Source organism: Lysinibacillus sp. KU-BSD001, from assembly GCF_042920265.1.
GTDB lineage: Bacteria > Bacillota > Bacilli > Bacillales_A > Planococcaceae > Lysinibacillus_B.
In genome coordinates this window covers 1-44506 of the sequence record NZ_JBDQZI010000019.1, presented here as the reverse complement: position 1 = coordinate 44506, position 44506 = coordinate 1, and the positions used below count along the sequence as shown (strand labels likewise).

Below are 44506 nucleotides of genomic sequence, written 5' to 3'. Positions count from 1 at the left end.
TTTAATACGGATTCTTAAATGATCCCAGGGGCTGTTCGGCTTTCCTTCACTTCTACTATAAAAAAATAGTAGCACAAACCATGGCCGTGGTTTGTACTACTAATGTTAGTATGTTTTTACTCCTTAATAATTATCCATTAAGAAATATTGTTCCTGCGGTGGTCACATCAAAATGCCACCATCCTCGTCGCAAAGGTCCGTCTCAAAATGTCTTTTCAGACGGCCCCTTCGCTATGTTGCTCGCATATGAAACTTAATTTCTTTGGCGGCTCTATCGGCTAATCTTCGTACTTCTGCTAGTGATTTCCCTTGTGTGATGATATAGGCATAACGGTGACCCATGGATAAAGGTGGGATGAGTAAGGTTCCTTTTTTAGGCTTTATATAGACGTCATAAACGCCAGGTGATTTAGTTGCACGTAGCTTTCCAGTTACTTTTTGTAGTATACCTTTGCGCTTTACAATTAAGTACTTTGTATACACAAATTTTCGATGTGTAGGTTCTAAATGAGGTTTTTGCCCAAGGAATAACTTAAGTGTTTGCTCCACTAAATTAATACCAAAGGCAGCTTCAATCATTTTATTCATGGCACCACCAGAAATACGTGGGTTAATCTCGATGAGCTTCCAACCATGAGGTGTCAAACGAAGCTCTAAATGGAGTGCACCTGTCTGGATATCAAAGTTAGTGACAATTGAATGTAAAACATTTTCAAGACCTGCTTGTAATTTTGGAGGGACCGTTGCTAATACACCATAGCCTGTAATGATAAATCGCTGACCTTTTGTAATCTCTTGTTTGATGACAGCGACAATATGTGGTTGATGTTCATGAACGATCGCTTCTACTAGATATTGAGGGCCATCTAAAAATTCTTCCACAATAATAGATTCCTCTGGATACTTAGTGCGAAGGGAGGAGAGATGTTTATTCAATTGCTTTTTGTTATTAGCCAGCAATACATCTTTTGAACCTGTAGATTTTGGTGATTTAATGATGACAGGGAAGTGCAAATTTTTAGGCTTTGCTTCTTGGGAATTAATAATTTGGAACTTTGGTGAATATGGTTCGTTTAATAAAAAGTTTCGCGTTTCTTCTTTATCCTCCATCATCTTAATTGCCTTGGAAGAAGTGAGATTGTGACAAAATTCATCACACAGTAAAGCAGCGACATGTACAAACGGATCGACAAAACTCACAATGTTTTGAATATCGAGTCCAATACTTAGTAGTTTTTGAATTTCTTTTTTCATTTCTTCTAGGTTTGTTGTGTCAATCAACATCATTTTATGAATATCCGGATAGAGCTCACGTTGTGCTATTTGTTTTGGGTTGTTTGTAAAAAGAACGACAAAATAGCCTAAGTTTTCCGCTGCTTTAGTTGCTTCTCTACTGGAGCCGGATTTATTTACACCTATAAAGAGTATGGTTTTCAAAATATTCATCTCCATTATTTCTCTAATTGTTATACCCTTTCTTAAATGTATGGTGAAAAATAGTTTTTGCATGGTTATCCATCACGTTTAATTCAAATATCTAAGCAATGTTTTTTTTAGCACATACGATATAGAAGAAAGGAGGGGGAAGTGTAGGGTGAAACCTCTTTCGGTGAAACAATTATGTACAATTATTTCAGGAGAGTTAGTACAAGGAGAAGAAGTTATCATTCAGTATGGTGCTTATCGATTAAAGCAAGTAAAGCATAAAAATACGGTTCTCTTTATCGAAAAGCGAATCGTAAAGTGGAAAGAACTTGCTACGTATTTTCCGATAGTGCTTGTGACAGAATTGTCATACGGTTTTCGTGAACTACCACAGCAAGTTACCGTTATTCGAGTAAAGCGTTCCGAAGAGGCTTTCTGGAAATTTATCAATTATTACCGTCATCAGTTTCAATTACCTGTTGTAGCCATAACAGGAACTGCTGGAAAAACAACAACAAAGGAAATGGTGAAACATATTCTTACACCTTACAAAAAGGTGACAGCAACACAGCTTAGTACGAATTCGAGAACAGCGTTTTTACATTACTTGTTAAGTATTGAGGGAGATACAGAAGCAGCCGTTTTTGAAACAGCAGTCGGTGCACCAGGAGATTTACGTAAAGCAGGTACCTATTTTAAGCCAACCATTGGTATTATTACGAATATCGGTGCTCACCATTTAAATTATTGTAAGACGCTTGAAGGGTACATCGAGGCAAAGGGAGAAATGGTAGAAATTATAGATCCTAATGGGACATTAATCATTAATGCTGAAGATGAAAATACGAAAAAAATTGATCTGCAAAAATTTAGAGGCAAAATTATTAGAATAGGAAAGGACGCATCGTGTGATTTTAGAGCGAGCGATTTAAAATATTGTGCAAATGGCATGCAATTTAAGGTTCATTACAGGCAACACCACTATGATATACAAGTACCTGGTTTTGGCGAACACCAAGTATATAATGCACTTGCTGCCATCGCCGCGGTTGTTGAAATGGGCTTAACGATTCCAGAGGCGGCACAGCAGTTGCAAACATTCAAGCAGTTGAATAAACAGCTTCAATTATTGAATGGCATGAATGGGGCGTTGCTTTTAGATGACACATGGAGTATTACAACGACTTCGCTTAGTGCCGCGTTAGATGTATTAAATGCATTAGCCAATAGAAAGAAAAGAGTAGCGATTATTGGCACGATTACAGATGTTGGGTCTTGGGGATATACGATTCACGAGCAAGCAGGTGAGTTAATTTATAAAAAAGGCGTGGATGTACTAATAACAGTAGGAGAGCATGCTAAAATAATAGGGGATTACGCCGTAAAACTAGGTTTCCAACAGCCTGTTTATAGCTTTAAAAATAGCATTTTAGTGTACGATTTACTAAAGGATATTGTAGATAGTAATACGATTATTTTAATTAAAGGGGATATGTACAGTAAAACGATGATTGAATTAGCAAGCAATTTAAGAAAAAAATCTTAGATCTCCTTTGATAAGAGGGGATCTTTTACTATTATTTCTGTTTTTACAGGCAAATACCCGGTCATTTAAGTAGTGGAAAGAATATATTGTGAAAGAAGGAGGTGAGAGAAAGATGGGTGTAATTTGTCCTTGTGGTGTAATGGTGGATGCGTTTGCTTTAAGAGAAAACGTGAGGTTTTCGGGGGTAAATGGAAGTATAAGAGGAAATTTAACATATGCTGCAAATGTATGTGTTACTACTCTTGATACGTCAACACTTTCATTGCAATTTGAAGATACTGAAACACCAGATCAATACAGTTTTTTATTCACGGCTAATACCATCACATCTGTTCGGTGTCGAAGAGAGGGTGAAAACTGTGTCGTGACAGTGGAAGGTACAGGTATCATCGGTATGACAGAATATCCATTTGTTGCTGTTTTCCGAGATCAAGTCGCACAAGCAGCCAATGATATTGTGCAAAGCTTTGTTATTACAGGGTATTTTGACCAAACAGGAGCGGTTCCAGTAAGCCAAGGTTCCATTGTTGCTTTAGGATGTCAAAGTTTATAATAATTGATCTTTTGTTCCCCTCAGTAGCATTTAAAGCTGAGGGGCTACCAAGTAAAAGGAGAGGCGTTATGAAAGCGGCAAGAGGTAGAATAGGCCAATATAAAATACTCCAACAAGAACAGAGGCTACATCCGTACCTTGCCCCAAATGAGCAATTTTCGAAAGAATCCTTATTTTCCATGTTAGCAAGTCATCAACAAATTATATTGAAGCCTGTATATGGCACAGAGTTTATTACGATTGCTGTCGAAGAAGGGGCATTTCATCTAAACATAAATGACATGTTTATTCAAGTATCAGAAAAAGAGGACGTATATAAAATCCTCCAACAGGAAATGAGTGAACAACACTATATTATTCAGCCACAATTGACACAAACTTCTTTATGGAGAAGGGCATTTCACCGTTTTGTAACCGTTCATAAAAATACATCTAATTGGCAAGTCACTTGTACGACAAAACACTCCAATCATTTTTTTGAGCCATTTGTCTATAGATACTGTTTTCACAAAATGCAAGACATCGCACTGTTAGTGGCACAACAACTTGGGCAGTTTTATACAAACTGTGAGTGTATTGTGATTGAAATGGCATTTAATTTAAAGGGTGACATTTTGATTTATGATACGGCATTACATTTTTCCATTAGTAAGTGGAACCAATATCAAACTCTCTCTCATTTGATGCCTCAAACAGATTTACTCACAGAGGCGACATTCCAAAATTTTTTAAAAAAATATGACATGATCTTCTTGAAACCATGTAATGGTCAACAAGGAAAAGATATTATTAAAGTCCGTAAATTAAATACTACGTATGAAATTTATATCGGCATCTCTAAATTAGAAAAACAAGACGTAGTAGAAGCGTATGAGTACATTCGTCAAATGTGCTTAGCGCCTAAGCATTATATCATTCAACAAGGGATTCCTTTAACGATGATTGAGGATTGCTTTATCGATATACGAGTGATGACACAAAAGGTCGATGGTGAGTGGCAAGTGACAGGGAAGGCTGTAAAAGTGGCGGGACATTTATTTTTTATTACGAATGCAGCACGGGCCATTCTTCCGTTAGAAGAAGCCCTAAAGCAAACACCTATTTCACCAGAGGCTTGGGAGGACCTTGCCACTCAAATAGATACTATTTGTTTAGCGGCGATGAAAGAACTCGCACATCGTGAGCATATAACGATTGTAGGATTTGATGTTGGGGTGACGGACCGAGGGGAAGTATGGATTATTGAAGGAAATTATGTACCCGATCTATCCATATTTAAACGGTTAGAAGATCAAACGATGTACGAAACAATCCTAACAAATAGAAACACCGTAGTAAAACGACCTAGTGAACACTTTTGAAGACTCATAGGATAATGAGAGGAGGAAATTGTATGCAAGCATTACAAGTGAAATCCATTCGTCAATTACTAGGAGGGGAACTCCTAAACGGCAAGGAAAACTGGTATGTACAACATGCTATTTATTATAAGAGACATGATTTAGTAGCAACACATACACTACTGTTTGTGAGTAAAAGTGACACGATAGATTGGAAAGATTTGGATAGAAAAGCGCCTGCTGTTATCATTTCTGATAAACCTGCTACTGAATTGGCACAAGCATTGCCGCAAACAACGGTGATTCAAGTACGGAGTGTCTTACAAGCTTATTGGAAGTTTATTCACTATTATCGACAGTTATTTCAGCTACCCGTTGTCGCGATTACAGGTACATGCGGAAAGACGACAACAAAAGAAATGCTGAAGCATGTTTTGAGTAAGGATATGCGCATTCAAGCTTCTATTAGTAGCAAAAACGAGCCACGCCAATCCTTACCATATTTAACGGGTATCGATGAACATACAGAAGCAGCCGTATTTGAATTAGGTCTAGGAAATAATGGAAATATTAAACACCAATGTATGATTTATCAGCCAACAATCGGCCTTATTACGAATATAGGCGTGCATCATTTAGATGGTTGTAAAAATTTAGAGGGATATATAAAAGCGAAGGCTGAAATGGTAGAAGGGATACGGCCGAATGGTACATTAATTATTAATGCAGATGATGAAAATATAAAGAAAATTTCATTGCGTACCTTTAAAGGAAAAGTCGTCACATTTGGGATGAGTCAAACTGCAGATGTGCGTGCTTCTCATATCCAATTTGCTAAAGACGGAATGAAGTTTCAAGTTCATACAGATGATCAGAGCTTTCAAGCCTATATTCCTGGATACGGTGAGCATCAAGTGTATAACGCGCTTGCTACTATTGCCACGATAAAAGAACTCGGTCTATCGGTTCAGAAAGCCATTTTACGTTTAAGAACGTTTCAACAAATGGCAAGGCATTTGGAATTTTCGCAAGGAATGAGCGGAAGTACAATTATCGATGATACATGGACTAATAACCCTACATCGATTGAAGCGGCTATTAAAGTATTGCATGCTATTGGAAAGAATAAAAAGGTGATTGTTGTGCTAGGCGATATTAAAAGGCTTGGTCATTTTGAAAAAGAATATCATCAAGAGATTGGTAGTTTAATTGCACAGTATGATATCCAGATGCTTATTACAATTGGTAGTAGAGCAGAGGAAATTGCCAAGCAAGCATTGAAGGAAGGGACAACAGCGGAAGTACACGCGTTTAAAGATGTAGAAGGCGTATTGGATATATTAAAACCGAAGCTAGATGCGCATACGCTATTACTCATCAAGGGACCAATGTCGAGTAGGTCAATGATTGCCTTTGCTAATCAGCTAAAAGAAAGCCCCTAAAGTGTGAAAAAGAAGAATCCGAATGATTTCCATCGAATTCTTCTTTCTCATAGTAGGTGCTTTACATAACACGACGTGCTGTTACATAGTTATTTTTGGACCATGTGGATTGGCTATTTGGTTTGAAGGTAATATTGTTTGTTTAATAAGCTTGTCATCGTTGATATGACGTAGCTACTGCTTACGTTACATTACTTTTAATTTTTTGCAAATACATTAGTAACTCGTCTAGCTGTAATATAATGTTCTGCATAATAATCGACTAATAGGACTCTCGTAATAACGCCATTCGAGTTTGGAATGATAAGGCGGTGATCTCCTGCATAGATGGCAACGAGTGAAGGTGTTTTAGATCCTTTTGTACTATTAAAGAATACTAAATCACCTTTTTGTAAATTAGATTTAGAGACAGCAGACCCTAATTTCATCTGCTCGCTTATTGTTTTTGTGCCAAGTGACACACCATTTTTACGGTAAATATATTCGATAAATCCACCTCTTGTAAACGATAAAGAGGCTTCTTTGTTCACAGACCCTATTTTTACTTTATTTAAATTCGCATAAGCTGTTGCTACAATAGAATCCCCTTTTGTAGCAGGGTTAGAAGACATCAATGTTGGTAATACACGTCGAGCCGTCATATAATTTTCTGTGTAATAAGGCTTGCTATTTAAATCCGAAATTACGATATTTTGCTTGGAATCGGCCATATGGATGACTTTGTTATTCCCAATATACATCGCTACATGATCAGGGTCAGTCCCTGTTTTTTTGCTTTTAAAGAACAGTAAATCGCCTTTTTGAAGCTGGCTACGTGGCACATACGTACCTTGTTGCATCATATAATTTTCGTTATAAGTAGCAAGGTCTACCCCGTTTTTCTCGAAAATATACATAAGAAAAGTAGCACATGAAAATTTATATGGATATGTTGGTTTGTATGTCGTATTACTATACGTCGCTTTCCCAATTAAGCTTTTGGCTGTGGCAATGAGTTGATTTGCCTTTACTGCAACGGCCTGCGTATTATTTTGTGAAGCTGTTGCTGCTGATACCGTAATCGGTTCTGTAATGGTTGGTATAGTAGCAAATGAGCCAAACCCAATCGTCAATGCTAAAGTAGTTGTTAAAAAGCGTTTCTTCATAAAGTACCTCCTAAATGACTTGATATGAGCAAAAATCCTAATATATTTTAAAGGCATCATTTGCATCCATTTATAGCGTTATATCTTTATTGGATCAAAAACAATGCTGTTTGCTCGTATATGAATTAACACTATTGACTCTAGCATAGAAAACATAGACTTCTTGTAGGTAAATGTTTCCGTTCGTTTTAGGGGGGCGCGCCAAGGCTTGAGCTTATTGGATTTGAAAGTATAAATTACAGTTTAATTACAAATGTTTCAGTTACATATAATGGTTTTTATATAGAACATTAATCCTTTGAAAGTCACTAGCCTCTACTCCAATTCATGAGCATCTTACTTCGTAGCTTGTCATTCTTAACGTTCAAAGAGAAATATTATTTCACTAAAAATACTATGTGAAGGAGGAGTATGTACTTTGTTATTCAAAGTTTTTTTGACGTAACTATGCATTGTGCTAGTTTCTAAATTAGCATTATTTTGCTTAGGTTAGAGTTTTTTTCATGTAGTAGTATTAATTGTTGGGAAATACGGATATGTCAATGTTTTGTCAAGTCTGAATACCTTGAAAATCATGTGCATTTACTATATAGTCATAAGAGACAATGAGCTAAATTGGAGGACTTAAAAATGACTAATATTTTTGCTGTTGTGTTAGCAGCTGGTCAAGGAACACGTATGAAGTCCAAATTATATAAAGTGCTTCACCCTGTTTGTGGTAAGCCAATGGTTCAGCATGTTGTAGACCATATCGAAACACTAGATGTGGAACGTATTGTCACAGTTGTTGGGCATGGGGCTGAGATGGTGAAGGAACAACTGGGTGAACAAAGTGAATATGTATTACAGGCAGAACAGCTTGGTACTGCACATGCAGTTCAACAAGCAGAACCCCTTTTAGGAACGCTTGACGGCACAACATTAGTTGTTTGTGGTGATACCCCATTAATTCGCCCTGAAACAATGAAAGCATTGTTTGATCATCATACTTCCCAAAATGCCAAAGCAACCATTTTAACCGCGGTCGCTTCTGATCCGACTGGTTACGGTCGTATTTTACGTGATACGGAAGGAAATGTAGCACAAATTGTAGAGCAAAAGGATGCAACAGAAGAGCAAAAGAAAGTAACGGAAATTAATACGGGTACTTACTGCTTTGACAATAAAGCATTATTTGAGGCTTTAAAACTTGTGAAAAATGATAATGCACAAGGTGAATACTACTTACCAGACGTCATTGAGATTTTACAAAAGCAAGGTGAAATTGTTGCAGCATATGTAACAGACCATTTTGATGAAACACTTGGTGTAAACGATCGTTTTGCTTTATCTCAGGCAGAAGAACTGATGCGGGCGCGTATTAATGAGCGACATATGCGTAATGGTGTCACGATTATTAATCCGTCTACAACACATATTAGTGCAGAGGCCATTATTGGTTCAGATACAATCATCCAACCAGGCTGTGTCATTGAAGGAAATACAGTCATTGGTGAGGATTGCGTCATTGGCCCAAATAGTCATATTGTGAACAGTACAATTGGCAATGGTACAACGATTCAAAACTCTGTTGTATTAGATAGCACAGTAGGCCATAAAACAGCTGTTGGTCCGTTTGCACATCTGCGTCCAGCTTCGGCATTAGGTGACCATGTGAAAATTGGTAACTTTGTAGAAGTAAAGAAAAGTACTTTAGGTAATAATACGAAAGTATCACACTTAAGCTACATTGGAGATGCTGAAGTAGGGGATAACTGTAATATCGGTTGCGGTTCGATTACAGTCAACTATGATGGTAAAAATAAGTTCAAAACAATTATTGAAGACGATGTATTCGTAGGATGTAATTCAAATCTTGTTGCACCAGTAACGTTAGGTCAAGGTTCATTTATTGCGGCAGGTTCTACTGTCACACAAGATGTACCAGCAGATGCATTAGCTGTTGCCCGTGCACGACAAGAAAACAAGTTAAACTATGTTAGTAACAAACTAAAATAATTAAAAGATAAAACAGGAGGGCATCATGCCGTATCAATACGCTGACTCAAAATTAAAAATCTTCTCCCTAAACTCAAATAACCCACTTGCACAGGAAATTGCAGACGAAATGGGCGTTGAGCTTGGTAAATCATCTGTAAAACATTTCAGTGATGGAGAAATTCAAATTAGTATTGAAGAAAGTATTCGCGGTTGCGACGTATTTATCGTGCAATCAACTTCTGCACCTGTAAATGAACACTTAATGGAATTATTAATTATGGTTGACGCTGTAAAACGTGCTTCAGCGCGTACAGTAAACGTTGTTATGCCTTACTATGGCTATGCACGTCAAGACCGTAAAGCAAAAGCACGTGAGCCAATTACAGCAAAATTAGTAGCTAACCTTTTAGAAACGGCTGGTGCAACTCGTGTCATCGTACTAGATTTACACGCACCACAAATTCAAGGCTTCTTCGATATTTTAATCGATCACTTAGTAGCTGTTCCGATACTTTCTGATTACTTCAAATCAAAAGGTTTCAACCCTGAAGATGTAGTCATCGTATCACCTGACCATGGTGGTGTAACACGTGCACGTAAAATGGCTGAACGTCTAAAAGCACCAATTGCGATTATTGATAAACGTCGTCCAAAGCCAAACGTAGCAGAAGTCATGAATATCGTTGGTAACGTTGAAGGTAAAGTGGCAATCTTAATCGATGATATTATCGATACAGCGGGTACAATTACAATTGGTGCCAATGCTTTACTGGAATCAGGTGCAAAAGAAGTGTATGCTTGCTGTTCACACCCAGTATTATCAGGTCCAGCAATCGAGCGTATTGAAAGCTCAGCAATTAAAGAATTAGTCGTAACAAACACGATCCAATTATCAGAAGACAAAAAGTCTCCGAAAATTAAGCAACTTTCTGTTGCGGGCTTAATGGCTGATGCAATTGCACGTGTTTATGAAAATAAATCAGTAAGTACATTATTTGATTAATGATTAGAACAAGGCTATGTGCAGTTATTGCACATAGCCTCTTTTCATGCTCTCTTCATAAATGTTTAGTTTCAGCTTATCTGGGTAAAGCTGAAGGTGAAAACTTTTATGGAAAAGGGGATTTAAAAATGAGTACCGTATTAGCGGCAACAACACGTGAAATTGGCTCTCGTTCGATTTTAACGAAAATACGAAATAGCGGAGGTATACCAGCCAATGTCTACGGCTACCAAACCGTGGCGACACCGATTCAAGTCGGCACGAAGGACTTAACAAAGGCGATGCAGGCAAGTGGGCAAAATACAGTGTTTGCATTAAGCTTAGGTGGAGAAACCGTGAATGCTGTCATTAGTGAAATCCAACGTTGTGCTTTAAAAGGTAACATTAAACATATCGACTTCCAAGCGATTAATATGAGTGAGGAGCTCGAGGTGGAGGTGCCAATTGCAATCGTTGGGGAATCGTTTGGCGTGAAAGATGGTGGTGTTTTAATGCAACCTATTCATACATTAAAGATAAAAGTAAAGCCAATGGATATGCCAGAATCGATTGAAGTTGATGTATCGACATTAAACATTGGAGACACGCTATCTGTTGCGGATATACGAGGGAACAGCAAATTTGAGCTGTTGAATGCTGATGAAGATACACTTGTAACGATTACACCGCCAGCGTCTGAACCAGCAGATGCCATCGACTCAGCAGAAAAAGAACCAACTGCGATTGAAACACCAGAAGCAGACGCGTAATCAAAAGATATCATATGAAAAAATTGCACGGATAGGTAGCCGTGCAATTTTTTATTTCAAATATTTATTTTTAGGTATAGCTTGCATGAGTATAGAAAACAAAACTTCTAAGGAGGCCCATACGGCTAGCGTAATTACTTTTATGAAAATTTAAGTTAATATTATACATAGTAAAATTTTATTAGATTACAAGGGACTATGTATTGTAGGAAGTTTTGATTTAGGTATGTTAAAATAGGCTACAATTATAAAAAGAAAAAAAGAGGTTTTTAACGATGAAGTTAATTATCGGTTTAGGTAATCCAGGGAAGCCATATGAACATACTCGTCATAATATCGGGTTTGATGTCATTGATGCGTTAGCAGATAAATGGGGTGCACCATTAAATCAAACAAAATTTAATGGCATGTATGCGAGCGTACACCGCCCTGAAGGAAAAGTAATGCTGTTAAAGCCGCTTACGTATATGAATTTATCAGGCGAATGTGTTCGTCCGATGATGGATTATTTTGATATTGATGTAGAAGATATTATTGTTATTTATGACGATTTAGATTTAGAAACGGGCAAGCTACGCCTTCGTAAAAAAGGGAGTGCAGGAGGTCATAATGGTATTAAATCATTAATTCAGCACTTAGGTACACAGGAATTCAATCGCATCCGCGTGGGCGTAAGCCGCCCACCAGCAGGTATGAAAGTAGCAGACTACGTTTTATCGAAGTTTTCAAAAGAAGATGAGCCCATTGTTCAAGATGCGATAAAAAAATCTTGTGAAGCGGTTGAAACATCGCTATCTAAAACGTTTTTAGATGTCATGAACATATTTAATGGCGCATAAAAAAATACATGAACGTCTATACTTTGAATACAAAAGTATTCAAAGGAGGGCGCATATGCCAGTTCGTTATCGTTGCAGGCACTGTGAAACAGAAATGGGGACTCTACCGTTTGATGCAGAGGAGACAATCCGTAAGTTGCATCAATTTGAAGTAGGAGAAGTAGATGACTATATTGAAAAGAATGAGCGTGGAGAGACCGTTGTTCATTCGATTTGTGAGCATTGTGAAGATTCGCTTCGTCAATTTCCCGATTATTATGCGCTAAAAAATTGGTTACAATGATTTTGACAGTTTTCAACACGAAATAGCGGTTTTGCTTTGGCACACAAACTCTTAAGAGATTCAGTGTGCCAAGGCTTTTTCCGTTTTTATATTACAGGAGATAAGCGGAAAGGAGTTTTTCAATGGAAGTTTTTCATCAACTATTCTTGCAAGATAAACATATAAAATCGTTATTAGACCAAATTAAAAAGGGCGAAGCAGATCAGCAATTAGTAACGGGGTTAACGGGTGGTGCGAGGCCGGCATTTTTGCAAGCGCTGTTTAAGGAAACGGGGAAACCGATTTATGTGCTATCGCCTAATTTATTGCAAGCACAGAAGTTAGTAGATGATTTAGCATCGTTACTTGGGGAGGAATCTGTATTTTACTATCCGGCAGATGAATTTATTGCGGCAGATATGACGATTGCTTCTCCTGAGTTGCGTGCCCAACGTATTGCGACATTAGACCATTTAGCAAAAGGGACGATGGGCATTTACGTGTTGCCAATTGCAGGTGTACGTAAATACATGACACCGCCTAATAGCTGGCGTTCACATTTTTTACAGGCATCGATGGGCGAAGATATCGACATGGATAACTGGCTGACACAACTAGTAGCAATGGGCTATACACGGAATAGCATGGTAACAGCACCAGGAGAGTTTGCAGCGCGTGGAGGCATTGTCGATATTTATCCACCTTATTTAGAGGCACCAATCCGTATGGAACTATTTGATACAGAAATCGATTCGATTCGTTCATTTAATGCTGATACACAGCGTTCCATCGAAAAGTTGGATTCCGTACGTATTTTACCGGCAACAGAAGTTTTGTTATCCGAGGAAGAACGAGTAAATGTAGCAGAGCGTTTAGAAGGAGCGCTTGCCAATAGTTTAAAAAAGGTAAAGAAACCTGAGCTACAAGAGCTCCTTATGCAAAATATTCAATATGATATTGCGCTGCTAAAAGAGGGGAATTTACCAACACATGTGAATAAATACGGTTCCCTTTTATTTGAGGAAAAGGCGTTTTTAGGCGATTACTTTGCCCGTGACGGCATCGTATTATTTGATGAATTAGGACGCATTCAAGAAGTAATGGATGCGTGGGAGCGCGAAGAAAGTGAATGGTTCTTATCCCTCATTGAAGAAGGGAGAATGCTACACGATGCGAAACCTTCCTTTGCCTTTAAAGAAATTTTAACAATGATTCGTCAACAAAAAATTCATCTTGCTTTATTTGCACGGACGTTTGCAGGGATACGCTTTTCGAAAACATCGAATTTTTCATGTAAACCGATGCAACAGTTCCATGGGCAAATTGCATTATTGCAAAATGAAGTAGAACGTTGGAAGTTAGAGAAATTTACGGTGTTATTTGTTGCGAATGGGCAGGAACGTCTTGAGAAAATGCAAAGTATGCTCGAGGAATATCACATTGATGCACAAATCGCTATGCCAAGTGGTGCAGGTATTTATCTAGTAGATGCGGTGTTATCAGCTGGTTTTGAATTACCGCTCCAAAAAATGGCTGTTGTAACAGATGATGAGCTATTTAAACAGCAGGCAAAGAAAAAGGCACGTCCACAAAAGATGACGAATGCAGAGCGGATTAAATCCTATACGGAAATTAAGCCTGGCGACTATGTTGTCCATGTCCATCATGGGATTGGGAAATATATTGGCATTGAAACATTAGAAGTGGGTGGGACACATAAAGATTACTTACATATTCGCTACCGAGCGGATGATAAATTATATGTGCCAGTCGACCAAATTGATTTAATTCAAAAATATGTTGCTTCGGAGGAGAAAGAACCGAAACTGCATAAATTAGGCGGAACAGAATGGAAAAAAGCGAAAGCGAAAGTATCTTCAGCCGTTCAAGATATTGCCGATGATTTAATCAAACTGTATGCGAAAAGAGAAGCGGAAAAGGGCTTTGCTTTCACGCCTGATTCAGATGAAGTACGTTCGTTTGAAAATGCTTTTCCGTATGAAGAAACAGAAGATCAGTTACGCACGATTATGGAGGTCAAACGGGATATGGAGCGCGAACGCCCAATGGACCGTCTTGTATGTGGCGATGTAGGATATGGTAAAACAGAAGTAGCCATTCGTGCAGCCTTTAAAGCGATTCAGGATGGCAAGCAAGTCGCGTTTCTAGTACCGACGACCATTTTAGCGCAGCAACATTTTGAAACGATTCAAACGCGTTTTGAGGAATATGCAATGAATGTTGGTTTGCTTAGTCGATTCCGCACACGGAAGCAACAGTTAGAAACGATTAAAGGTCTACGAGAAGGAACGGTAGATCTGGTCATTGGTACGCATCGCCTGTTATCAAAGGACGTGCAGTATCAAGATCTTGGTTTATTAATCGTGGATGAAGAACAACGTTTTGGTGTAACACATAAGGAAAAGATTAAGCAATTAAAAACAAATGTTGATGTATTAACGTTAACCGCGACACCGATTCCACGTACATTGCATATGTCGATGGTAGGTGTGCGTGATTTATCGGTCATTGAAACACCACCACAAAATCGTTTTCCTGTACAGACCTATGTCATGGAGCATAGCGGGGCATTAGTACGTGAAGCCATTGAACGAGAGATGGCGCGCGGTGGACAAACGTTTTATTTATATAATCGTGTGGAAGACATGGCACGTCGTGTAGAGGAAATTCAAGCGCTTGTACCAGAAGCTCGTGTGGGCTTTGCACATGGTCGTATGACAGAATCTGAATTAGAGTCTGTGATTCTATCTTTTTTAGATGGTGACTATGACGTATTAGTGACAACAACGATTATTGAAACGGGTGTGGATATTCCAAATGTGAATACGCTCATTGTACATGACGCCGATCGTATGGGCTTATCACAGCTGTATCAATTGCGTGGACGTGTTGGACGTTCCAATCGTGTTGCGTACGCGTATTTTATGTATCAGCGTGATAAAGTACTGACAGAAGTGGCAGAACAGCGTTTACAGGCGATTAAGGAGTTTACAGAGCTTGGTTCGGGCTTTAAAATTGCGATGCGTGATTTATCGATACGCGGTGCCGGTAATTTACTCGGTGCACAGCAACACGGCTTTATCGACTCTGTTGGTTTTGATTTATACTCACAAATGCTTGAAGAAGCCATTGAAGAGCGTCGAAGCGGTGTGAAAAAAGAAGAGAAACCAGAAGTTGAAATTTTATTGCATATGGATGCATATATTCCAGATGCGTATATTCCAGACGGTTATCAAAAAATCCAAATGTACAAGCGTATTAAAGCGATGGAACGCGAAGAAGACTACTTTGAAGTGATCGAAGAGTTGCAAGACCGTTTCGGTGATTTACCAGTGGAAACAGAGCGCTTAATGAGAATTGCACGAATGAAGGTATGGGCGCTTGAGGCAGGTATAACAGCTATTAAAGAAAAGCAAAGTATCATTACGATTAGCTTATCTGAAGAAGGAACGGCTCGTGTCGACGGAGCAAAGGTTGTAACAGAATCCATGCAGTTTGAGCGTGCAGTTGGCTTTGTTATGGAGGGGACAAAATTAAATTTAACAATCGATATGAAGCGATGCGGCAATTTCTTACCATTTGATATTTTAGAGAAAATGGTAAAAATGGTGTTAGAGGCAAAAAAGCAAGTGGCATAGAGATGGTTATAGTACGATAAATATTAGAAAAAAGCGGGTGTGAATTTGCCCGCTTTTATTTAATGATGAAATTGTACATATAATTTGTGGACAGCGCTATAATGGATACCATTCATATAATTTAAACGCTGTAATAATTCTTCTTGTTTCGCATATTGCTCGCGTTTTTCAAGAAACATTCTTTCTTTAGTAGAAGAAGTTGTTAACAGATCACGTTGACCATTTACTTTTTCGAGATATCTTGTAAAAATACCATTCTCAACCTCTGTTATGACTTTTGGGCGATTTTTTATGTCAGTGGGATTGTAATAATAGGCTAAATGCTCACCAGCATAGTATTGAGTTTTTCTATAGGCATCAGGTGTTGATGTAACACGCTCCACTCTCATATTTTTCACCTCTTTATATAACAGTTTATTTAGATTGTATTGGTGAAAATAACATATTTTTCGTATTATTTTTTAAAAAATGATGCATAAAAAATAAAAACAAGGTCTAAATGACTATATATCGGTCCGTTTTTGTTGCATAGTTTTCTTTTCACTAAACCATACTAATTGGGAACAGAGCGAAATTTGTGGAAAGTGAGGTAGCATATGAAAGCAACAGGTATTGTACGTAGAATTGATGATTTAGGGCGCGTGGTTATACCAAAAGAAATTCGCCGTACGATGAGAATTCGTGAGGGGGATCCTCTAGAAATTTTCACGGATCGTGAAGGCGAGGTTATTTTAAAAAAGTATTCTCCAATAAATGATTTAAGCGAATTTGCTACAGAATATGTGGAATCGCTCTATGAAGCACTAGGCTTACCTGTATTTTTAAGTGACCGAGATGAAATGATTGCGATTGCGGGTGTTACGAAAAAAACATATAGTCATCGCCGTTTATCGACCTTTGCGGAAGACGCGATGAAGGAACGACGCCCGGTTTTACATCAGCAGGAAACGGTACTTGAACTTGTGCCAGGGCAATTTGAGGAAGTAAAATCGTATTGCATTGCACCCATCGTTGCGAATGGTGATATTATTGGTGCCATTTATGTCATTTCAAAAGACGGGCTGATCGGCGCTGTTGAACAAAAAAGTGCTGAAATTGGTGCGCTCTTCTTAGCGAAGCAAATGGAAAACTAAATTTTTGATAAGACGTCCTTCATGCTAGGGCGTTTTTTTTATGCGTATTATTCATGGTATACTTGTACCATTGTATAGATGAGGATGGGTCTTATATGTCTTCGCAGTTTAGTATGAAAAGTTATATGAAAGGCGCGCTTCTTTTAACAGTTGCCGCTCTTATTGTCAAAGTATTAAGTGCTGTTTACCGTGTGCCTTTTCAAAATTTAGTGGGCGATCAAGGGTTTTATGTGTACCAGCAAGTGTATCCGTTTATAGCATTCTTTGTTGTCTGGACTTCAGGTGGGGTTGCTGTCGCTATTTCAAAGCTACTCGCTGATACGAATGATGAACAAATAAAGCATGGTATTACGAAAACGGTATTTCAATACTTAACGGTGCTGTCACTGCTCTTTTTTGCATTATTATTTTTCGGTGCACATTTGCTGTCATCGTGGATGGGCGATCCGTTACTGGCACCACTATTACAAACCGGTGCATTCGTTACACTTTGTATGCCAGCACTTGCGGTGATGAAGGGTACATTTCAGTCGCGTGCCATGATGGAACCTGTTGCCTATGCGCAAGTGTTTGAGCAGACAGTACGTGTTGTCATAATCTTAATTGGAACGATAGTCGTCATATCGCTGCTCTCTCAATCCGTATATGCTGCTGGCAATATGGCAGTGCTAGGTACCGTGATTGGTGAATTAGCAGGTGTTATTTTATTATTTGTTTATATGAAGAAGAAGGCGCTTTTATCCAAAGAAACGGTTGCTATTTCGAAGTGGCCGATTATAAAAGAAGTGACCATTTTTAGTATAAGTGTGAGTATGAGTAGCCTATTATTGCTTACGTATCAACTTGTGGATTCATTTACTGTATTCTCGATGTTAGTAGAGTCGGGGCTGGAAACACTTGATGCAATGGCAATCAAGGGGATTTATGATCGTGGTCAACCACTTGTACAACTCGGCGTTGTGATCGCTTCCTCATTTTCGCTCGCCATTGTACCACTTGTGACCTATAAATCTAAGCAGGGTACCCGTGGTGAAGTACCGTATATTCAATTAACCTATCGTGCATCGTTAGTATTCGGCATAGCGGCAGCGCTAGGTCTTATACTTGTGATGCCCTATGCAAATGCATTGCTGTTTAAAACAGATAATCTTTCATCGGTGCTTATGTTATATGTATTACAAATTGTATCATTATCGATCATTTTAACGTTTACAGCCATTTTGCAAGGGTACGGTAAATTAAAGATTCCTTTTTACTACTTACTTGGTGCCCTTTCATTAAAAATCGGTGGTAATATGTTGTTGATCCCACTAATAGGGATTGCAGGGGCAGCGCTTGCGAGTAATATCGGGTTATTCACTTGTGCTCTGCTTCTCGTATATTATTTTAAAAAAGTAAATGGGGTCATATTGGCAACAGGTAGCTTTTATAAAAAGTTATTGATAGCGAGTATCGGTATGACAGTTGTTGTAGCGCTAACGGCTGGACTATTAAATCAGATAACAAGTTTTACATCTGTTCGTATGGCAGCGCTTGTCTATAGTGCGGTCTTAATTTCGATCGGCGCATTTACATTTATAACAGCAGTGGCGAAGCTCCAAATTTTAAGTGTACGGGAATGGTTTATTATTCCTTTTGGAAGAACAATGGCCACATATCAATTATGGTTAAATAAAAAGAAGTAGGTGTTTACACATGCATCAATTAACAGTGATCGGTCTAGGGGCGGCAGATTTTAATCAGCTGCAAATGGGCGTCTATAAGCAATTAAAACAAGCAGAGACATTATATGTTCGTACAGAGGATCATCCTGTACTGAATGATTTAAAAGAAGAAGGCATCAAATTTTCAAGCTTTGACTACGTATATGAGAAGCATGATACATTTGCCCCTGTATATGAGGAAATAGCTTCTCTATTAATCGAAGCAGCAAAGGAAGCGCCTGTGATGTATGCAGTGCCAGGGCATCCGCTTGTAGCAGAGCAAACCGTGCAGCATTTAATCGAGGCGGAGCGTAATGGGCAAGTAACGCTAAAAATTGAAGGCGGTCAAAGTTTTCTAGACCCCATTTTTGGCGCATTAAAAATTGATCCAATTGAAGGCTTCCAACTGTTAGATGGGACAAGTATGTCAATGCATGATCTTAACATGCGCCAGCACATTTTAATTGCGCAAGTATATGACGCATTTAGTGCATCAGAAGTGAAGCTCACATTAATGGAGAAATACCGAGATGATTATCCGGTGACAATCGTGACAGCGGCAGGTTCAGTTAAGGAGAAGTTAACGACTGTGCCCCTGTACGAGCTGGATCACGTGGCAGAATTAAATAACTTAACAACGGTTTATGTGCCACCTGTGACGTCAGATGAAGAGGCATTACGGGATTGGACGACTTTCCGCAAAATTATTGCGACGCTTCGTGGTCCAGAAGGCTGCCCATGGGATCAAAAGCAAACACATGAATCGTTGAAAAAATATTTACTTGAAGAGGCGCATGAGTTTTTAGCCGCTGTGGATGCAGAAGATGATGAAGGCATGATTGAAGAGCTTGGTGATGTGTTGTTACAAGTATTTTTACATGCGCAAATCGGTGAAGATAACGGCTATTTCAATTTGGAGGAAGTACTTGCCTCTATTAGTGAAAAAATGATTCGTCGCCATCCGCATGTATTTGGCGATGTATCAGTAGAAGATGCGGACCATGTTGTGGCAAATTGGGAAGCAATTAAACGTGCGGAAAAAGGGCAGGTAGAAGGGCGTTTACTTGAAGGTGAGTATCGCGCGGCGTCATCTTTACAAACTGCTTATAACTATCAAAAAAAGGCAGCAAAAGTAGGGTTTGATTGGCCAAATGTGGATGATGCATGGGATAAATTCATCGAAGAGATGAAAGAATTCCAAGTTGAAATGAGCGAAGGCTCCCCTGCTACACGCCTAGATGAGTTTGGCGATGTGCTATTTACATTAGTAAATGTGGCACGTTTCTATAAAATCTCGCCGGAAGAAGCGATGTTACACGCCAATGAGAAGTTTGCCCGTAGATTTGGTTATATCGAAGAGCAAGTAAAGGCGAGCGGGAAAGACTTTGATGCATTCACATTAGAGGAGTTAGATTACTTTTGGAATGAGGCAAAGCGTATGGAAAAGGGGGAATAAAAATTGCGTTTAGATAAGTTTTTAAAAGTATCGCGTTTAATAAAACGACGTACATTAGCAAAGGAAGTAGCTGTGCAAGGGCGCATTACAATTAACGGTAAGGTTGCAAAAGCAAGCAGTACCGTGAAAGTGGGCGATGAACTAGCTATTCGCTTTGGACAAAAAATTGTCACAGCTCGTGTGGAAGAGATTCGAGAGACTGTTCGTAAAGAAGAAGCAACAAAGATGTTTACGATTGTAAAAGAGGAAAAACTAGAAAAGATTGAGCCTGAATTTATTGATGATGAAGAATAAATGAATTTTCAAATGAAATAGAAAAATGAGAGCATGATAGTAAATTTTACTGTCATGCTTTTTTCTATGTGTGCATACAGTGTAGAAAGTGGACAAGGAAGGGGAGTTAATCTATGCATTCAGAAAGTACAAGATATACCATTCCATCAGGAGACCATCTAGTAACGCTTCGCAATCGCAAGCGTATGGATATGACATCTGTAAAGGAAATTGAACGTTTTGACCAAGAGGAGTTTTTTGTTAGAACATCACAGGGGCACTTACTCATTCGTGGTGAAGAGCTACGCATTGTACATTTAGATGTGGACAAGGGGCTGCTTACATTAGAAGGTATGGTCAAGACGGTCCAATACGATGAAGAAGAATCTGGACTGTCAAAGAGTTTACTGCATAAATTATTCGGCTAATGTCTGCACAATTAGTTAGTACGTTTGTCATGTTTGCAGCCGGCATAATGGTAGGTGCGATTATTGACTGCATCCGATATATGACATCATTGGTGCCTAAAAAATCAATTGTTTCCAAACTAGCTTACCTGATTGAGCTAACAGCTTGGCTCATGTTAGGAGCCATTACGTTCTATTTTTTATTTGTCATTAAGGGTGGTGAGTGGCGAGCAATCGATCCACTTGCCCAAATCGTAGGAATTATTTCATATGATTTATTTTTCCAACCGATATTTCGATTTATCGGAAGACTTTTTGTGATCATTATCATAAAACCGGTTTTCTTTATCATTCGTTTAGTTACAAAGCTCATTTACGGTATCATTCATATATTTGTCAGAATATTAACAATTTTAGTGACACCTATTATTAAAATCTATAAAACTTCTAAAAAACGGGTTTTACTCTACAAAGTAAATAAGTATAATAAATAGTAACAAATGTAGAAGCAATGGGGGTGAACGGCGTGGCACAGCGTCAACAACAAGAACAAGTACATAGAGGCACTGTTAAAACGTTAGATAATGACTATGTCCGCTCCAACGCAAATCTCGCAAAGCAACAACAAATGAAACACCGTCAAAAAGTATTAAGTCGTAGAAGACTAGCAGTGTTTACGGTATTTGCTACAGCTGTATGTGTGGCATTAGTAAGCATGATGATGAATCAGAATACACGTTTAGCAGAAAAAGAAGCACAAAAAATAGAAGTACAAGCACAATTAACCGCAGTAAAAGAGCAACAGGACATGTTAAAACTACAAATTGCCAAACTAGAAGATGATGAGTATATTGCAAAGTTGGCACGTAAAGAATACTTCTTATCAGAAGAAGGAGAAATTATTTTTACGATTCCGAAGGACAATAATGAAAAAGAAGAAGACAAGCAGTAGTTGGGAAGGCAGACACGTCATATGCGTCGTTTGCCTTTTCAAATGGCTAAAATTTTAAGACTATTTAGGAAGTCGAGTCTGTTTGTCGTTTTATGGCGAGAGAGTCTTGTTGACACTTATAGTTAGTCCGATATAATAAAGGGGAAACCATAAAGTAGTTTCGTGATATATTAGGACTGATAGAGTCTTTTAAAATTTAAGGAGGAGCATTTTTTTTATGTCAATTGAAGTAGGCAGCAAAGTACAAGGTAAAGTAACAGGAATCACAAATTTTGGAGCATTCGTTGAGCTGCCAGATGGCAAAACGGGTTTAGTGCACATCAGTGAAGTAGCAGACAACTATGTGAAAGATATCAACGAGCATCTGAAAGTAGGAGATGAAGTTGAAGTAAAAGTGATGAATGTTGAAGCGGATGGTAAGATTGGCCTTTCAATCCGTAAAGCGAAGCCCCAAGCTGAGCGACCAGAGCGTCCACAGCGTCCTCGTCGAGAAAACAATCGTTCAAACGAGCGAAATGATCGTCAACCAAAAGAAAATTTCGAACAAAAAATGGCGCGTTTCTTAAAAGATAGCGATGAACGTTTAACTACATTAAAACGTGCAACAGAATCAAAACGTGGCGGCCGTGGAGCACGTAGAGGGTAATTTGCTGGCTGTTTTAATTACAGAAAAAGTGCGCTATAAAGTAAAAAACAGTTTGTGTACAAAGTACACAAACTGTTTTTTTTATATGGAACAATTTTTTTATAAATAGGACTGAAGTAATGCTTCAATCCTGTTTTTGCTGCGATATAAGGAGCTTTACTAAGCCAATTAATGTAATAATTCCAATGATTAAACCAATAACTAATAGTAAAATTTGGAATATTACAGGGGTTTTAGTTAAGTAAAAGCCCAGTAAAATAAATAATGCACTCGCAGCACAAAGCGCAGACAATGTACGGAAATCTTTAATCATAATAGCCCTCCTAACTAATATCTTAATCCACTTTGGTAGTGAAAAAAAGACTAATGCTTAGTAGTAACAAGGACTGTAAATGCCATATGGAAAAAATCTATTCTAAAATTTCGATATGTAAGTGCTGTTGAACGGTTAACCAGTGCATAGTGACAAAATTGTATAGCCTTCTACCAAACGATTTACGATGAAAAGCTCGAGTAACCTGAATCTTAGGAATAAGACGTTCAATTTAATACAAATACCCAGAGAATAGACTAGATTACGCTTATACCGTTTTACATTTCTGGATATGAAGGCAATCAAAAACAGCTGTTTATGAGGTATTAACTGAACAGGCAATTGAGATTGAATTAAACTAATTATATTTCAAAAGGCTTCCTAGTTTAAAATGATGGAAGTCTTTACTGTTTAATCTATGCTCTTTCTATAAAAATATATTGTCACAAGCGTGTTGATTTACCTTTTATTGCTAATTTAATCGTGTGAAATGTTGATTTCCGCTCCATTCGGCTCGCTTTCCACGGGCATGGCCTCAGCCTCCTCGGCGCTCGTACCTCGCTCCTGCGGGGTCTTCGGCTCATGCTATTCCCGTAGGAGTCTCGCCGATTCCGCTTCAATCAACTGGTAAGTCATTTTTGATAATGTTTTTTCTAAAAAACACGATTCTATAAAGGAAATATTTTGATAATCAACACACCTGATATTGTTATTGACTATATAAGCCAACTTAAACTGTGTACATTGCAAAAAGTCGCTGTATCCGGTTTCGGTCAAATGCTCACAAGATGTAAGCTGATTTTTAAAGTCAGTTGTTTTTGAGAGGATATGTATTTATTTAGCGCAAACCTAAAGTTTTCGTCGAACAATTTTTTCTTACGCCCTTTATAAAAAGACAAAATTCATTTCTTGATTTTTTTATAATAAACCTTATATAAAGGGGGTTAGAAAGTGGTTACAATTCAAGATTTGCGTCAATTATCGAGTGGACAAAGCGAACTATTTACGGGGAATGAAAAGCGAATCATGTTCTTGTTACAGCTGACTTTTTTTGGGGTGAGCTTTTTTTTAGCAAGAGCAGTCTTTTTTGAAGCAGCCGTTCCATTTTTGGTTCCGTTTTGGGCTATCGTTAGTCTCCGCTATCGCCACCTGAAATGGCCAACGTTGATTGGTGGGCTTACCGGAGCACTCACGTTAGGGTTGGGACAACTGGTTATTATTTTTCTTCAATTATGCACATTTCAATTTTTAAAGAGACTAATTAAGTTCCCATTGCCTATCCTCGTCATGCTTGCTACTCTACTTGTTCAAATTGCTTGGCAAGGGGGCGTTTATGGCGGATGGCCACCTCTACTTGTCCAATTTTATGTTGGTTGTGAAGCTGTATTAGCCATGGTCATGATGATTTTTTTACAGCTTACATTATTACCACCACATCGCTTTTGGACATCAGAATGGACGTATGAACGGGCTGGTGCGGCATTTTTTATTCTGGCTGCCATGCTAACAGGGATGTCATCGTTTACATTATCTATCTTTAATTTAGCAATTATTTGTTTACATTTAGTCATTTGTATTGCTGCTTTTGTTGGGGGCGTTACATTATCGACGATTGTTGCCACTATTTTAGGGACGATTGTAGGGATGGCGCATTTGTCATTTACGGGGATGCTTGCCTTATATGCGTTGACGGGTGTATTTGCAGGGAGCAGTGTCCAACTTGGACGATTTGGCATTGCACTAGGCAGTATTTTACCGAGCGTTTTTTTCTTCTTTTACGATGCAACGCTACCGCTAGATATTGTGTACTTCGTGTCTATTAGTATCGCTACACTACTATCTTTACTGATTAATCGTTCTGTACTAGAGAAGTTACGTGCACTTTTTTATCCAAAAAGAGATGAAGTATTGCTGAAGCGGCAAGAATGGTTAACAAATCATATGACGCAAACGATTGAACAATTCCAGCAATTTGTCTTTTTTATGAAGGATCTTGTGTTTGATCGATTTACGGAACAATCGATTGCCCCTAAAAAAATTCAACCGTGCAATATATGCCAAGATTGTTTTCGGTATGATCGCTGTTGGGGAGAGAAACAAGATATGGCTGAAAAAATTGCACAATATTATCGAGGAAAAACATCGCAAAATCCTATTGCGATAGCACAGGCAGAGGAAATTCTAAGGTTAAGATGTATTAAGTCGGATAAGCTTTTACAAGAACTTGAGTATTTATTATATAACGAGCAAATGAATAATCAGCTTTTTCATGGGAAGAAAATGATTGCGCTACAGTTGCAAGATGTGAGCCATCATCTGAATCGTTTGCTACAACAAATGCAAGGGGAGTCTGTATCATTTGAATCGTTAGAATGTGAACTGTTAGAACGACTCCAAAGTGCACAGTTAAACTGTTTTCAAATTGATGTTTTATCCAATGAAGTAGGACAACGCCGTATTGTTTGTTCCGTTACGATGAAAAATATGGACCAAGCGACAGAGTTAAGTGAGCGTATCATTTTGCCCATTTTATATGAACGATTCGCTGAGCCTTTTTATGTGGAACGTATTACGTATAAAGAAATGCCATTTCCTTATGTAGAAGTACGTGTAAGGTCATCTGTACGATTCTCCATGGAGCAAGGGATTTATAGCCGAGCAAAACATAATACTTCTGGCGATGCGCATGAACTTTTCCCTATCCATGACGGACTAATGGCTATTATGCTATCGGATGGAATGGGAAAAGATCAGCGTGCACGAAAAGAGAGCGATACGCTGATTCGCATGCTTCGTGAATGTTTAACGTATAATATGGACCCAGAGACCGCCATGCACACGATTCACTATGTGATGTCGCTAAAGCATGACCGTGATTTATATGCAACCATTGATTTTGCACTAATCGATTTACAGCATGGTTCGCTGTGGTCGTGGAAAGCGGGAGGGATTGCAACGTATGTATTGCGTGGTGATGATGTGTTGAAAATTGAAGGCAATGCAGCCCCAGTTGGACTCATGCCGACATTTTCAATTGAAACAGAGACGCTACGTTTAAAAGCCGATGATATTGTCATCATGGCATCAGATGGCTTATTTGATGGAGCGCTTCATTGGCACGAGCAAGAGCGCCATTTTTTCCAACTATTAAAGAAAAAAAATAAGCAACAATTAGCAACAGATGTGTTATTGTACGATGTAATGGAACAATATAAGCAGGCTTATGATATTCAGGATGATTGTACAGTTATTGCATGCAAAATAAAACATATTAACCCTAAATGGTCTGTCTTAAATTTAGTGTAATGATGTGAGAAGGTGAGAAGATGAGAGCATTTGAGCAAAATATTTTGCAGTTTATTGAGAGTGAGCAGCTTATCAACAAGGGGAATCGCCTGCTCATCGCTTGTTCAGGGGGCGTTGATTCAATGGCGCTCCTAACTTTTTTTTATAAATATCAAAAAAAGCTAGAGGTTGAAATATTTGTCGCTCATGTTGATCATCTGTTACGTGGCGAGCAATCGGCGGGTGACCGACTATTTGTCGAGCAATTTTGCCAAGATAGACAAATGCCATGTTTTAGTACAGCTATCCCTATTCCAGCTATTTTGGAAGAGCAAGGTGGGAATTCACAAGCAGTCTGCCGTAAGGAGCGCTATGCATATTTTGCTGCCTTAATGAAAGAGCAGGCCATTGATACGCTAGTGACTGCTCATCATGCAGATGACCAATTAGAATCGATATTGATGGCACTTGCAAAGGCGGGAACGATTACAAGTATGCAAGGAATCCATGCCAAGCGTCCATTTATAGAAGGAATGATAATTCGTCCATTTTTAACGGTTACAAAAGACGAAATAAGGGGATATTTACAAAAGAGTGGTGTAGATTTTCGTGAGGATGCAAGTAATGCGAAAGATGATTACACAAGAAATCGGTTCCGTCACCATGTTGTGCCACTTTTAAAGGCTGAAAATGAATTCGTTGCCCAACACGCAACGCAATTTTCATTGCAACTAATACAAGATGATACGTATTTACAACAGCTTGCCCATCAAACATTTAATCGTTTAGTTACAAGAAAAAGTGATAGTTGTTATGAAGTTGAAATTAATGCGTTTTTAAACGAACCACTTGCTTTACAAAGAAGGCTCATTTTAATACTATTAAACTATCTTGATAACGATACAGCCACGTTTCAAAGTCATACGTTATGCACACTCATTTTAAAGCTATTTCAAACACAAAATGGAAGCGCTATGATGAACTTACCGAGAGGATGTATAGTGAGCAGGCAATATGGGAAAATACTTTTCTTGAAAGAGCAAGAAGTTGCCCCAGTTATTTCCGAAGAGCTTGTGCTAAATGAATGGAATGAAAGAGCGGGGATTCGGTTTTACATAGGAGAATTTGCTCACTTAACTTCGCCGCTACGTAAAGACGCACAAATCTATTACGTGAGCGCAGAAACACTATTTCTTCCGATACGTACAAGAACCCGTGAAGAGGGAGATCGTATACAGCTAGCAGGTATGGAGGCGCCAAAACGCCTATCGAGACTCTTCATAGATGAAAAAGTACCGCTTACGAAGCGAGATCAGTGGCCACTGCTTGTTGATCATAAGGGGGAGATACTGGCGGTAATCGGCTTGCGGGTAAGTCATACATTTTCTAGCACAAGGCGTGCGGGGGACGACTATGTATTCATTTGGGAAACAAAGATAGACTAGGGTGTTTGAACAATCTTGAGGAGGAATCAATAATGATTCAAAATGATATTGAAAAAATTGTAATTACAGAGGAACAGATTCAGGCACGTATTCAGGAGCTAGGTGCGGAATTAACAGAAATTTATAAAGACGAATTCCCCCTCGCTATCGGTGTGCTAAAAGGTGCAATGCCGTTTATGACAGACTTAATGAAACGTTTCGACTCTTATATTGAAGTGGACTTTATGGATGTCTCAAGCTATGGAAACGCAACTGTATCTTCTGGTGAAGTAAAGATTTTAAAGGATTTAAATACAAGTGTAGAAGGTCGTGATGTCATCATTATTGAAGATATTATCGATAGCGGTTTAACACTAAGCTACCTTGTCGATTTATTTAAATATCGTAAAGCGAAATCAATTCGTATTGTAACGCTTTTAGATAAGCCATCTGGCCGTAAAGTAAATTTAAAGGCCGACCTAGTTGGCTTTGAAGTGCCAGATGGATTTGTAGTAGGTTATGGATTAGATTATGCAGAAAAGTATCGTAATTTGCCTTACATCGGTATTTTAAAACGAGAAGTTTATTCTTTTTAACTAACAATTGTGTAACGATTTCGACAAAAATCATGTGAAACATATTTTAAGCAGTGCTTTTCGTTGTATGTAGAAAACATCGTATGTTAAGATTTTACTTATAGTTTTTCTGTAATGTTGTGAGGAGGCTGGGGATGAATCGAATATTTCGATACACCATATTTTATTTGTTAATTTTTCTCGTGATCATCGGAATTTTTGGCACATTTAATGGGGGCAATAAGCCAACTGAAGAGCTGACGTATCATGAGTTTTTAAAAGCTTTGGATGCTAGCACGATCCAAGAGGTAGTAATACAACCAGATAGTGGTGTATACGTTGTAGAAGGTGTTATGAAAGGGGCTGAAGAGGGAGAAACGTTTACAGTTAACCTTCCTCAAAATAACCAAGCATTAATGGATCGCCTAACAGATTTACAAAAGGCATATCCAGATGTACATTGGGAGCAAGCGCCTGAAACAAGTGGATGGGTGAGCTTCTTTACAGGCATTATCCCATTCATTATTATCATTATTTTATTCTTCTTCTTGTTGAGTCAATCGCAAGGTGGAGGCAATAAAGTGATGAACTTTGGTAAATCGAAAGCAAAGCTTTACGATGACCAAAAGAAAAAAGTACGCTTTACAGATGTAGCAGGCGCTGATGAAGAAAAAGCAGAGCTTGTGGAAGTAGTAGAGTTCTTAAAAGACCACCGTAAATTTACTGAAATTGGTGCTCGTATTCCAAAAGGTATTTTACTAGTAGGTCCTCCAGGTACGGGTAAAACATTGCTTGCTCGTGCGGTAGCTGGAGAAGCGGGCGTCCCATTCTTCTCGATTTCAGGTTCTGACTTCGTAGAAATGTTCGTCGGTGTTGGTGCATCACGTGTTCGTGATTTATTTGAAAACGCGAAGAAAAATGCACCGTGTATTATCTTCATTGACGAAATTGATGCAGTCGGTCGTCAACGTGGAGCGGGTCTTGGTGGGGGTCACGATGAGCGTGAGCAAACATTAAACCAATTACTCGTTGAGATGGATGGTTTCGGTGCAAATGAAGGGATTATCATCATTGCAGCGACAAACCGCCCTGATATTCTAGACAAAGCATTATTACGTCCTGGTCGTTTTGACCGTCAAATTACAGTAGGTCATCCTGATGTAAAGGGACGTGAAGCGATCCTTAAAGTGCATGCACGTAACAAGCCTTTATCAGATACAGTTGATTTAGGTGCTGTAGCACAACGTACACCTGGGTTCTCAGGTGCCGATTTAGAAAACTTATTAAACGAAGCAGCGCTTGTGGCCGCTCGTAAAAATAAGAAAACAATTAACATGGTAGATATTGATGAAGCTTCTGACCGCGTCATTGCAGGTCCAGCGAAAGCAAGCCGTGTATACTCTAACAAAGAGAAAAAATTAGTGTCCTTCCATGAAGCAGGTCACGTAGTAGTTGGCTTGACTCTAGATGAGGCGGACACTGTGCATAAAGTAACCATCGTACCACGTGGTCAAGCAGGTGGTTATGCAATTATGTTGCCGAAGGAAGAACGTTTCTTCACGACGAAACAAGAGTTATTAGACCGTATCGCGGGACTTCTTGGTGGCCGTGTAGCAGAAGAAATTGTGCTTGGAGAAGTATCAACAGGTGCGCACAACGACTTCCAAAAAGTAACGAATATTGCACGTGCAATGGTTACAGAGTATGGTATGAGTGAAAGCCTTGGTGCAATCCAGTTTGGTTCTGGTTCGGGCGGTAATGTGTTCTTAGGACGCGATTTCAACTCGGATCAAAACTACTCAGATAAAATTGCGTATGAAATCGATAAAGAAATGCAAAAAATTATCGATACGCAATATGAGCGTACACGTCAAATTCTGACGGAGAAACGTGAGTTATTAGATTTAATCGCCAACACATTAATGGTGAAAGAAACATTAAACGCTGAAGAAATCGAACATTTACGTGACAACGGTACATTGCCAGAAAGCTCAATTCAAGCAATGGATGAGGCGAAAGAAAGCAAAGAACAAGAAAAGACAGAGGCTGAGCCTACAGTTGAAGTAGCTGGTACACCAACGATCAATAATGATATTCTTGGTAAAAAATCAGATCCAACAGTAGCGGACTTGCCAAAAGAAGAACCATCTTCAGAACGTCCAAAAGGCATCGATGAAGACCGTGGATAAATCATAAAGCATGGGAATATCCCAAAAGAAAAAATGCAATTCGATTCCAACTCGAGTTGCATTTTTTTGCTATCGAATAAGGTGACGGTTCGAAAGACTCTTCGTGTGTAGGTCACTGTGACCCTATTTCCAATGCATGTCGGGGCTAGAGAGGACGCTTGTGCTTTTCTTAAAGAAATGCATAAATCCAACCGTGGAAAATGAGTGCGTGTACTGTACTATTATCTAGAGAATGTTATGTGTTATGATTTCTCTAAATGGACTTGATAGGTGTGAGTGACAAATGATTTTAGTACTTGATGCAGGGAATTCTAGTATTGTGCTGGGTGTATATAACAACGACCGCCTTGCATTCCATTGGCGTATGGAGACAAATCGTCATAAAACGGAAGATGAATACGCTATGCAAGTAAAAGCGTTTTTTGTACATGCAGGCATCTCATTTGACCAGATTACAGGAATTATCATATCCTCAGTTGTACCCCCAATAATGTTTGCGCTTGAAGAAATGTGTCATAAATATTTTCGGGTAAAGCCGATTATTGTTGGACCTGGTGTGAAGACAGGGCTTAATATTAAATATGAAAATCCGCGTGAAGTAGGGGCTGATCGCATTGTCAATGCCATAGCCGCTTTGCATGAATATGGTGAACAATCACTGATTATCGTTGATTTTGGTACAGCCAATACGTACTGTTATATTAATGAAAAAGGTGAATATATGGGCGGAGCCATTGCACCGGGCATTGCCATCTCAACCGAAGCGCTTTATACGAAGGCGGCCAAATTACCGCGTATTGAAATTACGAAGACGCCACATATTGTTGGGAAAAATACTGTATCGGCAATGCAAGCAGGTATTTATTATGGCTTTGTTGGGCAAGTCGAGGGCATTGTAAGTCGTATGAAAGCACAAAGTAAGACAGAGCCGCTTGTGATTGCAACTGGTGGATTGGCGAGTTTAATTGCCAATGAAACAAAGATGATTGATATCGTCGAACCGTTTTTAACGTTAAAAGGTTTATACATCATTTATAAACGGAATCAATAAGAAATGAGGAATGACATCATGGGAGATTATTTAGTAAGAGCTATTGGCTATAACGGCCAAGTACGTGCATTTGCAACACGTACAACCGAAACAGTAGGAGAAGCACAACGCCGTCATAACACGTGGCCAGTTGTTTCAGCAGCATTAGGTCGTTCGATGACGGCTGCTGTGATGATGGGTGCGATGCTAAAAGGTGAGGACAAGCTAACGGTCAAAATTGAAGGAAATGGTCCAATTGGTCCTATGATTATTGATGCGGACGCAAAAGGCGATGTGCGCGGCTATGTAACAAATGGCCAGGTACACTTTGATTTAAATGAATACGGCAAACTAGATGTCCGTGCTGGGGTAGGAACAGAAGGTTTCATGACGGTTGTAAAAGACCTTGGCCTGCGCGATATGTTCTCAGGTCAAACACCGATTGTTTCAGGAGAAATTGCAGAAGATTTCACATACTATTTCGCAACGAGTGAACAAGTGCCTTCATCTGTAGGGCTTGGTGTGTTAGTAAATCCAGATAACAGCATTCTTGCGGCGGGGGGCTTTATTCTACAAATTATGCCTGGTTGTGAAGAAGAGACGATTGAATCAATTGAAAAGCATTTAAGTACAATTGAGCCTGTTTCAAAAATGATTGAAAAAGGGATGACACCAGAGCAAATTTTAGAAGCGGTTCTAGGTGAAGAAGGAAATGTACAAATTTTAAGCACAATGCCGATAAGATTCCAATGTCAGTGTTCGAAAGAGCGATTTGGTGCAGCAATTCTTGGTTTAGGTGTGAAGGAAATTCAAGACATGATTGAGGAGCAAGGTGAAATTGAAACACAATGTCACTTCTGTCTACAAACATATGATTTTTCTGAAGCTGAATTGCAAGGGTTAATTGATGAAATCAATGCATAACAATAATAAATCCGTATCACCTACACCAACCAATGTACGACTAACGCAACGTCGATTAAAAACGAAGCCTGCTTTAACAGTAATGGGCATTTTATTACTAGGGAATATATTTTGGTTTATGCTATGGATTTGGCCATCAGGAGGCGACAATCAAGGCGGCGAGGAAATCGCCGCTACGATTGATGGCGAGAAAATTACACGCCAACAGTGGCTTGCTGAAATAGAAAGCCGATATGGAAAAGAGACATTGAAAGATTTAGTCAATGAAGCTGTCATGGAAAAAGCAGCTAAGAAATACGACATTAAAGTCATAGAAGATGAAATTGATTTAGAAATAGCGCTCATGCGTTCAGCACAAGATATGAATGATACAGAAAATTTAACAGAAGAACAACTACGACAAAAAGTACGTGCACAGTTAATTTTAGAAAGGGTATTGGCAAAAGACATTATTATTGAAGAGGAACAAACATCTACATACTATGAAGAAAATAAGTCTTTATACAATATCCCGACTGCATATCGTACAAGCATGATTGTCGTAGCGTCGAAGGCAGATGCCCAAAGTGTTGAAAAAGAATTGGCGAGTGGTTCAGATTTTTCAGTATTAGCGCGAGAACGTTCGTTAGATGCAGCATCAGCCAGTCTAGGCGGCGATATCGGCTTTATTACAGAGGAACAAGATACGATTGACACTGCGATTGGACAGGCGGTTGCCAAGTTAAAAAAGGATGAAACTAGTAAACCAATCAAGCTAAGCGATGGCCGCTATGCATTAGTCCAACTGTTAGAAACGGTAGAAGGGCAATCTTTTGCTTATGAAGAAGTAAAGGAGCAAATTGCACGTGAAATGGCGATGGAGCAATTATCTGCTACGATTACGCCAGAAGCTTTCTGGGCAGATTTTGATGTAACTTGGTTTTACGGCGAAGAAAAGAAATAATGAAATCTAGTACGAGTGCACTGAAAAGCTTGTGTTTTTCAATAAAAATAAGGCACTTTCCGTTCAAATTGAACGGAAAGTGCCTTATGTCTTCAAAAGGAAGGATAATGGGAAAGCCCTTCTTATAGCCGGTTTAGTTTTTAGGCTAATTATTAGCGATAGCTTCGGTTAGCATATCTTCAAAGTTCTCTTCATCATAGACAATGTTATAAATTTTCCAAGTGCCGTCTGCTGTTTTCTTTAAATAGGCAGTTCCTGATAAATCCATTGTCATTTCAAAAGACATGTCCATGTCTGGTTCACTCATGGAAACATGAACCTTTAGATTGTCTACTTTCACTTTTGCAAAACGCTTATTTACGGAAACAATGCTGCTTGAATGCTCACCCACTTGTTCCATTGTAATGGAACCAGATGAATAGTCAGGATCATCTATTGTACGCAGGTTATCAAGTGAATAGGCTAGATAATAACCGACTGTTGTTTCGCGATAAAGAGCTTCCAACGCTTCACGATTTGGTTGTTCAGATTGTAGTGATAACTCTTCTGTGACGTTACGATTGACAGTTTGAATCACTGCAAGTTCGTCTTCAGCAGTCCCAGATTCTAGATGTAATGCACGGTCAATCATCAATACGGCATGGGAACGTTTCGCGAAATTACTCGGTTTGAACTCGTCTCCATAACCATTTACAATTCCGACACCTGCTATTTTTACAATTGCTTCATAAGCAAAGTTTTTTGGAGTGACATCTTTGAACGTTTTTTCTGACGTTGAAAAATCTACCGTCTCATTGAATGCACGATAAATCATAACAGCCATTTGAGCACGTGTAATCTTATCATTTGGTTTAAACGTTCCATCTACTTTTCCAGTAATAATTCCTCTACTACTAGCGATTTGAACATAGTCATAATACCAATCTGAAGAATTTACATCAGGGAACGTTTTTTTGATGTCCCCGCTTGTTAAATGCATAGCATTAACTAAAATTTTTGTGAATTGTGCACGAGTAATATTATTTTCTGGTTTTAAAAGAATCGATGTATATTCATATTCTTCCCCATCTTCTTCATAAACCCCTGTTTCTTCATATCCATCTATGATATCTGCATACAAGAAGCGTTCTAATTGTTCATATGCGCCATGCCCGTAATCTACATCATCTATGTAATATTGATCAATGGTTTTTTCTGCTGCAAAAGCAGGTGTTATAGAAGGGAGACTAAAAGTAACAAGTAAAACTAATAAAATACGAACTGCCTTCAATGATTTAACCCCTCTTCTTATGTATTTGTAATGCATGAATTATATTACTGGATATTAATTTAAAAGAATACAAGAATAATATGGGAATAATGTAAGCCCGAAATATAAAAAAGTGCTCCTTTTTTAGTACTGCGCTGTTTTTTATATATTTTTAATTGTTCTGAAAATTTATTTTAAAAGTACAGCCTATTACATTGACAATGGTTTGGTAAATTGTTAAGATACAATTAATAAAAACCTATTTACTTGGTAGGGATTAAGAGAAGGGAAGATGTGAATATGAGTAAATTAGCCAATTCTGTAGCGGAATTAGTAGGACGTACACCGATCGTTAAATTAAACAATGCAACAGGTGAAAATGAAGGGACAGTATACGTAAAATTAGAATACTTCAACCCAGGTTCCTCAGTAAAAGACCGTCTTGCATTAGCGATGATCGAAGCAGCTGAAAAAGACGGCACATTAAAGCCAGGTGGTACAATTATTGAACCGACTTCAGGGAATACAGGAATCGGCCTTGCGATGATTGCTGCTGCAAAAGGGTATAAAGCCATTCTTGTAATGCCAGAAACAATGTCTTTAGAGCGTCGTAATCTATTACGTGCATACGGTGCACAGTTAGTATTAACACCTGGTCCTGAAGGGATGAAAGGTGCTATTGCAAAAGCGGAAGAATTAGCTGCTTCTGAAGGATACTTCTTACCACAGCAATTTAAAAACGAAGCAAACGCTGAAATTCACCGTTTAACAACAGGTCCAGAAATCGTAGAAGCATTTGATGCAGAAGGTTTAAAATTAGATGCATTTGTAGCAGGTATCGGTACGGGTGGTACAATTACAGGTGCTGGGGAAGTGTTAAAAGCGCAGTTCCCAGAAATCGAAATCATTGCGGTAGAGCCAAAAGATTCACCGGTATTATCTGGTGGAAACCCTGGCCCACATAAAATCCAAGGGATCGGTGCAGGTTTCGTACCAGACGTATTAAACACAGAAATTTATTCTTCTGTATTCTCAGTAGAAAACGAAGTAGCGTTTGAAACGGCGCGTAAAGTAGCGCGTGAAGAAGGGATTTTAGCGGGTATTTCTTCTGGTGCAGCGATTCATGCGGCAATCGAAACGGCGAAACGTTTAGGAAAAGGTGCCAATGTACTAGCAGTTGTACCATCAAATGGTGAGCGTTACCTATCTACACCTTTATATCAATTTGAAGACTAATTGCTACTGAAGTAAGAAATATTCACATACAATGTACTTTTAATGAAATAGAGAGTGTACACGTTTAGAACGAGTTCTCTTGTAAGGGGGTGTCCAGAAAGTGAAAACTTTCCGGGCATCCCCTTTTTCTTAATCAATAGCTACTAAGGAATATTGTTCCCGATGTTGTTCGTATCAACATGCCCCTTCAAAATGTCTTTTCAGAGGGCTCTTTTTTGCATATAAGCATGGCGTTTTTAGCAGGATATCTGCATAATAAAGAACGTCATGTATACTCGTGGTAGCTAAGGGAGATACCTTTCCAATATTTCCTGTTAGCTTTATTTTCATTTTTTCAGTTTAATAGTAATTACTTGTAGAACAATTGGAGGTTTTTCACATGGGATTGAACGTTGAATCGTTATCATTTTCAATGACGAAGGATGCGTTTTTTTATAGCTTCAAAGAACAAACAGCAAACGAAACAGCCTATGTATTTTTAGAAAGTGGTCGTGGTGGCCACCATTCCATTGCAGCAATGCATCCTTTTGCCACAACAAAATCTGTGGAAGACGGCTTACACATACAGTGGGGTAGTGGAAATGTGGAAGTACGTGAAGGGGAAGCGTTAGCACAGTTAGAGCTACTCATTAATGAATTTGGCTTACAGCGCGATAGGCATTTACCTTTCTTTCAAGGTGGTGCAATTGGATTTATTTCATACGATTATGTACGCACCATTGAAGTATTACCGACAGTAGCAGAAGATGATTTACAAGTGCCGGATCTTTTCTTTTATTTATTTGATAGTTGGGCCGTTCATGATGTAAAAGAAAATATTGTTACATTGATGAAATTATCGACAAGCGATGTGGATTTACAACAGTGGGCAAGTGACTGGCAATCTCAAGCGGAAACAGGGCTAGGCAAGCGTCTGTTTGACCAAGAAAAGGCCGCTGAAATAAAGCCAGATGAAAACGAATTAACCGTATCATTTTCAGGGGAAGCGTTTGAAGGCGCAGTGCGAAAAATTCAACAGTATATTGGACAAGGTGATGTATTCCAAGTGAATTTGTCGGTTCGCCAAGCAAAGCAGTTACAGGCGACACCGATGACGATGTATGAAGCCGTACGCTCATTTAATCCATCACCTTATATGGCGTTTATCGCAAGTGAGGAATTTGCGGTTGTGAGTGGTTCACCTGAATTACTCATTAAGCGTGACGGGAAAGAGCTTTCTACTCGCCCGATTGCGGGAACACGTCCGCGTGGTCAATCGGATGAGGAGGATATCGCATTAGCAAATGAACTCATTCACCATGAAAAAGAACGTGCAGAACACGTCATGCTCGTAGACTTAGAACGCAATGACCTTGGAAAAGTATCCGCATATGGGACAGTAGAAGTGAATGAATTTATGGTCATTGAGCGCTATTCACATGTCATGCATATTGTGTCCAATGTGCGCGGGGAGTTAGCGGATCACAAGTCCAATACAGATGTGATTCGTGCTATGTTCCCAGGCGGCACGATTACAGGCGCGCCTAAAATTCGGACGATGGAAATTATTGAAGAGCTAGAGCCGGTACGACGTGGTTTATATACAGGATCGATTGGGTGGATTGGCTATACAGGCGATATGGAATTAAATATTGTCATTCGTACAGCGTTCATTCAAGACGATATGGCATATATCCAGGCTGGTGCTGGGATTGTAATTGATTCGATTCCTGCGAATGAATTTATCGAGTCATTAAATAAAGCAAAAGCAATGTGGCAAGCAAAAGCAATGGCGGAAGGAGTATCATCATGATTTTAATGATTGATAATTATGATTCATTTACGTATAACCTGGTGCAGTATTTAGGTGAGCTAGGAGAAGAATTACTAGTGAAGCGTAATGACGAGGTGACGCTAGATGAAATTGAAGTACTTGCACCCAAAATGATTGTCATCTCGCCAGGCCCATGTACGCCAAATGAAGCGGGTGAAAGTTTACGCATTATTGACTATTTTGCAGGGAAGATTCCGATTTTAGGAGTTTGTTTAGGACACCAGGCGATTGCACAAGTATTTGGTGGTAACGTCATAAGAGCGGAAAGATTAATGCATGGGAAAACATCGCCTGTACATCATGCGGGTATTGGCTTGCATCGAAAGAATGCGAATCCATTTACGGCAACACGTTATCATTCATTAATCGTAGAGCGTGTATCCATCCCGGATTGTCTAGAGATTACGGCTTGGACGGAAGAAGGCGAAATTATGGGGATTCGTCATAAAGAGTATCCAATTGAAGGCGTACAATATCATCCTGAATCGATTATGACAGAAGATGGAAAACAATTATTGCGCGAATTTATCACGCTATACTGCAAGTAAGGAGTTGGAAAAGTATGCTTTGCTGGATGAATGGGCACTATATCGATGCTAACGAACTATGTATTTCGCCATTCGACCATGGTTTTTTGTATGGGCTCGGATTTTTTGAAACATTTCGGACATACGACGGGAAAGTCCCGTTTTTGGAAGAACATATGGCCCGTTTAAATGAAGCGCTTCACCATTTTCATATTAATTTGCCTTACACAATGGCAGATTTTCAACAAGTGATTGAGCAGTTAAATGAAGCGGCACAAGGGGATGGCTATTTCCGACTCAATGTCTCAGCAGGTGTGCATGATATTGGATTACAGCCAACGATCTATAGTGCTCCAACGGTCATCGTGTTTCGTAAACCATTAATGGAGCGTCCGCGGGGGAAGGAAAAAGAAGCCGTTTGGCTAAAAACACCCCGTAATACGGCGGAAAGTGGACTACGCTTTAAAAGCCATCACTACGGGAATAACGTGTTAGCGCGGTTTGAAGTACCTAACTTAGCGGATTATGAAGGAATTTTTCAAACAGCAGATGGTTTTGTAGCAGAAGGCATTACATCAAATATATTTTGGGTGAAAGATGATATACTTTATACGCCAGCGCTTGAAACAGGCATTTTAGGTGGCATTACACGAAAACAAGTGTTACATTTTGCTCGAAAGCTTGGCTTGATTGTAAAAGAAGGTAAGTATCAGCCAGTGGAACTGGAGCAAGCAGACGAATGCTTTGTAACGAATGCTGTGCAAGAACTTGTGCCCATTCATAAAATAGGTGAAAGCTATTTTACAGGTACGAAGGGACAAGTGTATCAACAACTACATGAAGCGTATATAGATGAAATTTTACAACGGATAAAGGGAGATTAGCGATGTTACAACACTATCCGAAGCCATTAGTCATAAACGGTATTACATTAGACTACACAAAAGAGACTTTTATTATGGGCATTTTAAATGTAACGCCGGATTCATTTTCAGATGGTGGTCAATATAATTCCGTTGAAGCAGCCGTTGCACAGGCGAAGAAAATGGTAGCAGACGGCGCTAAAATTATTGATGTGGGTGGTGAATCAACACGTCCTGGTTACGAGCGTATTTCGGATGAGGAAGAAATCGCACGTGTTGTGCCCGTAATTCAAGCGCTTGTACGTGAAGTACCTGCGATCATTTCAATCGATACGTATAAATCAGCAGTAGCACGTGCAGCGATTGAAGCGGGTGCGCATATCATTAATGATATTTGGGGGGCAAAAGCTGATCCTGAAATGGCTTATGTGGCAGCGCACTATCATGTGCCGATTATTTTAATGCACAACCGAAACACTAAAATCTATCAAAATTACTGGGCAGATTTTAAAACAGATATTGCCGAAAGCATTGCCATTGTGAAGCAGGCGGGGGTGCCAGATGCCCATATTATTCTAGACCCAGGTATTGGGTTTGTTAAAAATCTAGAGCAAAGTATAGAAACGATGCAACGTTTAGATGAACTATCCGCAATGGGGTATCCTGTATTACTAGCAACTTCTCGCAAGCGACTCATTGGTTCTATTTTAGATTTACCAGTGGATGAACGTGTGGAAGGGACAGCCGCAACATGTGCATACGGAGTGATGAAAGGTTGTCATATGATGCGCGTACATGATGTGAAGGAAGTAGCGCGTACGGTGAAAGTGATGGATGCCCTTATAGGGAAATTTATAGTAGAGGGCGAACTTGCCCTAAGACATTAGGAGCGTAACATATGGATTATATTCATTTAAGAGATATGCAATTTTTTGGTTATCATGGTGTATTACCAGAAGAAACGGTTTTAGGGCAACGTTTTCGTGCATCTGTCTCGTTAGCCGTAGATATCCAAAAAGCTGGTCAAACAGATAGCTTAGAAGATACAGTGAGCTATGTAGGGGTTTACGATATTTGTAAGGAAGTAATTGAAGGCAAACCGTTTAAATTAATCGAGGCAGTGGCTGAAACGGTCGCAAGTCAGATTTTATCTCGCTATGAAGGACAAGTAAAGGGCTGTCGTGTAGAAGTTATTAAACCGGACCCCCCAATTCCAGGACACTATAAGGAAGTAGCGGTGGAGATTGTGAGAGGTCAGTTTCAATGAATGTTGTGTATTTATCGATCGGTACTAATATGGGGGACCGCGAAGACAATTTAAAGTTTGCTGTAAAACGTTTAGCGGAAACAGCAGGTGTAACGGTGGAAATGGTTTCCGCTATCTATGAAACAGCACCCGTTGGCTTTACTAATCAAGCATCATTTTTAAATCTCGCGTTACGTCTGACAACGTCTTTATCGTCATTCGAGATGCTTACTGTATGCCAGCAAATAGAGCAAGAGCTAGGTCGCGTACGTGAGTTTCGCTGGGGTCCCCGCATCATTGACCTTGACATTTTGCTGTATAATCACGAAAATATTGAAACAGAGAGCTTAATTGTGCCGCATGCACGCATGTTCGAGCGTGCGTTTGTTCTTGTACCGTTAGTGGAGGTTAGCGACCGCAGTACAGAACAGTTATGTTTAGCACATGAAGCACTCGAATCAATGGATATACAGAAAGAAGGCGTCGTGCAATGGAAGAAGAGCGTTTCGGTAGAAGAATTCGTGCGTTTCGAAAATTAAAGCGTGTGCAGCAAGTGGAATTTGCGAAGCGTATAGGTGTTTCCACAACCGTTTTAGGGCGGATTGAACGGGGAGAGAAAATCCCTTCTACTGAACAACTTCAACAAATTGCGGATGAACTTAATATAGATGTACAGGAGTTAATGGTTAAATAACTTCGAGGAGGACAAAATGATGATAAACGATCAACAAAAGCCGTTTCAAATTGCAGATATTGTGTTGGACAACCGCGTTGTATTAGCCCCAATGGCTGGTATCTGTAACTCGGCTTTTCGTTTGACGGTAAAAGAATTCGGCGCAGGTTTAGTCTACGCTGAAATGATTAGTGATAAAGGGCTTGTATATCGCAACCAAAAAACGTTAGATATGCTTTATATAGATGAACGTGAAAATCCGCTTTCGCTACAAATTTTTGGTGGCAATAAGGAAACGCTTGTAGAGGCTGCGAAATATGTAGATCAAAATACAACAGCGGATATTATCGATATTAATATGGGTTGCCCAGTCAATAAGATTATTAAATGTGAAGCGGGTGCCCGTTTATTATTAGATCCAAATAAAGTATATGAAATGGTTGCGGCAGTAGTAGATGCTGTGAAGAAGCCCGTTTCCGTCAAAATGCGTATTGGTTGGGATGACGAACATATTTTTGCGATTGAAAATGCGCAAGCCGTTGAACGTGCGGGTGGTGCAGCAGTCGCTGTTCATGGCCGTACACGTGTGCAAATGTATGAAGGTAAGGCAGATTGGAACATTATTAAGCAAGTCAAAGAAAGTGTGAACATTCCTGTCCTTGGTAATGGGGATGTCGAAACACCACAAGATGCAAAGCGCATGCTGGATACAACAGGTGTCGATGCTGTGATGATTGGGCGCGCGGCATTAGGGGACCCGTGGATGATTTATCGTACGGTACAGTATTTAGAAACAGGTGAATTAAAGGAAGAACCATCTGTGGCAGAAAAAATTGATGTATGTCTACTCCATTTTGAACGTTTACTTCAATTAAAAGGTGAAGTGGTGGCTGTACGTGAAATGCGCAAACATGCTTCGTGGTATTTGAAAGGCATTCGTGGCAATGGGAAAGTCCGCAATGCCATTAACCAGGCGGAAACAGAAGCAGAACTGCGCATGTTATTAACGGGTGTTGTAGCGGAGTACGAAGCAGAGTGTGCGCAAATGGAAGTAATCTAATGAAGAGTGTCACGGCGGTGACGCTCTTTTTAGCAAATAATGATGATGTGAGCTCGCTCTATTGTGGAGCGGGCTATATTTTTAAATGTATTTTTCTTGAATTCACTCGAAAGAGATGAATCGCATACTAAATTTGTGTACAATAAGGAATTATGGACAAAAAACGCATATATTGCGGATGATTCAATAAGGAGTGACAAACGTGTCAAATATAGAAGAATTAAACGACCAACTTTTGGTTCGTCGCCAAAAGATGACGGATATTCGCCAAGGTGGACTGGACCCATTTGGTAGCCGTTTTGAGCGCACACATTTATCAAATGAAGTAAAGCAAGAGAACGAAGCGTTTACAAAAGAGCAATTAGAAGAAAGTTTACGTGAAGTTGTAATTGCAGGTCGTATTATGACAAAGCGCGGTAAAGGGAAAGCGGGATTTGCTCATATTCAAGATTTAGGCGGTCAAATTCAAATTTATGTACGTAAAGATGCAATCGGTGAGGAAGCGTACGAGATATTCAACAAAGCGGATCTTGGTGATATCGTCGGTGTGAAAGGGAACGTATTCCGTACACAAGTAGGGGAATTATCAGTAAAAGCAACTGAATTTACATTCCTAACAAAATCACTACGCCCAATGCCAGAGAAATTCCATGGCTTAACAGATGTAGAGCAACGCTACCGTCAACGTTACCTGGACTTAATGACAAATGAAGAAAGCAAAGAAACATTCATCGTCCGTTCGAAAATTATTCGTGCTATTCGTAATTATTTAGATAACCATGGTTACTTAGAAGTAGAAACACCAATGCTACACACAATTGCAGGTGGTGCAGCGGCTCGTCCGTTCATTACACATCATAATGCACTTGATATGGAACTTTATATGCGTATTGCGATTGAGCTTCACTTAAAGCGTTTAATCGTAGGTGGCTTAGAGAAAGTGTACGAAATTGGGCGTGTATTCCGTAATGAGGGTATTTCAACTCGTCACAACCCAGAGTTCACAATGATTGAGTTATATGAAGCATATGCAGATTATAAAGACATCATGGATTTAACAGAAAATCTAATTGCACATGTAGCACAAGAAGTGTTAGGTACAACAACAGTCCAATATGGTGAAGATACAATTGAGCTAGGTGTTGGTTGGAAACGTGTACACATGGTAGATGCAGTTAAAGAAGCGACAGGTGTCGACTTCTGGAATCCGATGTCTGTAGAAGAAGCACGCACGCTAGCGGCTGAACATGGTGTAGAAATCAAACCTGCACACGAAGTAGGTCACATCATCAATGAATTCTTCGAACAAAAAGTAGAAGAAACATTAGTACAACCAACGTTCGTAACAGGTCACCCAGTGGAGATTTCACCGCTTGCGAAGAAAAATCCAGAAGACCCACGTTTCACAGACCGTTTTGAGTTATTTATCGTTCGTCGTGAGCATGCAAATGCCTTCACAGAGTTAAATGACCCAATTGATCAACGTGAACGTTTTGAAGCACAATTAGCGGAAAAAGAAGCTGGTAATGATGAAGCGCACGAAATGGATAATGATTTCATTGAGGCTTTAGAATACGGTATGCCGCCAACAGGTGGTTTAGGGATCGGTATTGATCGTTTAATCATGCTATTAACAAACTCACCATCAATTCGTGATGTACTATTATTCCCAACAATGCGTCATACATCTAGATAGGCAATGGGAAAGTGTTGTTTCATAGTACGATAACAAACCGCTACCTGAGGTGAAAATAGAATTGCTTCATTATTAGGAGCAAACGTGAATAAATAGGAGTCGGAGTGTAGGATATGCACTTTGGCTCCTTTTTTGTTTGGCCAGGAAATGAGTAAATTAAAAGAGGATAGTGTGTTCACTGTAACACTGTTCATAAGTTAATGGTTAAGAGTTGTTGGGAATATTGAATTGACTTTTCACAAAAGCATTTGTGTCAGCTATATGTGCTATATGATTCCACTTTTGGGGTTTTATTTTCCATGCTCATGCAGCCTTGCGGGAGCAAATGCATAAGTTTCTAGATTATATAAATGATAACTTCGATTTATATACTAAAGTAAAGTTTTGCTAGTTTAGTTTGATAAGTAAAAGTAGAATAAGGTTCGATGGTATTTTTACTTAGAATTCATTATTGCTGAATAAAAAGTTAATATAGTTTCTTGATTTCTCAAAGAAGGATGTATCAGAAATGCCGATTAAAGCAGCGATATTTCGTTTAATTAAGAAGGTTGTTTGTTTTTGTTTATTGACGGAAAAAAGTTTGTATTTTTTAATGAAAAAGGGTTGCAAGATTCGTAGATACATGTTAAATTATTAAACGTCGCTGAAACACAACGACACAAAATAAAAAACGTTAAAAAATCTTGACTCTTTAGTTGAGTATAAGGTATGATTAAGAGGTTGTTTTTTAAAAAAAGGATTCCATTGTCGGTTAAAAACTTTTAAAAAAGTTGTTGACACGAAAACGGGATTCTGATAAGATATAAGAGTTGCTGCTAAAACGGCGACGAAATGAACTTTGAAAACTGAACAAGCAAAACGTTAACAATAAACGTTTCTGAATAAGAAACAAAATTTTGGACATCAAACATGATGCCAGCAAATTTGAGCTTACTCAAATTCTTTTA

40 protein-coding genes are annotated in these 44506 nt (G+C 39.1%); 35 read left to right on the top strand and 5 right to left on the bottom strand.

What is annotated here, in order from left to right:
- Positions 1 to 231: 231 nt before the first annotated feature.
- Positions 232 to 1437, bottom strand: coding sequence for an ATP-grasp domain-containing protein (locus AAGS61_RS19275; RefSeq protein WP_391375825.1), 1206 nt, complete (start codon positions 1435 to 1437; stop codon positions 232 to 234).
- Positions 1438 to 1594: 157 nt separating this feature from the next.
- Here AAGS61_RS19275 and AAGS61_RS19270 point away from each other — a divergent pair, with 157 nt between their 5' ends.
- From AAGS61_RS19270 to AAGS61_RS19255, 4 genes are all read left to right on the top strand, one after another.
- Positions 1595 to 2971 (top strand): Mur ligase family protein, encoded by a 1377-nt coding sequence (locus AAGS61_RS19270; RefSeq protein WP_391375823.1) that lies wholly within the window; start codon positions 1595 to 1597, stop codon positions 2969 to 2971.
- Positions 2972 to 3083: 112 nt separating this feature from the next.
- Complete coding sequence (locus tag AAGS61_RS19265) at positions 3084 to 3524, top strand: hypothetical protein (protein WP_391375820.1); 441 nt, start codon at positions 3084 to 3086, stop codon at positions 3522 to 3524.
- Between the two features lie 68 nt (positions 3525 to 3592).
- Positions 3593 to 4885, top strand: a complete 1293-nt coding sequence (locus tag AAGS61_RS19260) for a YheC/YheD family protein (RefSeq protein ID WP_391375817.1) — start codon at positions 3593 to 3595, stop codon at positions 4883 to 4885.
- Positions 4886 to 4917: 32 nt separating this feature from the next.
- The gene (locus AAGS61_RS19255) at positions 4918 to 6306 is read left to right on the top strand and encodes a UDP-N-acetylmuramoyl-tripeptide--D-alanyl-D-alanine ligase (protein WP_391375814.1); all 1389 of its coding nucleotides are present in this window, start codon (positions 4918 to 4920) and stop codon (positions 6304 to 6306) included.
- A gap of 197 nt (positions 6307 to 6503) precedes the next feature.
- On the opposite strand, the gene AAGS61_RS19250 is transcribed toward AAGS61_RS19255, so the two are convergent.
- The gene (locus tag AAGS61_RS19250; RefSeq protein WP_391375811.1) at positions 6504 to 7451 is read right to left on the bottom strand and encodes a C40 family peptidase; all 948 of its coding nucleotides are present in this window, start codon (positions 7449 to 7451) and stop codon (positions 6504 to 6506) included.
- Between the two features lie 630 nt (positions 7452 to 8081).
- Here AAGS61_RS19250 and glmU point away from each other — a divergent pair.
- The 6 genes from glmU to mfd all read left to right on the top strand — a co-directional run bounded on the left by glmU (position 8082) and on the right by mfd (position 15943).
- Positions 8082 to 9449, top strand: a complete 1368-nt coding sequence (glmU, locus tag AAGS61_RS19245) for a bifunctional UDP-N-acetylglucosamine diphosphorylase/glucosamine-1-phosphate N-acetyltransferase GlmU (RefSeq protein WP_391375809.1) — start codon at positions 8082 to 8084, stop codon at positions 9447 to 9449.
- Between the two features lie 25 nt (positions 9450 to 9474).
- The gene (locus tag AAGS61_RS19240; protein WP_391375806.1) at positions 9475 to 10434 is read left to right on the top strand and encodes a ribose-phosphate diphosphokinase; all 960 of its coding nucleotides are present in this window, start codon (positions 9475 to 9477) and stop codon (positions 10432 to 10434) included.
- A gap of 128 nt (positions 10435 to 10562) precedes the next feature.
- Positions 10563 to 11183, top strand: a complete 621-nt coding sequence (locus tag AAGS61_RS19235; protein ID WP_391375803.1) for a 50S ribosomal protein L25/general stress protein Ctc — start codon at positions 10563 to 10565, stop codon at positions 11181 to 11183.
- A 275-nt stretch (positions 11184 to 11458) separates the two neighbouring features.
- On the top strand, positions 11459 to 12022 hold the full coding sequence (gene pth / locus AAGS61_RS19230; RefSeq protein ID WP_391375799.1) for an aminoacyl-tRNA hydrolase: 564 nt from the start codon (positions 11459 to 11461) through the stop codon (positions 12020 to 12022).
- Between the two features lie 55 nt (positions 12023 to 12077).
- Positions 12078 to 12305 (top strand): anti-sigma-F factor Fin, encoded by a 228-nt coding sequence (locus tag AAGS61_RS19225; RefSeq protein WP_391375797.1) that lies wholly within the window; start codon positions 12078 to 12080, stop codon positions 12303 to 12305.
- A 122-nt stretch (positions 12306 to 12427) separates the two neighbouring features.
- A complete protein-coding gene (gene mfd, locus AAGS61_RS19220) occupies positions 12428 to 15943 on the top strand; it encodes a transcription-repair coupling factor (protein WP_391375794.1) in 3516 nt (1171 codons plus the stop codon).
- 59 nt (positions 15944 to 16002) lie between these two features.
- On the opposite strand, the gene AAGS61_RS19215 is transcribed toward mfd, so the two are convergent.
- Complete coding sequence (locus AAGS61_RS19215; protein ID WP_391375791.1) at positions 16003 to 16332, bottom strand: hypothetical protein; 330 nt, start codon at positions 16330 to 16332, stop codon at positions 16003 to 16005.
- A gap of 207 nt (positions 16333 to 16539) precedes the next feature.
- Here AAGS61_RS19215 and spoVT point away from each other — a divergent pair, with 207 nt between their 5' ends.
- The 8 genes from spoVT to AAGS61_RS19175 all read left to right on the top strand — a co-directional run bounded on the left by spoVT (position 16540) and on the right by AAGS61_RS19175 (position 22513).
- Positions 16540 to 17076, top strand: a complete 537-nt coding sequence (spoVT, locus tag AAGS61_RS19210; protein ID WP_391375788.1) for a stage V sporulation protein T — start codon at positions 16540 to 16542, stop codon at positions 17074 to 17076.
- Positions 17077 to 17171: 95 nt separating this feature from the next.
- A complete protein-coding gene (locus AAGS61_RS19205; protein ID WP_391375786.1) occupies positions 17172 to 18761 on the top strand; it encodes a putative polysaccharide biosynthesis protein in 1590 nt (529 codons plus the stop codon).
- 10 nt (positions 18762 to 18771) lie between these two features.
- A complete protein-coding gene (mazG, locus tag AAGS61_RS19200; RefSeq protein ID WP_391375783.1) occupies positions 18772 to 20235 on the top strand; it encodes a nucleoside triphosphate pyrophosphohydrolase in 1464 nt (487 codons plus the stop codon).
- Between the two features lie 3 nt (positions 20236 to 20238).
- On the top strand, positions 20239 to 20529 hold the full coding sequence (locus AAGS61_RS19195) for an RNA-binding S4 domain-containing protein (RefSeq protein ID WP_391375780.1): 291 nt from the start codon (positions 20239 to 20241) through the stop codon (positions 20527 to 20529).
- 113 nt (positions 20530 to 20642) lie between these two features.
- Positions 20643 to 20936, top strand: coding sequence for a sporulation protein YabP (gene yabP, locus AAGS61_RS19190; protein ID WP_391375777.1), 294 nt, complete (start codon positions 20643 to 20645; stop codon positions 20934 to 20936).
- A complete protein-coding gene (yabQ, locus tag AAGS61_RS19185; RefSeq protein WP_391375774.1) occupies positions 20936 to 21409 on the top strand; it encodes a spore cortex biosynthesis protein YabQ in 474 nt (157 codons plus the stop codon). The genes yabP and yabQ overlap by 1 nt, the downstream gene beginning before the upstream one ends.
- Before the next feature lie 32 nt (positions 21410 to 21441).
- Positions 21442 to 21867, top strand: coding sequence for an FtsB family cell division protein (locus AAGS61_RS19180; RefSeq protein WP_391375772.1), 426 nt, complete (start codon positions 21442 to 21444; stop codon positions 21865 to 21867).
- 217 nt (positions 21868 to 22084) lie between these two features.
- Positions 22085 to 22513 carry a S1 domain-containing RNA-binding protein gene (locus tag AAGS61_RS19175; protein ID WP_391375769.1) on the top strand — a complete coding sequence of 143 codons (429 nt, stop codon included), beginning with the start codon at positions 22085 to 22087 and terminating at the stop codon, positions 22511 to 22513.
- A 124-nt stretch (positions 22514 to 22637) separates the two neighbouring features.
- Here the strand turns inward: AAGS61_RS19175 and AAGS61_RS19170 are convergent, their stop codons facing one another.
- Complete coding sequence (locus AAGS61_RS19170) at positions 22638 to 22826, bottom strand: hypothetical protein (protein ID WP_391375766.1); 189 nt, start codon at positions 22824 to 22826, stop codon at positions 22638 to 22640.
- A gap of 951 nt (positions 22827 to 23777) precedes the next feature.
- Here AAGS61_RS19170 and AAGS61_RS19165 point away from each other — a divergent pair.
- The 7 genes from AAGS61_RS19165 (at position 23778) to AAGS61_RS19135 (ending at position 33196) form a co-directional block, all read left to right on the top strand.
- Positions 23778 to 26132 carry a SpoIIE family protein phosphatase gene (locus tag AAGS61_RS19165; protein WP_391375763.1) on the top strand — a complete coding sequence of 785 codons (2355 nt, stop codon included), beginning with the start codon at positions 23778 to 23780 and terminating at the stop codon, positions 26130 to 26132.
- A gap of 20 nt (positions 26133 to 26152) precedes the next feature.
- Positions 26153 to 27556: a tRNA lysidine(34) synthetase TilS gene (gene tilS, locus AAGS61_RS19160; RefSeq protein WP_391375760.1), complete on the top strand. Its 1404-nt coding sequence runs from the start codon at positions 26153 to 26155 to the stop codon at positions 27554 to 27556.
- 32 nt (positions 27557 to 27588) lie between these two features.
- Complete coding sequence (gene hpt / locus AAGS61_RS19155; RefSeq protein WP_391375757.1) at positions 27589 to 28131, top strand: hypoxanthine phosphoribosyltransferase; 543 nt, start codon at positions 27589 to 27591, stop codon at positions 28129 to 28131.
- Between the two features lie 134 nt (positions 28132 to 28265).
- Positions 28266 to 30299, top strand: coding sequence for an ATP-dependent zinc metalloprotease FtsH (ftsH, locus tag AAGS61_RS19150; RefSeq protein ID WP_391375755.1), 2034 nt, complete (start codon positions 28266 to 28268; stop codon positions 30297 to 30299).
- A 283-nt stretch (positions 30300 to 30582) separates the two neighbouring features.
- Positions 30583 to 31350 carry a type III pantothenate kinase gene (locus AAGS61_RS19145; RefSeq protein WP_391375752.1) on the top strand — a complete coding sequence of 256 codons (768 nt, stop codon included), beginning with the start codon at positions 30583 to 30585 and terminating at the stop codon, positions 31348 to 31350.
- Between the two features lie 18 nt (positions 31351 to 31368).
- Positions 31369 to 32253, top strand: coding sequence for an Hsp33 family molecular chaperone HslO (hslO, locus tag AAGS61_RS19140; protein ID WP_391375749.1), 885 nt, complete (start codon positions 31369 to 31371; stop codon positions 32251 to 32253).
- Entirely contained in the window at positions 32237 to 33196 is a 960-nt protein-coding gene (locus AAGS61_RS19135; RefSeq protein WP_391375747.1) for a peptidyl-prolyl cis-trans isomerase, read from the top strand. Before hslO ends, AAGS61_RS19135 begins: the two co-directional genes overlap by 17 nt.
- Before the next feature lie 145 nt (positions 33197 to 33341).
- Here the strand turns inward: AAGS61_RS19135 and AAGS61_RS19130 are convergent, their stop codons facing one another.
- Entirely contained in the window at positions 33342 to 34466 is a 1125-nt protein-coding gene (locus AAGS61_RS19130) for an S-layer homology domain-containing protein (RefSeq protein ID WP_391375744.1), read from the bottom strand.
- A 279-nt stretch (positions 34467 to 34745) separates the two neighbouring features.
- Here AAGS61_RS19130 and cysK point away from each other — a divergent pair, with 279 nt between their 5' ends.
- From cysK to lysS, 10 genes are all read left to right on the top strand, one after another.
- Positions 34746 to 35681 (top strand): cysteine synthase A, encoded by a 936-nt coding sequence (cysK, locus tag AAGS61_RS19125; RefSeq protein ID WP_391375741.1) that lies wholly within the window; start codon positions 34746 to 34748, stop codon positions 35679 to 35681.
- A gap of 379 nt (positions 35682 to 36060) precedes the next feature.
- Positions 36061 to 37473: an anthranilate synthase component I family protein gene (locus tag AAGS61_RS19120; RefSeq protein WP_391375738.1), complete on the top strand. Its 1413-nt coding sequence runs from the start codon at positions 36061 to 36063 to the stop codon at positions 37471 to 37473.
- Complete coding sequence (pabA, locus tag AAGS61_RS19115) at positions 37470 to 38042, top strand: aminodeoxychorismate/anthranilate synthase component II (protein WP_391375735.1); 573 nt, start codon at positions 37470 to 37472, stop codon at positions 38040 to 38042. The genes AAGS61_RS19120 and pabA overlap by 4 nt, the downstream gene beginning before the upstream one ends.
- Positions 38043 to 38056: 14 nt before the next feature.
- A complete protein-coding gene (gene pabC / locus AAGS61_RS19110; protein WP_391375732.1) occupies positions 38057 to 38905 on the top strand; it encodes an aminodeoxychorismate lyase in 849 nt (282 codons plus the stop codon).
- 2 nt (positions 38906 to 38907) lie between these two features.
- Positions 38908 to 39771 carry a dihydropteroate synthase gene (gene folP, locus AAGS61_RS19105; protein ID WP_391375729.1) on the top strand — a complete coding sequence of 288 codons (864 nt, stop codon included), beginning with the start codon at positions 38908 to 38910 and terminating at the stop codon, positions 39769 to 39771.
- An 11-nt stretch (positions 39772 to 39782) separates the two neighbouring features.
- Positions 39783 to 40151 (top strand): dihydroneopterin aldolase, encoded by a 369-nt coding sequence (folB, locus tag AAGS61_RS19100; RefSeq protein WP_391375726.1) that lies wholly within the window; start codon positions 39783 to 39785, stop codon positions 40149 to 40151.
- Complete coding sequence (folK, locus tag AAGS61_RS19095; RefSeq protein WP_391375723.1) at positions 40148 to 40669, top strand: 2-amino-4-hydroxy-6-hydroxymethyldihydropteridine diphosphokinase; 522 nt, start codon at positions 40148 to 40150, stop codon at positions 40667 to 40669. Before folB ends, folK begins: the two co-directional genes overlap by 4 nt.
- Positions 40621 to 40824 (top strand): helix-turn-helix domain-containing protein, encoded by a 204-nt coding sequence (locus AAGS61_RS19090; RefSeq protein ID WP_391375721.1) that lies wholly within the window; start codon positions 40621 to 40623, stop codon positions 40822 to 40824. Before folK ends, AAGS61_RS19090 begins: the two co-directional genes overlap by 49 nt.
- Before the next feature lie 19 nt (positions 40825 to 40843).
- Positions 40844 to 41863 (top strand): tRNA dihydrouridine synthase DusB, encoded by a 1020-nt coding sequence (dusB, locus tag AAGS61_RS19085; RefSeq protein WP_391375718.1) that lies wholly within the window; start codon positions 40844 to 40846, stop codon positions 41861 to 41863.
- 193 nt (positions 41864 to 42056) lie between these two features.
- A complete protein-coding gene (lysS, locus tag AAGS61_RS19080) occupies positions 42057 to 43559 on the top strand; it encodes a lysine--tRNA ligase (RefSeq protein WP_391375715.1) in 1503 nt (500 codons plus the stop codon).
- Positions 43560 to 44506 lie beyond the last annotated feature (947 nt).

Coding starts and splice junctions, on each gene's coding strand:
- AAGS61_RS19260 (WP_391375817.1), top strand. CDS start 3,593: ATGAAAGCGGCAAGAGGTAGAATAGGCCAATATAAAATACTCCAACAA.
- AAGS61_RS19205 (WP_391375786.1), top strand. CDS start 17,172: ATGTCTTCGCAGTTTAGTATGAAAAGTTATATGAAAGGCGCGCTTCTT.
- AAGS61_RS19090 (WP_391375721.1), top strand. CDS start 40,621: ATGGAAGAAGAGCGTTTCGGTAGAAGAATTCGTGCGTTTCGAAAATTA.
- AAGS61_RS19215 (WP_391375791.1), bottom strand. CDS start 16,332: ATGAGAGTGGAGCGTGTTACATCAACACCTGATGCCTATAGAAAAACT.
- ftsH (WP_391375755.1), top strand. CDS start 28,266: ATGAATCGAATATTTCGATACACCATATTTTATTTGTTAATTTTTCTC.
- tilS (WP_391375760.1), top strand. CDS start 26,153: ATGAGAGCATTTGAGCAAAATATTTTGCAGTTTATTGAGAGTGAGCAG.
- AAGS61_RS19240 (WP_391375806.1), top strand. CDS start 9,475: ATGCCGTATCAATACGCTGACTCAAAATTAAAAATCTTCTCCCTAAAC.
- dusB (WP_391375718.1), top strand. CDS start 40,844: ATGATAAACGATCAACAAAAGCCGTTTCAAATTGCAGATATTGTGTTG.
- spoVT (WP_391375788.1), top strand. CDS start 16,540: ATGAAAGCAACAGGTATTGTACGTAGAATTGATGATTTAGGGCGCGTG.
- AAGS61_RS19225 (WP_391375797.1), top strand. CDS start 12,078: ATGCCAGTTCGTTATCGTTGCAGGCACTGTGAAACAGAAATGGGGACT.
- AAGS61_RS19120 (WP_391375738.1), top strand. CDS start 36,061: ATGGGATTGAACGTTGAATCGTTATCATTTTCAATGACGAAGGATGCG.
- AAGS61_RS19145 (WP_391375752.1), top strand. CDS start 30,583: ATGATTTTAGTACTTGATGCAGGGAATTCTAGTATTGTGCTGGGTGTA.
- hslO (WP_391375749.1), top strand. CDS start 31,369: ATGGGAGATTATTTAGTAAGAGCTATTGGCTATAACGGCCAAGTACGT.
- hpt (WP_391375757.1), top strand. CDS start 27,589: ATGATTCAAAATGATATTGAAAAAATTGTAATTACAGAGGAACAGATT.
- AAGS61_RS19175 (WP_391375769.1), top strand. CDS start 22,085: ATGTCAATTGAAGTAGGCAGCAAAGTACAAGGTAAAGTAACAGGAATC.
- yabP (WP_391375777.1), top strand. CDS start 20,643: ATGCATTCAGAAAGTACAAGATATACCATTCCATCAGGAGACCATCTA.
- yabQ (WP_391375774.1), top strand. CDS start 20,936: ATGTCTGCACAATTAGTTAGTACGTTTGTCATGTTTGCAGCCGGCATA.
- mfd (WP_391375794.1), top strand. CDS start 12,428: ATGGAAGTTTTTCATCAACTATTCTTGCAAGATAAACATATAAAATCG.
- AAGS61_RS19250 (WP_391375811.1), bottom strand. CDS start 7,451: ATGAAGAAACGCTTTTTAACAACTACTTTAGCATTGACGATTGGGTTT.
- mazG (WP_391375783.1), top strand. CDS start 18,772: ATGCATCAATTAACAGTGATCGGTCTAGGGGCGGCAGATTTTAATCAG.
- folB (WP_391375726.1), top strand. CDS start 39,783: ATGGATTATATTCATTTAAGAGATATGCAATTTTTTGGTTATCATGGT.
- AAGS61_RS19255 (WP_391375814.1), top strand. CDS start 4,918: ATGCAAGCATTACAAGTGAAATCCATTCGTCAATTACTAGGAGGGGAA.
- AAGS61_RS19135 (WP_391375747.1), top strand. CDS start 32,237: ATGAAATCAATGCATAACAATAATAAATCCGTATCACCTACACCAACC.
- pabC (WP_391375732.1), top strand. CDS start 38,057: ATGCTTTGCTGGATGAATGGGCACTATATCGATGCTAACGAACTATGT.
- folP (WP_391375729.1), top strand. CDS start 38,908: ATGTTACAACACTATCCGAAGCCATTAGTCATAAACGGTATTACATTA.
- AAGS61_RS19170 (WP_391375766.1), bottom strand. CDS start 22,826: ATGATTAAAGATTTCCGTACATTGTCTGCGCTTTGTGCTGCGAGTGCA.
- folK (WP_391375723.1), top strand. CDS start 40,148: ATGAATGTTGTGTATTTATCGATCGGTACTAATATGGGGGACCGCGAA.
- AAGS61_RS19235 (WP_391375803.1), top strand. CDS start 10,563: ATGAGTACCGTATTAGCGGCAACAACACGTGAAATTGGCTCTCGTTCG.
- pth (WP_391375799.1), top strand. CDS start 11,459: ATGAAGTTAATTATCGGTTTAGGTAATCCAGGGAAGCCATATGAACAT.
- pabA (WP_391375735.1), top strand. CDS start 37,470: ATGATTTTAATGATTGATAATTATGATTCATTTACGTATAACCTGGTG.
- AAGS61_RS19265 (WP_391375820.1), top strand. CDS start 3,084: ATGGGTGTAATTTGTCCTTGTGGTGTAATGGTGGATGCGTTTGCTTTA.
- cysK (WP_391375741.1), top strand. CDS start 34,746: ATGAGTAAATTAGCCAATTCTGTAGCGGAATTAGTAGGACGTACACCG.
- glmU (WP_391375809.1), top strand. CDS start 8,082: ATGACTAATATTTTTGCTGTTGTGTTAGCAGCTGGTCAAGGAACACGT.